The organism is Ralstonia sp. 1138, assembly GCF_040544795.1.
Classification (GTDB): domain Bacteria; phylum Pseudomonadota; class Gammaproteobacteria; order Burkholderiales; family Burkholderiaceae; genus Ralstonia; species Ralstonia flatus.
Genome location: NZ_JBEPKQ010000006.1, coordinates 168,937 through 226,607, shown reverse-complemented (window position 1 = coordinate 226,607; position 57,671 = coordinate 168,937). Strand labels below are relative to the sequence as shown.

General features: G+C 64.1%; 46 protein-coding genes, 1 tRNA gene and 1 other RNA gene (2 of these 48 only partly in view). 24 read left to right on the top strand and 24 right to left on the bottom strand.

The window, feature by feature from the left end; all coding sequences use genetic code 11:
- From serC to gyrA, 3 genes are all read right to left on the bottom strand, one after another.
- Positions 1-291, bottom strand: the start of a protein-coding gene (gene serC / locus ABIC76_RS23440; RefSeq protein ID WP_354535409.1) for a 3-phosphoserine/phosphohydroxythreonine transaminase. Its footprint begins 846 nt before the window's first position; 291 of the gene's 1,137 nt are visible here — the first part of the coding sequence; the start codon lies at positions 289-291; its stop codon lies beyond the left edge, outside the window.
- 113 nt (positions 292-404) lie between these two features.
- Positions 405-965, bottom strand: coding sequence for a DUF2059 domain-containing protein (locus ABIC76_RS23435; protein WP_012761551.1), 561 nt, complete (start codon positions 963-965; stop codon positions 405-407).
- A 128-nt stretch (positions 966-1,093) separates the two neighbouring features.
- On the bottom strand, positions 1,094-3,763 hold the full coding sequence (gyrA, locus tag ABIC76_RS23430) for a DNA gyrase subunit A (protein WP_027677884.1): 2,670 nt from the start codon (positions 3,761-3,763) through the stop codon (positions 1,094-1,096).
- 431 nt (positions 3,764-4,194) lie between these two features.
- Here gyrA and ompA point away from each other — a divergent pair, with 431 nt between their 5' ends.
- Positions 4,195-4,851 carry an outer membrane protein OmpA gene (gene ompA, locus ABIC76_RS23425; RefSeq protein ID WP_027677885.1) on the top strand — a complete coding sequence of 219 codons (657 nt, stop codon included), beginning with the start codon at positions 4,195-4,197 and terminating at the stop codon, positions 4,849-4,851.
- 176 nt (positions 4,852-5,027) lie between these two features.
- Here the strand turns inward: ompA and ABIC76_RS23420 are convergent, their stop codons facing one another.
- Positions 5,028-5,537, bottom strand: coding sequence for an outer membrane lipoprotein (locus ABIC76_RS23420; protein WP_027677886.1), 510 nt, complete (start codon positions 5,535-5,537; stop codon positions 5,028-5,030).
- A 159-nt stretch (positions 5,538-5,696) separates the two neighbouring features.
- On the opposite strand from ABIC76_RS23420, the gene ubiG reads away from it, so the two are divergent.
- The 4 genes from ubiG to ssrA all read left to right on the top strand — a co-directional run bounded on the left by ubiG (position 5,697) and on the right by ssrA (position 11,444).
- On the top strand, positions 5,697-6,413 hold the full coding sequence (gene ubiG / locus ABIC76_RS23415) for a bifunctional 2-polyprenyl-6-hydroxyphenol methylase/3-demethylubiquinol 3-O-methyltransferase UbiG (protein WP_354535408.1): 717 nt from the start codon (positions 5,697-5,699) through the stop codon (positions 6,411-6,413).
- Complete coding sequence (locus ABIC76_RS23410; RefSeq protein WP_354535407.1) at positions 6,410-7,099, top strand: HAD-IA family hydrolase; 690 nt, start codon at positions 6,410-6,412, stop codon at positions 7,097-7,099. The genes ubiG and ABIC76_RS23410 overlap by 4 nt, the downstream gene beginning before the upstream one ends.
- A 118-nt stretch (positions 7,100-7,217) precedes the next feature.
- Positions 7,218-11,054: a DUF748 domain-containing protein gene (locus ABIC76_RS23405; protein ID WP_354535406.1), complete on the top strand. Its 3,837-nt coding sequence runs from the start codon at positions 7,218-7,220 to the stop codon at positions 11,052-11,054.
- Positions 11,055-11,086: 32 nt separating this feature from the next.
- Positions 11,087-11,444, top strand: a transfer-messenger RNA (tmRNA) gene (gene ssrA, locus ABIC76_RS23400).
- A gap of 184 nt (positions 11,445-11,628) precedes the next feature.
- On the opposite strand, the gene ABIC76_RS23395 is transcribed toward ssrA, so the two are convergent.
- From ABIC76_RS23395 to ABIC76_RS25595, 7 genes are all read right to left on the bottom strand, one after another.
- Positions 11,629-12,657, bottom strand: a complete 1,029-nt coding sequence (locus ABIC76_RS23395) for a fimbrial protein (protein WP_354535405.1) — start codon at positions 12,655-12,657, stop codon at positions 11,629-11,631.
- A gap of 465 nt (positions 12,658-13,122) precedes the next feature.
- Complete coding sequence (locus tag ABIC76_RS23390; protein ID WP_354535404.1) at positions 13,123-15,576, bottom strand: fimbria/pilus outer membrane usher protein; 2,454 nt, start codon at positions 15,574-15,576, stop codon at positions 13,123-13,125.
- Positions 15,577-15,798: 222 nt separating this feature from the next.
- On the bottom strand, positions 15,799-16,545 hold the full coding sequence (locus tag ABIC76_RS23385) for a fimbrial biogenesis chaperone (RefSeq protein ID WP_354535403.1): 747 nt from the start codon (positions 16,543-16,545) through the stop codon (positions 15,799-15,801).
- A gap of 82 nt (positions 16,546-16,627) precedes the next feature.
- Positions 16,628-17,212 (bottom strand): fimbrial protein, encoded by a 585-nt coding sequence (locus tag ABIC76_RS23380; protein WP_354535402.1) that lies wholly within the window; start codon positions 17,210-17,212, stop codon positions 16,628-16,630.
- Positions 17,213-17,488: 276 nt separating this feature from the next.
- Complete coding sequence (locus tag ABIC76_RS23375; RefSeq protein ID WP_354535401.1) at positions 17,489-19,948, bottom strand: ATP-binding protein; 2,460 nt, start codon at positions 19,946-19,948, stop codon at positions 17,489-17,491.
- Positions 19,949-20,094: 146 nt separating this feature from the next.
- Positions 20,095-22,554 (bottom strand): ExeM/NucH family extracellular endonuclease, encoded by a 2,460-nt coding sequence (locus ABIC76_RS23370; protein WP_354535400.1) that lies wholly within the window; start codon positions 22,552-22,554, stop codon positions 20,095-20,097.
- Positions 22,555-22,754: 200 nt separating this feature from the next.
- Positions 22,755-22,943 (bottom strand): RcnB family protein, encoded by a 189-nt coding sequence (locus ABIC76_RS25595; RefSeq protein WP_502947895.1) that lies wholly within the window; start codon positions 22,941-22,943, stop codon positions 22,755-22,757.
- 398 nt (positions 22,944-23,341) lie between these two features.
- Here ABIC76_RS25595 and ABIC76_RS23360 point away from each other — a divergent pair, with 398 nt between their 5' ends.
- A complete protein-coding gene (locus ABIC76_RS23360) occupies positions 23,342-23,974 on the top strand; it encodes a LysE family translocator (protein ID WP_024973328.1) in 633 nt (210 codons plus the stop codon).
- Positions 23,975-24,068: 94 nt separating this feature from the next.
- Here ABIC76_RS23360 and ABIC76_RS23355 read toward each other — a convergent pair whose 3' ends face one another.
- From ABIC76_RS23355 to ABIC76_RS23330, 6 genes are all read right to left on the bottom strand, one after another.
- Positions 24,069-24,296, bottom strand: a complete 228-nt coding sequence (locus ABIC76_RS23355) for a sulfurtransferase TusA family protein (RefSeq protein WP_004629370.1) — start codon at positions 24,294-24,296, stop codon at positions 24,069-24,071.
- Between the two features lie 47 nt (positions 24,297-24,343).
- A complete protein-coding gene (locus ABIC76_RS23350; RefSeq protein WP_206275612.1) occupies positions 24,344-24,925 on the bottom strand; it encodes an NUDIX domain-containing protein in 582 nt (193 codons plus the stop codon).
- A gap of 14 nt (positions 24,926-24,939) precedes the next feature.
- Entirely contained in the window at positions 24,940-25,977 is a 1,038-nt protein-coding gene (locus ABIC76_RS23345) for a threonine aldolase family protein (protein WP_354535429.1), read from the bottom strand.
- 43 nt (positions 25,978-26,020) lie between these two features.
- The gene (locus ABIC76_RS23340) at positions 26,021-26,209 is read right to left on the bottom strand and encodes a 4-oxalocrotonate tautomerase (protein ID WP_004629375.1); all 189 of its coding nucleotides are present in this window, start codon (positions 26,207-26,209) and stop codon (positions 26,021-26,023) included.
- 37 nt (positions 26,210-26,246) lie between these two features.
- Positions 26,247-27,032: a class II aldolase/adducin family protein gene (locus tag ABIC76_RS23335; RefSeq protein WP_354535399.1), complete on the bottom strand. Its 786-nt coding sequence runs from the start codon at positions 27,030-27,032 to the stop codon at positions 26,247-26,249.
- A 75-nt stretch (positions 27,033-27,107) separates the two neighbouring features.
- Positions 27,108-28,322: a YbfB/YjiJ family MFS transporter gene (locus tag ABIC76_RS23330; protein WP_354535398.1), complete on the bottom strand. Its 1,215-nt coding sequence runs from the start codon at positions 28,320-28,322 to the stop codon at positions 27,108-27,110.
- A gap of 102 nt (positions 28,323-28,424) precedes the next feature.
- On the opposite strand from ABIC76_RS23330, the gene ABIC76_RS23325 reads away from it, so the two are divergent.
- Entirely contained in the window at positions 28,425-29,333 is a 909-nt protein-coding gene (locus ABIC76_RS23325; protein ID WP_354535397.1) for a LysR family transcriptional regulator, read from the top strand.
- A 45-nt stretch (positions 29,334-29,378) separates the two neighbouring features.
- Here ABIC76_RS23325 and ABIC76_RS23320 read toward each other — a convergent pair whose 3' ends face one another.
- The 3 genes from ABIC76_RS23320 to ABIC76_RS23310 all read right to left on the bottom strand — a co-directional run bounded on the left by ABIC76_RS23320 (position 29,379) and on the right by ABIC76_RS23310 (position 33,882).
- Positions 29,379-31,487: a TonB-dependent siderophore receptor gene (locus ABIC76_RS23320; protein ID WP_354535396.1), complete on the bottom strand. Its 2,109-nt coding sequence runs from the start codon at positions 31,485-31,487 to the stop codon at positions 29,379-29,381.
- Positions 31,488-31,720: 233 nt separating this feature from the next.
- Complete coding sequence (locus tag ABIC76_RS23315; RefSeq protein ID WP_354535395.1) at positions 31,721-32,770, bottom strand: purine-nucleoside phosphorylase; 1,050 nt, start codon at positions 32,768-32,770, stop codon at positions 31,721-31,723.
- A complete protein-coding gene (locus ABIC76_RS23310) occupies positions 32,767-33,882 on the bottom strand; it encodes a purine-nucleoside phosphorylase (RefSeq protein ID WP_009238742.1) in 1,116 nt (371 codons plus the stop codon). Before ABIC76_RS23310 ends, ABIC76_RS23315 begins: the two co-directional genes overlap by 4 nt.
- 411 nt (positions 33,883-34,293) lie before the next feature.
- Here ABIC76_RS23310 and ABIC76_RS23305 point away from each other — a divergent pair, with 411 nt between their 5' ends.
- Entirely contained in the window at positions 34,294-36,114 is a 1,821-nt protein-coding gene (locus tag ABIC76_RS23305; RefSeq protein WP_354535394.1) for an ArnT family glycosyltransferase, read from the top strand.
- Positions 36,115-36,192: 78 nt separating this feature from the next.
- Here the strand turns inward: ABIC76_RS23305 and alaS are convergent, their stop codons facing one another.
- Complete coding sequence (gene alaS, locus ABIC76_RS23300) at positions 36,193-38,835, bottom strand: alanine--tRNA ligase (protein WP_354535393.1); 2,643 nt, start codon at positions 38,833-38,835, stop codon at positions 36,193-36,195.
- Between the two features lie 206 nt (positions 38,836-39,041).
- Between alaS and ABIC76_RS23295 the strand changes: the two genes are divergently transcribed.
- From ABIC76_RS23295 to ABIC76_RS23250, 10 genes are all read left to right on the top strand, one after another.
- The gene (locus ABIC76_RS23295; protein ID WP_354535392.1) at positions 39,042-40,262 is read left to right on the top strand and encodes a CaiB/BaiF CoA transferase family protein; all 1,221 of its coding nucleotides are present in this window, start codon (positions 39,042-39,044) and stop codon (positions 40,260-40,262) included.
- A gap of 47 nt (positions 40,263-40,309) precedes the next feature.
- The gene (locus tag ABIC76_RS23290; RefSeq protein ID WP_206275621.1) at positions 40,310-40,762 is read left to right on the top strand and encodes a DUF2214 family protein; all 453 of its coding nucleotides are present in this window, start codon (positions 40,310-40,312) and stop codon (positions 40,760-40,762) included.
- A gap of 246 nt (positions 40,763-41,008) precedes the next feature.
- Positions 41,009-41,431: a tripartite tricarboxylate transporter TctB family protein gene (locus ABIC76_RS23285; protein WP_257878113.1), complete on the top strand. Its 423-nt coding sequence runs from the start codon at positions 41,009-41,011 to the stop codon at positions 41,429-41,431.
- Between the two features lie 19 nt (positions 41,432-41,450).
- The gene (locus ABIC76_RS23280) at positions 41,451-42,953 is read left to right on the top strand and encodes a tripartite tricarboxylate transporter permease (protein ID WP_027677912.1); all 1,503 of its coding nucleotides are present in this window, start codon (positions 41,451-41,453) and stop codon (positions 42,951-42,953) included.
- 197 nt (positions 42,954-43,150) lie between these two features.
- Positions 43,151-44,149, top strand: a complete 999-nt coding sequence (locus ABIC76_RS23275; protein WP_354535391.1) for a lipase family alpha/beta hydrolase — start codon at positions 43,151-43,153, stop codon at positions 44,147-44,149.
- Between the two features lie 67 nt (positions 44,150-44,216).
- Positions 44,217-45,236 (top strand): lipase secretion chaperone, encoded by a 1,020-nt coding sequence (locus tag ABIC76_RS23270; RefSeq protein WP_354535390.1) that lies wholly within the window; start codon positions 44,217-44,219, stop codon positions 45,234-45,236.
- A gap of 62 nt (positions 45,237-45,298) precedes the next feature.
- Complete coding sequence (locus tag ABIC76_RS23265; protein WP_354535389.1) at positions 45,299-47,050, top strand: glutamine--tRNA ligase/YqeY domain fusion protein; 1,752 nt, start codon at positions 45,299-45,301, stop codon at positions 47,048-47,050.
- Between the two features lie 44 nt (positions 47,051-47,094).
- The gene (locus ABIC76_RS23260; protein ID WP_354535388.1) at positions 47,095-47,658 is read left to right on the top strand and encodes a YceI family protein; all 564 of its coding nucleotides are present in this window, start codon (positions 47,095-47,097) and stop codon (positions 47,656-47,658) included.
- 26 nt (positions 47,659-47,684) lie between these two features.
- Complete coding sequence (locus tag ABIC76_RS23255) at positions 47,685-47,906, top strand: RNA-binding S4 domain-containing protein (RefSeq protein ID WP_316874141.1); 222 nt, start codon at positions 47,685-47,687, stop codon at positions 47,904-47,906.
- Between the two features lie 75 nt (positions 47,907-47,981).
- Positions 47,982-48,365 (top strand): MAPEG family protein, encoded by a 384-nt coding sequence (locus ABIC76_RS23250; RefSeq protein WP_027677917.1) that lies wholly within the window; start codon positions 47,982-47,984, stop codon positions 48,363-48,365.
- A 63-nt stretch (positions 48,366-48,428) separates the two neighbouring features.
- Here ABIC76_RS23250 and ABIC76_RS23245 read toward each other — a convergent pair whose 3' ends face one another.
- Both ABIC76_RS23245 and ABIC76_RS23240 read right to left on the bottom strand, forming a co-directional pair.
- Positions 48,429-49,751, bottom strand: a complete 1,323-nt coding sequence (locus ABIC76_RS23245) for a DUF3999 domain-containing protein (protein ID WP_354535387.1) — start codon at positions 49,749-49,751, stop codon at positions 48,429-48,431.
- Positions 49,748-52,606 carry a DUF2339 domain-containing protein gene (locus ABIC76_RS23240; protein ID WP_354535386.1) on the bottom strand — a complete coding sequence of 953 codons (2,859 nt, stop codon included), beginning with the start codon at positions 52,604-52,606 and terminating at the stop codon, positions 49,748-49,750. The genes ABIC76_RS23245 and ABIC76_RS23240 overlap by 4 nt, the downstream gene beginning before the upstream one ends.
- A 172-nt stretch (positions 52,607-52,778) precedes the next feature.
- Here ABIC76_RS23240 and ABIC76_RS23235 point away from each other — a divergent pair, with 172 nt between their 5' ends.
- From ABIC76_RS23235 to ABIC76_RS23215, 5 genes are all read left to right on the top strand, one after another.
- Positions 52,779-53,330 (top strand): YaeQ family protein, encoded by a 552-nt coding sequence (locus ABIC76_RS23235; protein ID WP_354535385.1) that lies wholly within the window; start codon positions 52,779-52,781, stop codon positions 53,328-53,330.
- A 41-nt stretch (positions 53,331-53,371) separates the two neighbouring features.
- Entirely contained in the window at positions 53,372-53,725 is a 354-nt protein-coding gene (locus ABIC76_RS23230; protein ID WP_012761517.1) for an FKBP-type peptidyl-prolyl cis-trans isomerase, read from the top strand.
- 64 nt (positions 53,726-53,789) lie between these two features.
- A tRNA-Cys gene (locus ABIC76_RS23225) sits at positions 53,790-53,865 on the top strand.
- Between the two features lie 136 nt (positions 53,866-54,001).
- Positions 54,002-54,751, top strand: a complete 750-nt coding sequence (locus ABIC76_RS23220; RefSeq protein ID WP_027677921.1) for a gamma-glutamylcyclotransferase — start codon at positions 54,002-54,004, stop codon at positions 54,749-54,751.
- An 11-nt stretch (positions 54,752-54,762) separates the two neighbouring features.
- The gene (locus ABIC76_RS23215) at positions 54,763-55,557 is read left to right on the top strand and encodes an ankyrin repeat domain-containing protein (RefSeq protein WP_102064751.1); all 795 of its coding nucleotides are present in this window, start codon (positions 54,763-54,765) and stop codon (positions 55,555-55,557) included.
- Between the two features lie 39 nt (positions 55,558-55,596).
- Here ABIC76_RS23215 and ABIC76_RS23210 read toward each other — a convergent pair whose 3' ends face one another.
- Positions 55,597-57,303 (bottom strand): long-chain fatty acid--CoA ligase, encoded by a 1,707-nt coding sequence (locus tag ABIC76_RS23210; protein ID WP_102064750.1) that lies wholly within the window; start codon positions 57,301-57,303, stop codon positions 55,597-55,599.
- Positions 57,304-57,514: 211 nt separating this feature from the next.
- Between ABIC76_RS23210 and trxA the strand changes: the two genes are divergently transcribed.
- Positions 57,515-57,671: the start of a thioredoxin gene (gene trxA / locus ABIC76_RS23205; protein ID WP_102064749.1), read on the top strand. It continues 689 nt past the right edge of the window; the window shows 157 of its 846 coding nt (coding positions 1-157); the start codon lies at positions 57,515-57,517; the stop codon falls past the right edge of the window.

Sequence of the window (57,671 nt, the reverse complement as noted above, 5' to 3'; positions counted from 1 at the left end):
GTTCAGCGGCACAATGGCGTTCTCGGCGATGGCGCCCCCTTGCAAGAAGAGGATTTCGTAGTTGTCCGGCACCGCCAGCAGCTGCCGCAAATCGCTGAACGCTGCCGCCAGAATGCTTTCGAATTCCCGGCCGCGATGGCTCATTTCCATCACGCTCATGCCGCTGCCGTGCCAGGAGACCATCTCCTCCTTCGCCTGTTCCAGCACCTCGAGCGGCAGCACTGCCGGCCCTGCCGAAAAGTTGTACACACGCGCCTGGCTGGCTTGGAGGGCTCGATCCGCTTGGTTCATAGGACGAAGGGCAAAAGAAAAATGGCTGTCTGGGCGCAAACCCAAACAGCCATTATCTACCAACTGACAGCCCGACGGGGATTGTGTCCCGATCGTCTGTCTATGCCGGTCAATTACTTCGCAGCAGCGGCGACTTCCTTGTCAGCCATGTCGCGCATCTTCTTGCCGACTTGCGGACCGTACTTCTGCATCACGTTGCCCCACACTTCCTGCATGGCCTTGCCTTGGTTAGCCATGAACTTCTGGCCGCTCGGCGTCTTCAGGAACGTGGTCAGGTCCTTGATTTCCTGGGTCGAGTAGTACTTGCCCAGCGAGTCATAGTGGGCTTGCAGGGCGTCCTTGCGGAAGGCTTCCGTGTCGAAGTCCTTGCCAGCGCCGTCGGTCATGCGCTGCACAGCGCCATTCTTCTTCAGCTTGTCGACAGCCGCTTGCTTCTGCTTGTCGTTCAGAGTCTTGTTCTCGACCAGTGCCTGCTCCAGCACCAGCGGGGCTTCCTGCTTTGCGCCGTTGGCCAGCACTTCACCCTGACCCTTGATGGCTGCGTCGACGTTCATCGTCGTCAGCAGGTCCTTGATGGCTGCCGTCTTGTCAGCGTCGCCAGCCTGCGCGAATGCAAACAGCGGAGCGAAACCGGCCACCACGATCAGATGTTTGAGTTTGAGACTCTTGTGCATTGTTGCTCCCTTGAGATAAGCGTTGCGTTTAGGCCGGGCGTGTGATGCAAAAGTTCCAGGCCCTTGCCGCGCACAGGTCCGGCATCATGACAGAACTGCGCCTAACGGCAAGCAAAAGATGTTTCTAATTATGTCTCGCTGCTGTCATCCGACTGCGCATCGGCACCCGGGGCGGCATCCGCCGCATCGGCGCCTTCAACAGCATCCGCGCCTTCAGCATCGGACTCCATCACACGTTGCAGCCCGGACAGCTTGTTGCCCTCACCCACCGAGATGAGCGTGACGCCCTGCGTGGCGCGACCCATTTCGCGGATCTCGTCCACACGCGTACGGATCAGCACGCCACCTGTCGTGATCAGCATGATCTCGTCTTCAGGCGCCACCAGCGCCGCAGCCACGACCTTGCCGTTACGCTCCGAGGTCTGGATGGCGATCATGCCCTTCGTGCCGCGGCCATGACGGGTGTATTCCGAGATCGGGGTGCGCTTGCCGTAGCCGTTTTCGGTGGCCGTCAGCACGCTACCCGCACCGGATTGAGCCCCTTCGCCTGCGGTTTCTGCCGGCGCGACCAACATGGCGATCACCTGCTGGTTCTCTTCGAGGTTCATGCCGCGAACACCGCGGGCCTGGCGGCCCATCGGGCGCACGTCGTTCTCATCGAAGCGCACCGCCTTGCCGGCGTCCGAGAACAGCATCACGTCGTGCTGACCATCGGTAATGTCTGCGCCGATGAGGAAATCGCCCTCGTCCAGATCCACCGCAATGATCCCGGCCTTGCGCGGGTTCGAGAATTCCGTCAGCGCCGTCTTTTTGACCGTCCCCTTGGAGGTGGCCATGAACACGAAGTGCTGTTCGTCGAACTGCTTCACCGGAAGGATCACGTTGATCTTCTCGCCCGGCGACAGCGGGAACATATTGACGATCGGACGACCGCGCGAGTTGCGGCTGCCCTGCGGCACTTCCCACACCTTCAGCCAGTACAGACGGCCGCGGTTCGAGAAGCAGAGGATGTAGTCGTGCGTGTTGGCGACAAACAGCGTGTCGATCCAGTCGTCTTCCTTCGTCGCAGCAGCCTGCTTGCCGCGCCCGCCACGCTTTTGCGCGCGGTACTCGGAAATCGGCTGGCTCTTCATGTAGCCGCTGTGGGACAGCGTCACCACAAGATCCTGCGGCGTAATGAGGTCTTCTGTATCCAACTCCGTGGCATTGTGCTCGATCTGCGAGCGGCGCTCGTCGCCGAATTCCGCGCGGATCGCGGTGAGTTCCTCGACGATGATGGCGGTAATGCGCTCCGGCCGCGCCAGGATGTCCAACAGATCGGCGATCTGCGCCATCACTTCGCGGTATTCCTGGACGATCTTGTCCTGTTCCAGCCCGGTGAGGCGTTGCAGGCGCATCTGCAGAATTTCCTGCGCCTGCGTGTCCGACAGCTTGTACAGGCCATCGGCTTGCATACCAAACGCGGGCAGCAGACCTTCAGGGCGATACGCTGCGCCGCCACCCGAGGTTTCGCTTTCCGCGCGAACGAGCATGTCGCGCACGAGGCCCGAATCCCAGCTGCGGCTCATCAACTCGGCTTTCGCGACCGGCGGAGTCGGCGCCGCCTTGATGATGGCGATGAACTCGTCGATGTTCGCAAGCGCCACAGCCAGGCCTTCGAGGATGTGGCCGCGCTCGCGCGCCTTGCGCAGATCAAATACGGTGCGACGCGTTACCACCTCGCGGCGGTGCAGCAGGAAGCACTCCAGCATCTGGCGCAGGTTCAGCAGCCGCGGCTGGCCGTCGACCAGCGCGACCATGTTCATGCCGAACGTATCCTGCAGCTGCGTATTCTTATAGAGGTTGTTGAGCACAACCTCCGGCACCTCGCCGCGCTTGAGTTCGATCACCACGCGCATGCCGGACTTGTCCGACTCGTCGCGAATGTCCGAAATGCCTTCGATCCGCTTTTCGGTGACCAGCTCGGCGATACGCTCGAGCAGCGTGCGCTTGTTAACTTGATACGGCAGCTCGTCGACGATGATCGCCTGGCGCTGGCCGCGGTCGATATCCTCGAAGTGCGTCTTGGCGCGCATCACCACGCGGCCGCGGCCGGTGCGATAGCCCTCGCGGACACCCGAAATGCCGTAGATGATGCCCGCCGTCGGGAAGTCCGGCGCTGGAATCAGTTCGATCAGCTCGTCGACCGTCGCTTCCGGGTTGCGCAGCAAGTGCAAGCAGCCATCGACGACTTCGTTCAGGTTGTGCGGCGGAATGTTCGTCGCCATACCCACCGCAATCCCGGACGAACCGTTGATTAGCAAGTTGGGAATGCGCGCCGGCAAAACGGACGGTTCAGTTTCGGAGCCGTCGTAGTTCGGCTCGAAATTGACCGTTTCCTTGTCGAGGTCGGCCAGCAGTTCGTGGGCAATCTTCGACAGGCGGATTTCGGTGTAACGCATCGCCGCGGCGTTGTCGCCGTCGACCGAGCCGAAGTTGCCCTGGCCGTCGACGAGCATGTAGCGCAGCGAGAAGTTCTGCGCCATCCGCACGATGGTGTCGTATACAGCAGTGTCGCCGTGAGGATGATACTTACCAATCACATCCCCGACAATACGGGCGGACTTCTTATAGGGGCGATTCCAGTCGTTGTTCAGCTCGTGCATCGAGTAAAGCGCGCGGCGATGCACCGGCTTGAGACCATCCCGCACATCTGGAAGCGCGCGGCCCACGATCACGCTCATGGCGTAAGCGAGGTACGAACTACGCATTTCTTCTTCGAGCGATACCGGGAGTGTCTCTTTGGCGAATTGATCCATTGGGCGAACGGTGGGAGGTCCCTAGTGAGCGTAGTGATGCGCACTACAGGACGCTGCGGTTGCGCGAATAACAGAACATTTTACCATGCCGCAAGCCCCCTCCCCTCATACGCGCGAGCGACGCATCGTCAACCCCGGGCACGTTCCCTGCGAGAGAGGGCAAAACCGGCGACCCAATCCCCATAAGGGTTTGCGAGCCATTTCCTGCCTTGTTGCGTACACACCACAAGGCCATGGCGCCCCGTTCGAATCGCTTATATTTGCTTTTTAGGAGTGCGTGCTTGTGGCACAATCCCCCAGCGAAGAGGCAGACATTGTTCGAAGTGGAGCCTTCACCACACCGAGAATGTTATACTCCGAAGAATGTATGACTTGTTTTCGTCCCATCTGCTCGCAGTCTTCTGCGGTGATCTCATCCTGAGAGGAGAAATATGAAAAAATTTGCCAAGCTCGCGTTCGCTGCAGCTGCGGTAGCCATGGCTGCGTCCGCTTACGCTCAGTCGGTGCCCTACGAAAAGAAGGCCGTCAACGACAACTGGGGTAACGGCACGAGCGAGTGGGTCTGGAAGAACGGCACGAACGAACTGTGCTGGCGCAATGGCTTCTGGACGCCGGCAACCGCCAACGCTCAGTGCGACGGCGCTCTGGCTCCGGCTGCTGCTCCGACGGCTACCCCGGCTGCTCCGGCTGCCCCGGTTGTGTCGAGCGAAAAGGTTACGTTCGCTGCTGACACCCTGTTCGATTTCGACAAGGCTGTGCTGAAGCCGGAAGGCAAGGCCAAGCTGGACGACCTGGTCTCGAAGCTGAATGGCATCAACCTGGAAGTCGTGATCGCCGTTGGCCACACCGACTCGTTCGGCTCGGACAAGTACAACGACCGCCTGTCGGTCCGTCGTGCTGAAGCCGTCAAGGGCTACCTGGTCAGCAAGGGCATCGAAGCCAACCGTGTCTACACGGAAGGCAAGGGCAAGCGCCAGCTGAAGGTTGATCCGAAGTCGTGCAAGGGCGCTCGCAAGGCACAAATCGCCTGCCAGCAACCGAACCGCCGCGTGGACGTCGAAGTGGTTGGCACCCGCAAGGCTCAGTAATTCGGTTCACACCGGGAAAAAGCCCAGCGAAAGCTGGGCTTTTTTTCGCCTATACGTCGGTAGACGCTCTGCATGGGTCTACTGAACAAATATGCATTAAAAAAGCGATGACGCCAAACGCGCCATCGCTTTTTTGTTTTGGGACACCGGAGGCCCCTACCTCATAACCGCCCTTCTTACTGATAGGAAGGTGTCGCCTGATCGTTGGCGACCATGGCGCGATCGCCAACACGCAGGTTGTTCGGATTCCGTTGCGTCACGGTCGCGACGCGGCCATCGTCCAGGCGCACGCTGATGCGGTACACGGTTTGCCCACCGGCACCGGCACGCTGCTCAACCTGATTGCCTGCATAGGCGCCGAGTGCTGCGCCGCCAATGGTCGCGACCGTGTTACCCGTACCGCCGCCAACTTGGTGACCCAGGATACCGCCGGCCACACCACCGATGATCGTGCCCAAGATGCCTGGGCTATTTGCCGGGGCTTGCATCGGCTGAATCGATTCGACTCGGCCGTAAAGTGCGCCCGTTTGCTGCGGCTGCCCGCCATAAGCCGGTTGCTGGCCGTACGCCGGAGGCTGTTGAGCATACCCGCCGTTATAGCCACCGCCGTAACCCGGCGCGGCGCATCCAGCCAGGACCGTCAGGCCCACAACACCCGCTGCTATCAGAATTTGTTTGGATTTCATTGATCTCTCCTTGAGCGAAGGTGACAGTTGGAGGAATTGCATGCGCGTTTGTTCACGTCTGTTTCAATGTGAAACCTTTTTGCAGACCCCTGATTTGGTCGGGGCCTCGCTTTTTGGTACATTTCCTCACCTAGCCGATATGCCCTGGCGCAGCGCAACATGACGACCATTCACGCGAACGCCGATCCCGGCGAACTCGAAAAATTCAGCGAACTCGCCCACCGCTGGTGGGACCCGAACAGCGAGTTCAAACCCCTGCACGAAATCAACCCGCTGCGCCTCGACTGGATCCAATCCATCGCGCCGCTGGCCGGCAAACGCGTCGTCGACGTCGGCTGCGGCGGCGGCATTCTCTCTGAGAGCATGGCGCGTGCCGGGGCCAGCGTCAAAGGCATCGATCTGTCTCGCAAAGCATTGCGTGTCGCCGACCTGCATAGCCTCGAGGCGGGCGTTACCGTGGATTACGAGGAGATCGCCGCAGAAGCGTTGGCCGCTCGTGAGCCCAGCAGCTTTGACGTGGTCACTTGCATGGAGATGCTCGAACATGTGCCCGATCCGGCCTCCGTTGTGCGCGCTTGTGCGACGCTCGTAAAACCGGGCGGATACGTGTTTTTCTCGACCATCCATCGAAACGCCAAGGCGTATCTGCTGGCCGTCATTGGCGCGGAATACGTGCTCAACATGCTGCCGCGCGGCACGCATGATTACGCCAAGTTCATCCGCCCCTCAGAGCTGAGCGCGTTCGTCCGTGGTGCCGGACTCCAGGCGCAAGAGATGCGGGGGCTGGAATACAACCCGATCAGCGGCCGCTACGCCCTCACGCGTGACACCAGCGTCAACTACCTGATGGCGACACGCCGTCCGGCTGAAGCATGACGATGAGCCGCTTTCCCGATCCGCTGGGTGCGGTGCTGTTCGATCTGGATGGCACGCTTGCGGACACGGCGCCCGATCTGGCCGCCGCAGCCAACAAGGTGCGCACCGATCGGGGCCTCGAGCCGGTGGACTATGAAGCGCTGCGCCCCGTTGCCTCGCATGGCGCCCGGGGCCTGATCGGCGTGGCCTTCGGCGTTGGGCCGGGGGATGCCGAATTCGAGTCGCTACGGCTGGCGTTTCTTGCCAACTACGAGGCGGAAATCTGCGTGCGAACGCAACTGTTTCCGGGCATGGCTGAGGTGCTGGTCGAACTCGGCCGCGCGGGCATTCCTTGGGGCATCGTCACCAACAAGTCGGGCCGGCTGACGGTGCCGCTGGTTGCACAGTTACCGTTTCCGGTACCGCCGGCCTGCGTCGTTGCGGGCGACACCACCCCGCACGCAAAACCCCACCCTGCCCCGCTGCTGCATGCAGCCGAATCCATCGGCGTCGACGCACGGCAGATCGTCTACGTGGGCGACGACCTGCGTGACATTGAAGCCGGCCGCGCTGCCGGCATGCCTACCATTGCGGCCAGTTACGGCTATTGTGGTAATGGGCCGTCGCCAGTGGAATGGCGCGCCGATGCGCTGATCTCCAGCGCAGCTGAACTGATTCCGCTGCTGCTGGAATCGCAACGCGCTTGATCCCGATGCCCAGGTGAATGCCTGGGCGCCGCACCTTTCAGGACCGCTGCCTCCCACAGGGACGTGGCGGTTGACCGACTGACGAAGTAGGCCACGCCGTGGCCGGACCGACACCAGCATGAGCACCTCCCCCGATTCGCGTCCTGACCTGCAATCGAATACCCACAGCTGGCGCGCGCGGCTTGATCGCGTGCGCAGTACGGCCGGCTGGCAACGCGCGGCACAGGTTGGCACATCGCGTCGCACGAAGCGCATCGGGATCGGCGTGCTGATCTTTCTGGTGGTGTTCGGGTTGCTGGGCGCATTCGGTGGGCCGCCGCTGCTGCGCCACCTGGCGCAAACACAGCTAAGCAAGCTGCTGGAACGGCCGGTTTCCGTCGGCAAGATCGGCATCAACCCATACACGCTGCGGCTTGATGTCGACCAGCTCCACATTGCCGAGCGCGACGGCAAAACCCCGTTCGTCGACGTGGGCCATCTGCATGTGAACGCGTCGTGGAGTTCGATCTTCCGCCGCGCGCCCGTCATCGAAGAACTCAGCATCGATGCGCCGCACGTGCGTATCGTGCGCACCGCCGAGCAGCGCTTCAACTTCTCCGACATCGTCGACAAGCTGACGCAGCCGGACAACCCGCCCAAACCCAAGTCGGACGAACCGGCGCGCTTCGCCTTCGCCAACCTGCAGTTGACGAACGGCACGATCGATTTTGCCGACCAGCCGCTTGGTGCGCAGCACAAGGTGGACGGATTGCAGATCGGCGTGCCTTTCCTGGCGAGCCTGCCCGCTGACGTGGACATCTTCGTGCAGCCGCTGCTGGCGGCCCGCATCGACGGTGCGCCGCTGCATTTCGCGGGCAAGACAAAGCCGTTTGCCGAGTCGCTCGAATCGAACCTCAACATCAAGATCGACGGTCTGGATCTGCCCCGCTACCTCAGTTACGTGCCGGGCCCGCTACCGGTGTCGGTGCCGCAGGGCAAGCTGACGACCGACCTGACGATCGACTTCCAGAAACCGAAAAGCGGCGCGCCGGTGCTGCGCGTGCATGGCACTGCCGGCCTCGACAACCTGCAAGTGGTCGACGCCAGGAAAGCGCCATTGGTTGCCGCCAAACAGGTGCGCGCAACACTTGCCGACGTGCGGCCGCTCGACAACGTATTCCACCTTGATGCGCTGACGCTTGATGGCGTGCGCGTCGACGCCACGCGGGGTGCTGATGGCGCCATCAATTTCGCGCAACTCGGCGGCAAGCCCTCGCATGCCGAGGCGAAGCCCGCCAAACCCGAGCCCGCACCAACCGCCAAGCCGAAACCGTTGGATGTGGTGATCAGCAAGCTGCAACTGGCCGACAGCACCGTCCATTGGCATGACGCAACCACGCAGCCGGCTGCCGACCTGACGCTGGAAGACCTTCGCGGCGACATTGGCGTGCGCACCCTGGGCGGCCCGACCACGCTCGATGTGGGTGCCAAGCTGGCGCAGGGCGGCACGCTGAACGTCAAAGGCAACACGTCGCTGGAGAAGAACACCGGCGAGTTGGAGCTGAAGCTGGAAGGCGTGAAGCTGGCTGGCATCGGCCCGTATCTGCGCCAGGCCGGTGCGCCGCAATTGCAGAACGGCGCGCTGTCGGCCGACGGCAAGGTGGCGCTCGACTTCGGGCCGGACAAATTCAACATACGTGCCGAGCCGCTCACCGCGAGCCTGACCGATCTGTCGCTGGTGCCCGCCTCGGGCAAGGACACCGCGCTGCGTGCCAAGCTGCTGCGCGCGGATGTAAAGAGCTTCGACCTGAGCGCTCGCACCCTCGCATTGAACGAGGTGCGCGCCGACGGCCTGCAGATTGACGCCTTGCGCAAGAAGGACGGCACGACCACGTTGACGCTGCTCGATGGGCCGCAGCCAGCGGCGGGCAAGTCGGCAGCGCCCGCCAAGTCCAGCGCAAAATCAAATGCCCCAGCCGAAAAACCGTGGGCAGTGACCGTGCAGACGTTGAAGCTGGACAACAGCGCCGTCGGCTTTGAAGACCAATCGAACTCGCGTCCGGTCAAGGTGCGTGTCGAGCCGCTGAACGTGGTCGTGCAGAACGCCTCCACCGATCTCGGCAAACCCGTCAACGTGCAGATCGGTGCGGGGCTGGGCACGAAGGGCAAGCTCGATGTGCGCGGCGAGGTGGTGCCGCAGCCGCTGAAGGCCGACCTGCGCGTGAACTCGCAAAACCTGTCGCTGGCGGGTTTCGACCCATATCTCGACAAATCGCTGAATGCGGCGATTACGAGCGCGCTGCTCTCGATGGACGGACGTCTCGTACTCAATCAGGGCAAGGCGCTGACGGTCAACTACCAGGGCAACGCGACGCTGGGCAACGTGCGGTTGCAAGACCGTGTGAGTTCGGACGATTTCCTGCGCTGGCGCTCACTCGCGCTCAACCGCATCCAGGCCAACTACGACGGCACCACGCCGCGTGTGCGCGTGGGCGCTGTGGCGCTGTCGACGTTCTACGCGCGGATCATCATCAATGCGAATGGACGCCTGAACCTGCAGGACATCCGCGTGCAGCCGACCGAGGAGCGACGCTCGCTGACCCAGAGCGAACCTGCATCGGCGTCGGGCGCTGCAGCTTCTGCCCCGGCAGCCGCGCCCGTAGTCGCTTCGGCCCCGGCCCCGGCCCCGGCACCGGCACCGGCACCGGCACCGGCACCGGCACCGGCACCGGCACCGGCATCGGCATCGGCCGTGACCGTCACGGCCACCGGCCCCACGCCCAAAGCCGGCGGCGCCGACCTGCGTGTGGACGCCATCACGCTGCAGGACGGCAACATTCGCTTTACCGACAACTTCGTCAAGCCGAACTACACCGCCAACCTGACCGCCATCGGCGGCTCGATCGGCACCATCAGCACGGCCGCCAACCAGACACCCGCCGACGTGACGCTGCGCGGCAGTGTCGACAGCACGGCGCCTGTGGACATCCACGGCAAGGTCAACCCGCTCGCCCCCACGGCCTTTGTGGACCTCACGGCCAAGGCCGACGGCGTGGAACTGACCAACCTCACGCCCTACTCCGCCAAATATGCCGGCTACCCGATCACCAAGGGCAAGCTGACGATGGATCTGCACTACCTGTTAGACCAGGGCAAGCTGACCGCCGACAACCACATCTTCATTGACCAGCTGACCTTCGGCGACCGCGTAGAAAGCAAGGACGCGACCAATCTGCCGGTGCGGCTGGCAGTGGCGCTGCTGAAGAATTCGCGCGGCGAGATCGATGTGCGCGTGCCGGTATCCGGCTCGTTGGATGACCCGCAATTCAGCATCGGCGGCGTCATCCTGCGTGCATTCGTCAACCTCATCGCGCGCGCCGTGACGGCGCCGTTCTCGTTGCTGGCCAGCGCGTTTGGAGGCAGCGGAGGCGAAGAACTCGGCTACATCGAGTTCGATCCGGGCACTTCGAACATCAGCCAGGCATCGGTGGCGAAGCTGGACAAACTTGCCACGGCGCTAAAGGACCGCCCTGCGCTGAAGGTGGACATCGTCGGCCGAGTCGATCCGGAATTCGACCGCGACGGCCTGCGCCGGGAGGCCGTGAACCGCCAGATTCGCGAGCAGAAGCTCAAGGACGCCGGCGACGCTGCCGAGGCAGATACCACCGTCAAGCCGGAAGAGGAAACCAAGTACCTTGAACGCGCCTACAAAGCCGCCAAATTCCCGAAACCACGCAACGTGATCGGGCTTGCCAAATCGTTGCCCCCTGACGAGATGCGCAAGCTGATGGAAACCAATGTACAGGTGACGGATGCGGACCTCCGAGAACTCGCCCAGCGCCGCGCCAACGCCGTTCATGTGGCGCTGGCCGAACGTGTGGATCCTGGACGTCTCTTTGTCGTGGCGCCCAAGCTCAACGCGGACGGCATCAAGGACAAGGGCAAAACGACACGGGTTGATTTCTCGCTGAAGTAGCCCATCTATGGGATAATTCACCTTTCCTTACTGGGGCCGACCTGGTTTCGACGTGGGTTGCAAAGCAGTGGAGGGCATACCGAGGACCCGTCACCTCGTTAATCAATGGGAATGCAATAACTGCTAACGACGAACGTTACGCACTGGCAGCCTAAGGGCCGCCGTCCTCGCACTGGCTCGCTGACGGGCTAGGGTCGCAAGACTAGCGAGGTCATTTACGTCAGATAAGCTTTAGGTGAGTCACGGGCCTAGAGACGAAAACTTAGTGAATCGCCGTCGTAGAGCGTGTTCGTCCGCGATGCGGCGGTTAAATCAAATGACAGAACTAAGTATGTAGAACTCTCTGTGGAGGGCTTGCGGACGCGGGTTCGATTCCCGCCGGCTCCACCAGCTTTTCAAAGCAAAAACCCGCGGCAGCTTGCGCTGTCGCGGGTTTTTTCTTGGTTCGCCGAGAGCGCACGGACTTTGCCTAAGGTCGTGCCGATCGCACCCTAACCCTACGTGGGACCCACGCCCGCCCCAACTGGCCCGGCACTGACCAACGCGCTGGGCAAGGCCGCCACCCCACACTGACCTAGTCGTAGCTCATCACAATTGTCACCGAGCTATTCGCTATACCCGGGGACACGTCTGAAGCCGTTTGGTGATAGGCCGCTTTGAGCGGAATATTGAAATTCCCGCCAGCCGTATCGTAGTCTTTAAAGACAATCTTCTCGTTCAACGCCACCGGGTTGCTGTTCTGGTCGAGAATCTGCAGGCCAACACCCTTGGCGGTCGACTCAGTATCGAGCGCGACAACGGATCGCGCCGCATCCACAATCGTCGTATTGGGTTTTAGCAGATAAGACACCTTGTTGATGCCTTCTGGGCACTCCTTCAGGCCGATCGAGAAATTAACGGGGGCCAATGACGTACCGATCCCTTTGAATTGCCCCACACGATTCTGAACCCCCATCTTCACAACAACATCCGGCGCCTTGCAACTGATTATTCCGAGGCTAGCCTCGTTACTGGTATTTATCGAAAAAAATTTTACATCCGGAACAGCAGTCGGAAATCCAGCACCAACATATCCAATAAGCCCATTCGGAACACTTGCACCTGCTTTTATAGGGCCAATCTTTTTTATATACAGCCGCATCTCGATCCCAGTGTTTTTGAATGTTCCCGGATTTTGAATTTGGGGTGCGAAACTGATACTTTGCAGTTCCTTCCACACGTAGTACAGGCTCCATCCGAGACCAGTTTTACCGATTGGAAAAACTGTTTTGGTGCTGGAACTGACGCTCTGTCCCTCGCTAACCTCATTGTCCACTCCCAATGCCCAGGCCTGAGTACACGTAAAGCTATTGCCTGGGTTCTCACCTGAGTTATAGGGCGAACTCTCCCAAACTATTGAACCAACCGGCGTATCACGCGGTACGTGAAACTTGACGGGTATCGTGAACGTAACGCTTTTAGTGCTCTGACTAGCGGCGAACTGACACAGCTTAGCGGCGTGAGTTGGTGCAGCTGAGAATATCAGGAAAAGAATCACCCCTATCAGCGCGCGCGCTCCACTCTTCAACCGTCGCACACTTCGGATCAATATTGCTTCGCTCATTAATATCTTCCCCACAAAAGCAATCTCACATCCTCTGCATCGGCCGAACGATTGATGCCGGCATGAGGCACTGCATGCCCGTGCTATTCGGAAGTTTGTGGCCTACACGTACGAAGGCCGTTAATCTTAATTCCTCGCAGATGTCACTGGGCTAATCGCTATGTCACGGTCAACCACCGCAGCGGTTTGGTGGTAGGCCGCTTTGAGCGGAATATTGAAATCCCGCCAACAGTGGCGTAGCCCTTAATGACGCTGATGCCTTCGGGGCATTTCTTCAGATCATTCGAAAAATTGATGGGCGCCAATGACGGGCCGACACCGTTGAATTGCCGACCAGAGTTCTGATCTCCGATATTCGAAACAACGTCCGACGTCTTGCAACTGCGGGTTCCGACGCTGGCCTCGTTACTTGCCTTTATCGTGAGAATGCCTTCACCCCTTGAGCGCGGATGGAATCCACATTGCTTATCGGCAACGCAACGTCTGCCGCTGGTAATTGCGCCCTGCTTCCGCCTTCGGCAGTGCATAAGGCGCTTGGCACTGGCCTTCCTTCCACTTCACCGCCAACGTGCCTTGCTCCTGATTTAGCAAGACAAACGCCTTACCGTTCGGGTCTGCAATGCCCAACTGCTTGCCTGTTTGTGCGTCTTCCACGCTGGCGCCGAATGGCACTGGCTTGCCACCGGCCTGTTGTAGCGTGAACTGCACACGCTGGCCGCTGTAGCCCTTGAAAGTCGCCTGCACGATGGCGCCACGGCGCGGCACAACCTGCTTGATGGTGTCCTCCAGCTCCACGTCAGCACCCAGGTTATGGGTGTCTGGGCGCAAAGCGTTCAAGCGGTACGGCTGAGCGTAAGTCACGACCGCATAGCCGTTGCGACCGACAGGCGTACCGCCGTCGGTTCGCACATCGGCACCTTTCACGCCTTCCATCTTCATCAGCGCAAAAGTGTCGCCCACCGTGCGGCTGACGTTCACGCCGCCCCGATGCACGACCACGGCGCCCGTGGCGCCCACGCTGGCTGACTGGTAATCGCGCCCGACGTTGACGTTGGCCGAAAGCTGGCCTGCGTCGGCATCATGCGTAAGGCTCGCACCGCCCGTCGCCCCACGTCCTCGGCTCGTATAGCCGGCTTGCATGGCGTACGACGTCTTATCGCTCACGTAACCGCTCAGGCCGCTTTGGACGTTAGTGCCGCCGTTGCTGTCATTGCTCACGTTGGTGTAGGCACGCGGCGACCGCAGCTTGCCACCCAGCGGAATCGACATCGTCAGCATGACCTGGGTGTTGTTGCCACTGCCGCCAAAGCGCGTGTCCCGAGTCTGACTCAGACTCAGGTTGTAGCTCAGTTGCTTCCAGTTGTTGCCATAGCCGACACTGATACTGCGGCTGGACCCAGGTTGGTTCCAGTAGGTCTGCTGGCTGACGTTCAGGTAAACGCTTCCGTACCTGCGATCCACGCCGCCCAAGTCCTGACTGGTCGTCAAGTCAATGCGCGAGCGGCTGCGGCCGGATTGAACGCCCGTGTTGCCCACGTCATTGACGTGATCGTTGAATGTCCTGTAGCCCGACGTCGAATAGCGATATGCCGCCAGCGTGAAGTTGGTATTGGTACGGGTAAAGGTCTTGGCATACAAGATCCGCACACTCTGCCCGGTATCGCGCTTACCCTGGGCGTGACTGCTGGATTGCGTAAGGTCCACCGAGAGCGCGCCAACGGGCGTATTTGTCCCCACACCCACGTTGACGGCCTGGAACTCGCGCGAGGCTTGGAAGCCGCCGGCCACGGTGCTGTTGTCTGTCAGGCCGTAGACAAGAGAACCACTCACCAGATTGGGGGAGGCGTTCTGGTCACCGTCGTACTTGCCGGCCACGAAGTTGTACTTCAGCCGGCCCTTTCGCAGCATGAGCGGCAGGCTGGAAAATGCCTGATGTGTGACTCGCTTCGTACCATCCGCTTCGATGACCGTAATTTCCAGATCGCCGTTGGAGCCAGACGGAAAAATATCGGTCAGTTGGAACGGACCGGGCGGCACGTTCGCGCGGTACAGCACGTAGCCGCTCTGACGCACTTCCACCACGGCATTGGTCGCGGCCTGCCCCCGAATGACAGGCGCATACCCTCGCTCGCTATCGGGCAGCATCGCGTCGTCAGAGCCGACTTGCACCCCGCGGAACCGCACACTGTCGAACAACGTCGCGTCGGAATATTGCTCACCCAGCGTCAGTTGTCCCTTGATGGCATCAACGTCGCGCTGCACCAGCGTGCGATTGCTCTTGAAGCGTGTCTGCCCGCTATTGCCGCCGGTAAGCGACGATTCATTGCGCAGACGCCAACGGCCGATGTTCACTCCATTCTGCAGGCCTAGGTAATAGCTACTGCTGTCATTGCCAAGGCGACTGTGGCCGTAGTTGCCGCTGAACTGGTAATTCACGTAGCCCGCAGTGACGCCTTCATCCCACAGGGCAGGATCCACGTAACCACGAGCTGCCCGCGACAAAAAGGCCTGCGGAATGCTTAGTTTCAGTTGCAGCCGGCCGGAATCGAAATCGACGGCCGCTTGGTCCATCAGCTGGGCCAAATCCAGGCACGCTCGGCTGTTGATATCGAGCGGAGGCGTAATGGCGGTCAGGTTGACGCCAAAGTCCTGAAGCATTTGCGCAGTCAGGCACGGACGAACCTTACCGTTGCCGCCCTCCTGGTGGAAATCGATGTCGCGCCGACCCACGAGATTGCCATTGACCTGCACCTCGACGCGATATGTGCCCGGCGGCACGCTGTTGCCCGAAGACAGCACGGCGCTGAGGTCTGCCGGGCGCCCCTGGCCGTGCAGGAAGCCGGTATTGAACGCGAGGAGTGTGTGATCAACCTGCGCGACAAGCGTTTCCCCCTCCGCAGCGCGCGCGCTGTTGAACATCGCCAGACACAAAGCCAGGTAAAGCGGAGTAGCCCTGGGGCGAGCAGCGGCCGCATTTCCATCAATCTTTTTTGAGAGTGGTTTGGTGGTCGGGCGTTTAGACATCGCAATGCTCGCTGTTGGCTCTGAGAATCGGGGGTGTCACATAGGCAAGCTCCGCTACAAAGGGGCGCGGGCTGATCCAGCCCAAACGGGCCGGATCGACTCGATCGACGCGGTCGATCAGTTGCCGGCGGAGACCGGCGTGCTCGGCTGACTGCCGTGCAAGGTGACGCGGTAACTTTCGCGACCGCCGTAGTCGTTGATGACTTCGTAGCGCAGTTCAGGAGCGTTGCTGCTGCCGGCCGTCAGCTTCACGGGCAATGTCAAAGTGGTGCCGGGCGCGACCATCTTGGCGTCAACAACCGATTCATCGGCGTTGCCGACGCGCAGCTTGGCGTCAACCACGGTCACGTGATACGGGCTCGGATTGGTCAAGCGCAGCAACCCTTTACCGGCGTCCTGGTTCAACTGCCATTGCAGATGTGTAGGTGCCTTGACCGGATCGCCAGCCAGGCCAGTAGGCCGATAGAACACCTTGATGCGTTGACGAACAGCCAATTGCAGAACGTTGTCCTCTTTGGCGGTCTGGGGGATTTCCTGCACGTTTAGCCAAAAGGCCGATTCGCGATCCGTAGGCATGCCGATGCCTTCGTACAACACGCGCAGAAGTTGTTGCTGCTTGGCCCCAACCTTCGCCAATGGCGGCGTAATGGCGAACGGGAGTTGAACGTCGGCCATGTCGTCCAAGGGATCCAGCCACGCCTGAAGCAACGCGTCTGAACCATCGTTGCTGACGACCACCGAACTCTCCTTGTTCTTCCCATCGAAGATGACGCGCGTGGTGCTGAGTGAAATGCTGGCGTGACTCGCGGACGCAACCAACGCGCACGCCAACGCCGCGCCAACGGCGTATCGTTTTGCTTTCATATCCGGAATTGCCTTGAAGAAGAGGCGGCAGCGGACACGTTCCGCTGCCGATTGAAGCCAGCCGGAGCGGCTGGCGCTTGGCTTACTCGTAGCTCAGCGTGAACGGCAGGCTCGCGTTGGCGATACCAGGCTTCACCTTGGTGGCGTCAGCAGCCACATATGCAGCAGCAAAGCGCACGTTGACCGAGCCGCCTTCCGCCGGCACTTCGGTTTGTGCGAGCAGATCGCCATTGCTCAGGTCGAAGGCGTTGGCAGTTGCGCCCGTGCCTTCGTACACGGCAATGCCCACGCCTTGGGCGAAGCCCGCAGACGTGTTGCCGTTATTCACACGCAGCGTCTTCTTGTCGGTGCTCAGTTCAGCGGCCTTGCCGGCAAACTTCATGCTGACCTTGGCGCCCTTCTTACACACCACGTCAAAATTGGCCGAGCCAGAACCTTCCTTCAGGTTCTTCGGTGCCGCAACGGTACCGATATCGTCCGCTGCGACGGTGCCCATGCTGACGTTAATGGCGCCGGCATCGCCCGTAACCGACGAGACCTTGCAGGTATCGCTCGTGATCTTGCCTTCGAAGTTGATGGTGCCGTCCACCTTGGTGGCCGTCTGAGCCATTGCGACGGAAGACAGAGCAGACATGGCTACGCCCGCCAGGAACAGTTTTGCTTTCATTGACTTACCCTTTGATTGAGACCACAGCACGGAGGTGCCTGAACTTGGTCGAGAACAAATGCCTATCGAAGAAGGCAGGCGCAAGTATTCCAAGCAAGGCGCTCGCGCCATATCAGACTGCTCTGAAAAGCGGGCAAGATTGGTGCATTTGATCGCACGTTGCCCGTCGCGGGTCATTTACGTGCGGAGGCTTTCTGGAGGCGGCGCGCCCCGCAGGAGCGACGGACAGTACCTATGCGGGGAATCACAGACGGTCAATCGCCGCAAAAAGCGGAATCAGACGTCTGCGGCACCGCCGCCGTGCAAGTGCAAGTTTTGGAGTTCCAGGACGAGCATCTGAACGTACGCGTTGATTTCGCACGACGACTCTGAAAGATGCCGCTCCAAAGCACCAGCAAGATGGTGCGTCAGTTGGTCTTCCACCACTGCGGCGGCACCGACAATTCGATGCGCCGCTCGACGTGCCTGCTCGATATTCCGATCTGCGACGCCCTGGGTGAGCATCTCGAGATCGGCCTTCATCGTCTGCCGATAAATTGCATGCACGTCCGTCGCAGGCTGCAGATGATCTTCTGCAGGCTCCGCGTTGGAAGTCGAATCGCCATGGCCGCACCAGAGTTCGATCAGCTCCCGTAATGCGGCAAGGCGCAGCGGCTTGCCCAGAACGCCGTCCATGCCGCTGTCGAAGCATCGTGTGCGATGAGCATCGTCAGCCGCGGCGGAGATCGCCACAATGGGCGTGCGTTCGCTCCCGCGCCGGTGTTCGATCTCGCGCATGCGCTGCGCGACGGTATAGCCGTCGATGCCCGGTAGGTTGCAGTCGAGCAGCACCATATCAAACGCTGTCGACGCGAATTGTTCGAGCGCCGCCTCGCCGGTGCCGGCGACGGTTGATCGGCAAGCCAGCGCATCAAGTTGATGCTGGATCGCGTGTTGCACGGCCTCGTGATCATCGACGATCAGGACTAGCGGCCCATCGTTCGATCCCGACAACAGCGGTTTGATCGCCGGAGCTGGCGATGCCGCTTGCGCGCCAAGCGACGAATCCACGGGGGCCTGCGGTGATACCGACTCCGCGCCAGGTTCGCGCACGGGCAACATGACGGTGAACACCGTGCCTATCTCGGGGCTGCTGCTGACCGTGATCACGCCTTTCATCAGGTCGACCAACTCGCGGCAGATCGAAAGGCCCAGCCCGCTGCCGCTGGCACCGCGGTTGCCTGGACTTTCCACTCGCGCGTAGGGCTCGAAGATATGCCGTTGGCGGTCCGGGGGGATGCCCATGCCGGTGTCCCGGATTTCGAGCACAAGCGTCCCAGTACCCCGGCGCTTGCCGGGCAGGTAGTCGACGCGCAGAACCACCTTGCCGGCCTCGGTGAACTTGATCGCATTCACCAACAGGTTCAGAACGATCTGCCGCACGCGCATGGGGTCGATTTCGACGCTGAAATCTGGCGCGCACGCTAAATCGAGGAACAGCGCCAGCTGCTTCTCCTCCGAGCGCCAACGCACCATGTCGAGTGTCTGCTCGGCCCACGCCCCGATCTCGGTTCGCTGCAGTGCGAGCGTCACGCTGCGCGATTCAAGGCGCGAGTATTCGAGAACATCGTCGAGCAGCGCGAGGAGTGTTTCCGATGCCGAGACCGCTGCATTCGCGCGGCTCGCCTGTTCGCCGGTCAGCTGCGAGCGCTGGAGCAGCTCCAGCGACGCAAGGATGGTGTGCATCGGGGTGCGGATTTCGTGGCTGATGAAGGCGAGGAACATCGCCTTGTCGCGCTCACTACGTACGGCCGCAACGCGCGCGCGCCACAGCACGTACGCTAGGATCGCGAAGGCCAGCACAACACCGCCAACCAGCGCAACCTGCCACCATCGGTAATGGAGGATCGACGAAAGCGACGGTGCACCGTAGTCGGTGGTTTCCTGCCATCGGTGCCGGATGGCATCAGCCTCTGAGGCCGGAATGGCGGTGAGCGACTTATCGAGAATCGACGCGAGCACGGTGTTGTCCTCGCGCGTGACCATCGTCAGCGCATACGGACGATCCCAGATGCTGCCTGAGAGAAAAAGCCGGCCCTTGAACTGGCGATTCAATTGCGGAAGGAGAGACGCGTCGGTCCCGAGGGCGGCGTCCACCTCTTCGTTTGCGACGGCCTCCAGCGCATCGGACTCATCCTGAAACGTCAGCAACGTAACGGGTACATCGCTGTGGCGAATGGCAAGTTCGAGCCCGCCACCGCCTTTGATTGCAACCCGCTTCCCGGCCAGCTGAGGGAAGCCGGCAAACAGGTTTTCCCGCTCGGCCGTGACGATTGCGATTGTGCCGACGTAGTACGGCGTACTTGCTGTGAACCCGTCTCGTTGGGGTGCCGTGTCGTAGTTCTTGCTCCAGTCGGGCAACATGTCGATGCTGCCGGACTTCAACGCTGCGACGGAGCCTTTCCAGCACGCGCCGTCGACATATTCGAAGCGCAACCCGCTCAACTCCGCAACCGCCTCCAGAAACGACGGAACGATGCCAACCACCTTGTCGCCTTCGACAAACTCGAATGGACGCCAGTGCGCGTTGACGCAGGTGCGCACCACCGGATGCGCCGCAATCCACGCATGTTCTTCCGGCGTGAATAGCGAGGTCGCTGCCGCATGGCTGCCCGCGGACGTCAAGCCAAGCCAACCGCCCAGGATCAGCGCGCGCACCATCGCCGCTACATTGTTCACAGCATCCCCAGTCGCCATATCGGAATCGATTGCATCGGCACGTCGCAACTGCAATGCTGCCGGCCTTGTCATTTGACAAGCTTAATTCAGTCCGGAGGCAGAGGGCTGAAAAGCGCATTAGGGCGACATCGAACGGCCGACGACGGGCACGGATTCGCGGACGCTCAAGACCCACACGTACGACGCCGCGCCAGGGCTACGGCAGCGGCGGCCAGCGCGAGCCCGACGATCGGGTCCACCGCACCGGCACCGCCCTCCCCTGGGCTGCCTGGGGCACCGCCCGCCGCCGCATCGCCTTCCGGACTCGAGCCGCCACCTGCGGTTTGCGTATTGAGCGCGAGGTCGACCAGCACCGGATCGTGGTCCGACGAGCGGTACGCGTCCGGCGCGTAGAACGTCTGCTGCTGTTCGGCGCTCTTGTAGGCGAACGAATATTCCAGCGCCATCGGCTCATCGGCGTTGATGTGCCATTCGTGCACGGCGCGCACACGCTCGGCCAGGCCCGGGGTGGCCAGCGCATGGTCGATGTAGCCGGCTTCGCCGCCATAGACGTAGCTGTAGGCATCCTTGCCCACAAACTTCGCCACCATGTCGGCATAGCCTTTGTCGGCGAACAGCAGGACGGGGTCTTCCTTGGCATAGCTGTTGAGGTCGCCGATCAGGAGCTTGCCGATGTCCGCCACACCGATCGGCGAGGTCGCCAGCCAGTCGGCGATCACGCCGGCAGCGCGGACGCGGGTGGGGTTCCAGCAGCTTTGGCCATCGCCCTGGTCGGCGTCCTTGCCGGTCGCGCCGGAGCAGCCCTTCGACTTCAGATGATTGACGACGACGGTAAAGTTTTGCGTGCCGCCGATGCGTCGGAAGCTGCGCGCGAGCGGCTGGCGGTTCTTGTCGTCGATGGCCAGGGTGGCCGGCACGCCGACCGGCTCGACGGTGCGGCCGTTGTAGATGATCGCCACCGTGATCGCATCGCCGCCGAGCTTCGGCACGCCCGGATCGACGTAGCGCCAGTCGGCGCCAAGTTGGCTCGTGAGGCGGCGGATGGCGCTGAGGCTGCCGTAGCCGTCGTTCTCGATTTCCATCAGACCGACCACGTCGGCGTCGATGGCGCGAATGGCGGCAACGATCTTGGCTTCCTGGCGTTCGAACTCGGTCTGTGTCTTGGCGCCTCGATTGGCCGGATCGTCGAAGCCGGCACCTTTGCCGTCACCGTTGAAGTAGTTCAGCACGTTGAACGACGCCACGCGCACATCGGCCTGGGCGTGGCGTGCAGGAGCGCCGGCACGCGGGTTCGCGGCGGCATTGAAAGCCGGTGCCGCGGCGCCCGGCACGGGCTGCAGGCGCCAGGCGTTGTAGCGCATTTCCAGCACGCCCTGCACGCCGCTCACCGTATAGCCAGCGCGCACGGAGTTCGCGGCCGACAAGCCCGGCGCCGGATAGCGCACAGTGCCCGGATTCTGCTGATTGGAGCCATCGTCGAGCACGATGCGGTTCAGCGCATTGGCCGCAGCCTGCACTGCCGCACCATTCCCCGAGGGCGCTACGTTTGTGGGCAGCGGCAAGCGCCCGTTGCTAAGCAGGACACTGCCATAGCGCCCCAACTCGTACGTTTCGCTTACCGTCAGCGTTTGCGGCAGGCGCACGAGCATTCCTTCATATGCCGACAGTGCCTTGGCATCCGCCACGGGCAACGTCACATCGACGGCCGTCACGCTGTGGCCGCTGGCGCAGCTTGCGATGCCATTCGTGGCCAGCGTCAGTTGCGTTTGGCCGTACTTTTCCTCGACCTTGCCGACGAGGTGGACGAGGTCGCCAGCGCGGGCACTAACGCCGGGCGCATAGACGAACAGCCCTTCCGACACGCCGGGCAACCTGCGGCGCTGTGCGTCCGGTTGTTGCACGAAGAAGCCGTTGAAACCGTTGGTGCCGCTGTAGTCGGCGGTCACGACCGCTTCGATCTCGACGTTCTGACCGGCCAGCGGCGAAGTCGCGCCGGCGCCCTGCACATCCGCAAGGTGCGTTGCCGGCGCGCCGCACACGGCAACGACCGGCGATGGCGGCGTGACCGTGCCCTTCCCGTTGTACAGGCCAAGATCGGAAAAGTCGTCGATGTTGAACGCGTCCCATTGGACGGATGGATCGAAGGCCGCCGTGATGTTCGTGTCGCCCGTCTTCACCGTGCCTTTGCGGCGCAGCGTGTGGTCCTTCGTACCAGCGCTGGCTGTGCCCCAAAAGCCGGACGGCGGCTGATAGCCGACTTGGCCGATGCGATCGACAACGACGCCGGAGCGTGTCAGCGTGAGCGCGTCGTCGCCGTTGAACGAGAACGCCGCGGTCTGGTTGACGCGCGTGCCGAGCGCGCTTGCCAGCGTGCTGTGAGCCATCACATGAACGGCCCCCGGCGCCAGCTTGCCCGAGAGCGAAAACGAAGCGGTGGGCGCGCTCGCGCCATTGTTGTACTGCTCGATCTTGTAGACCGACAGATCGGCCTCGATGCCGTCCGGGTTGTAGATTTCGATGGCTTTGTTGTTCGAGCTGCCTTCGACATACTCGCTGATAAGAAGCTCGGCATGGGCAGGCAACGCCGTGAACAGCACGACGGGAAGCAGGAAATGCAGGCGCATGGGGATCAGGGGGATGGGGACGGGGGGGAGGATTGGATGCGGCATACCTTCAACAACGCCGATGACGCACGCATGGCGCGCCGTCGCCGATCGTTCAGCATTCTGTAAGCCGGGCCTTCCGGGCAGCCTGCCCTCACCAAAAAATGAAAAACCCGCGACGCTTGCGCAGTCGCGGGTTTTTTTTTGCAACGGATCGCTTATCAGCCGCCGATCGTCACATTGAAGACAAGGCCATCGGGCCTCACGAGGTAGTAGCCGCCATCTACACCGACCCAGTGGTAACCGCGCGGCGGGGGTGAAAGACGATGCTCGCGCCAGTCGTCGATGATGTATTGGCGATCACGGTATTCGGGTGGAATGCGCTCACCGCGGTGCCACCGGTGAGCCATCTCGCGATCGGCTCGACGGTCCATATCGACACGTTGTGTTCGTGGCGGTCGCGGTCCCAGCGGTGATCGCGCTCTTGCGCATGGCTGGCCAGCGGTGCGAGCGCAGAGACTGCCAGCATCAACGACATCAGTAACTTGGTCTTTTGCATGGATTGGCTCCTTGAAGCGTCCGGACATGCCGGACCTTGTTTCCACTCTATGCCGCCCCTCCGCTCCAGGCTGTGACGAAGCACGTTAAGGATGTAACAGTGGATTTTCGAGTGCCGCGTGCGCCGCCTGAGCCGTCAGTGGACCAATACAGAATTGCCAATTTTTGTGATTTTCTGTACCTGTCGGGCCATCGACACCGGGTGCTAGCCTGCAAGCTCCTCACCTTTGCCGCCGATTGCACATCCGCCATGCCCACCCTCACCAATCTGCTGACCTTTGCCCTGGTTGCGCTCGGCATGGTGCTGACGCCGGGCCCGAACATGATCTACCTGATCTCGCGTTCGATCTGCCAAGGGCGCAACGCGGGGCTGGTGTCGCTGGCAGGCATCGCCACGGGCTTCGTCTTCTACATGCTGTGCGCCGCATTCGGCATCACCGCCTTGCTGATGGCCGTGCCGTTTGCCTACGATGCGCTGCGCTTTGGCGGAGCGATCTATCTGCTGTACCTCGCCTGGCAGGCGGTGCGGCCGGGTGGCCGGGCGCCGTTCCAGGTGCGCGAACTGCCGGTGGACAGCCCGCGCAAGCTCTACACGATGGGCTTGCTGACCAGCCTGCTCAATCCGAAGGTGGCGGTGTTGTATCTGTCGCTGCTGCCGCAGTTCATCGAGCCGGCGCACGGCAGCGTGCTGGTGCAGTCGGTCTGCCTGGGCGTGACGCAGATCTGCGTCAGCGTGACGGTCAACTCGATGATCGCCGCCACGGCGGGCAGCATCGCCGCGTTTCTCTCGCGCAAGCCGAGCTGGCTGTCAGTGCAGCGCTACCTGATGGGCACCGTGCTGACCAGCCTGGCACTGCGCATGGCGATGGAAGCACGCAAGTAGCTACACATAGCCGATAGAAATATCTGCCGCCAGATGAAAACGGGGCGATCCAGCCAAACCGGATCGCCCCGTTTTCTTTGAACGCGCTGCCAGATCAGCGACGGCGCATATAGAACGTGAACACCTTGTCGTGCTCGCTGTGCTCCAGCAGCTCGTTGCCGGTCTGCTTGGCGAAGGCCTGGAAGTCCCGCGTGGCGCCGGGGTCGGTGGCAAGAATCTTGAGCACGTCGCCGCTTTGCATGTCGGCAAGCGCCTTCTTCGTACGCAGAATGGGCAGCGGGCAATTCAGGCCGCGCGCGTCGATTTCCTTTTGAAACTCCATGTCTTCCTCAGTGGTACGGGCAAGCGGCGCTGTGCCACTCGCATCAGTCATTCCGGGATTGTAACGAGCCGCGTGGGTTGCCACTGGCGCGGCGGCGGCTCAGCCGGTTCGCCGGTACGGATGTCGATGTAGCTGACCGGCAGGCCGCGCGCAGTCAGGAAATCGGCGACGGCATAGCCGGTGCCGGCCGTCCACGGACGGACTTTCTCAAACGGCTTCAAGCGGTATTCGACCAACTCTTCCGACAACGCGATCTCGCCATCGGCCACCACGTGGTACGCGATGATGAGTTCGTTCTTGCGGATGAACTCATACACGCCGATCAGCGAGATCGATTGTGCGTCGAGGTTCGTCTCTTCCTTCAGCTCGCGCGCGATGCCCTCTTCGGGCGTCTCGTCGCGTTCGAGAAAGCCCGTGACGAGCGCGAACATGCCCTCCGGCCACAGTGCATTGCGCGCCAGGAACATCTGCCCGCGATATTCGACAACCGCCGCCAGGACGGGCAGCGGATTGTTCCAGTGCACGAACCCGCAGTCCTGCGCCGGGCACGCGATGCGCAGGCGGCCGGCGTTGTGCTGCTCGACGAGCGGCGTGGCGCATTGCGGACAGAAACGGTAGTCGAAGCTCATGGCAATCGGATCGATTAAACGGCCTGTGCGCAGGCTGCGCGAATATCGGCGGCGAAGGCTTCCACCGTCTCGGGTTGCACGTCCCACGAGCACATCAGCCGGCAGCCGCCCGCGCCAATGAACGTGTAGAAGCGCCAGCCGCGCGCGCGCAGCGTCTCGATGGCGGGCAGCGGCAGCTCGGCGAACACGGCGTTCGATTCGGTCGGGAACATGATGCGCACGCCCGGCACGTCGGCAATGCGCGCGTGCAGCAGCTGCGCCATCGCGTTGCCGTGACGCGCGTTGCGCAGCCACACGTCGTTCTCGAGCAGACCCAGCCACGGCGCCGAGATGAAGCGCATCTTCGACGCCAGCTGCCCGGCCTGCTTGACGCGATAGGCGAAATCTTCAGCCAGACGGCGGTCGAAAAACACCACGGCCTCGCCGACCGGCAAACCGTTCTTCGTGCCGCCAAAGCACAGCACATCCACGCCGGCGCGCCAGGTGACCTCCGAAGGATGCACGCCCAGCGACGCCACTGCATTCGCAAAACGCGCGCCGTCCATGTGCACGCGCAACTGCCGACGCTTGGCAATCGCGGCAATCGCGCGCACCTCGTCGACGGTGTAGACGGTGCCGACTTCGGTCGACTGCGTCAGCGAAACGACTTTGGGTTTGGGATAGTGGATATCGGAACGCCGCGTGACGAGCGCCTCGACCGCGTCCGGCGTGAGCTTGCCGTTCTCGCCTTTGGCGGTCAGCAGCTTGGAGCCGTTGGAGAAGAACTCCGGGCCGCCGCATTCGTCGGTTTCGATGTGTGCCAGCTCGTGGCAGATCACGGAGTGATACGACTGGCACAGCGACGACAGCGCCAGCGAATTGGCCGCCGTGCCGTTGAAGACAAAGAAGACTTCGCAGTCGGTCTCGAACAGATCGCGGATGCGGTCGCACACGCGCTGCGTCCAGGAATCATCGCCATAGGCCGGCTCGTGGCCGCTGCCGTTGGCCTCCAGGAAATACTTCAGCGACTCCGGGCAGAAGCCCGCGTAGTTGTCTGAGGCGAAATGCTGCATGGGCTGCATGGCGGACCGGCAAATGGGAGTGGAAGAGGACGGGTTACTTCTGTTCGGACCACAGCACGCCGCCGGTGGCCCAGTTTTCGCGCTTGATGTCGGTGATGATGATGTCGACGGCGCCCGGCGCGCAGCCCAGCGATTCGCAAGTGACGCGCGTCACTTCTTCGACGAGCTTTCTCTTCTGCTCAACGCTGCGGCCCTCGAACATCTCGATATGGAAAGTCGGCATGGTGTCTCCGGTTTAGTGAGTCGCGTTGACAGTCGCGTCAGTCACGATACGAAGCGTCGATTTTATCCAGTTTGCGCAACAGCGCCGGCCACTCGATCACGCCTTCGATGGCGCCGCCATCTTCGAGCTGCTCTGCCGCACGCTCTGCCACTTCCGGCGCGGGCGCGACGACCTCGCCGCCGGCAAGCGCGTGAATCTGGATCTCGCATGCCTTGATGAGCGTGGCCATCAGCACGTGCGCCTCGGCCACGGTCCGGCCGATGGTGAGGGTGCCGTGATTGCGCAGCAGCATGGCGAAATGGTGGCCGAGCGACGCGGTCAGGCGCGCGCCCTCTTCCGGCGTAAAGGCAAGGCCTTCGTAATCGTGATACGCGATGCGCCGGTGGAACCGCAGCGCATGCTGAGACAGCGGCAACAGGCCATGCTTCTGCGCGGACACGGCAATGCCCGCCGTGTTGTGGAGATGGATCACGCACTGCGCGTCAGGCCGCGCGGCATGCACGGCAGCGTGCAACGCAAAACCCGTCACGTTGACGGACGGGCGTGCTGCCGCATCGGGCCAGTCGCCGACGAGTTGGCCGCGGCCATTGATCTTGACCAAGTTGGATGCGGTGATCTCGTCGAACGCGAGGCCGAACGCGTTGATCAGGAAGTGATCGGGCTCGCCCGGCACGGTGGCCGACAGATGGGTGTAGACAAGGTCGTCCCAACCGTTGAGCGCGGCCAGTCGGTACGCGGCGGCAAGGTCGACCCGCACGGCGCGCTCGGCCTGGCTGATCTCGCCGCCGGGCACAACGGCATCGGGGCGCAAGGCAAAAGACATGAGGCTCCTCCAATGGAGGAGGCATTCTAGAACGGGCGCGTCGACCGCGTGGTGGGCACCTTCACATGCCGCGCATCACGCACGCGCGGGCGACGCGCGCCTGACCGCAACGAAGATCGCCACGCCCGCCACCAGCGACACCGCCGCTACCGCCAGCGATGCATTGAAGCCGCCCGTAGCGGCAAACAGGCGGTTTGCCAGCGGCGGCCCTGCGATCTGGCCGATGCCATACGCGGCCGTCATCAAGCCCATCAGACGGGGCGCCGCATGCGGCCACAGCCGGCGCGCCTCGCGCATGGCGAATAGCGTGATCGCGGTGAACGGCAGGCCGAGCAGCGTGCTGGACAGCGCCAATCCCACCACCGTGGGCCACACGATGCTGATCGCCACGGCCACCGCTTGCATTGCGTATGCCGTGGCGAGCAGCGAGCGGTTGTCGCGCGCCAAACTGATCCGGGTCGAAAGAAACGCGCCGAGGGCGACGCCCGCACCAAACATCGGCCAAAACAGGTCTGGCCAGACGGAACCCGCGGGCAGCACCTTGCGGGCGATCACCGGAAGAAACGTGGCGGTGATGATGTAACCGAAGCCCGCCAGGCCGTAGGCAATCGTGAGCGCGCTGGTGGGCGCATCGAGGCGAGGTGCAGCACCGGAAGCAGCAGGCGCCGGAGCAGCATGCCCCTGCACTTCGGGCCGGATGGTCGACCACACCGCCGCAGAGAGCAGCGCTGAGAGCACGCCAAACGCCAGCCATGCCGACGTGGCGTGCCAGCCCAGCGCCACCATGCCGCTGGCCGCCAGCCCCGGAATGGCGATGCCCAAGCCGGGCCCGCAGAAGATGATGCCGCCAAGCGCCGCATGCCCAAGCTCGGTCAGCCGATGCAGGCACCAGCCCGCCGTAAAGACGAACACGAGCGCGCTGGCCATGCCCGCGGCAAAGCGCAGCAGAAACCACGCGGGCTGCCCTTGCAGCACGCCCATTCCGGCCGTCAGCAGCACCGTCGCGATCAGGCCAATGCGGATAAGGCGCGCCGCATCCCCACGCACCGCCATGCAGGCCAGCGCGCCCACGAAATAGCCAAGGTAGTTGCCGGTGGCGAGCCAACTGCCCTGCGCCAGCGTCAGGCTGCCGTCGTGCAACATCATCGGCAGGATCGGCGTGAAGGCGAAACGGCCAATGCCCATCGCCACGGACAGCGCGACCATGCCCGCAATCGCCACGCGCCAGGCGGTGGCCCGCTGGGAATGCGCGGCGGACACGGCGGAGGTAGACGACAGGATGTGCTCCATGGAAAGGCCCGGATGAGGAAATCGGCACTTCATCGTACGCAAGGCCGCTCATCCTGAAAAATGAATTATATTGAACAGACCCATTAGCATTTGAGATACATCATGGATCTGTCCTCGCTCGAAATCTTCCGGACGGTTGTGCGCGAAGGCGGGGTGACGCGGGCGGCGCAGCAGCTCAATCGCGTGCAGTCGAATGTGACGACCCGCATCCGCCAGCTGGAAACTTCGCTCGGCGTGCAGCTGTTTGTGCGCGAAAGCAAGCGCATGGTGCTGACGCCGGCCGGGCAGACCCTGCTGACCTACGCCGACGACATCCTCCGCCTGGCCGCCGAAGCGCGCCAGGCCGTGCAGCCGCGCGAGCCGCACGGGCGCCTGCGCATTGCCTCGATGGAAAGCACGGCGGCCAGCCGCCTGCCGGCCCTGCTCGCCACGCTGCATCAGCGCTGGCCGCGCGTGCAGCTCGAACTGGTGACGATGACCACGCGCCACTCCCTTCAGGCGCTGTCGAACTTTGAAGTCGATTGCGCGTTCGTTGCCGAAACCGCGTGCCTGAACAACACGCGCGCCGCCATGACGACGCTGCCGGCCTTTGCGGAAGAGCTGGTGCTGATTGCGCACCGCGCCCATCCGCCGATCCGTCATGCTTCGGATGTGCAGACCACGGGCCTGCTCGCATTCGAACCCGGCTGCGCCTATCGGCAACTGATCGAAGACTGGTTTGCAGCAGACGGCGTGGCGCCGTCGCGGGTGCTGGAGCTTGGGTCGTACCACGCCATCATCGCGTGCGCGGCGGCCGGAATTGGCGTGGCGCTGGTGCCGCGCTCGGTGCTCGAGCTGTATACCAATGCGCCGGAAATCAGCATCCACGCGCTCGGCAAGCCGGGCCGTGTCGACACGCTGCTGGCCTGGCACCGCGACATGGCTGGCCCCGCCCTGCAGGCGCTGGTGCAGTTGCTGAGCGAGCCGCTGCAGACGGCAAAGGCCTCTGCGCGCGAGGCCATTGCAGCCTGATTGGAAAGCAGAGATCGAGACTGCACCGCCCTCAGCTGACCGATCTCACAGATCGATCTTCATGCCGAGCTTGAAGAGCCGCGGTGCCCCCATCGACAGACGATTGTTGCCGGCGCCCGCCCAGTAGCGCTTGTCGGTCAGGTTGTCGACATTGAATTGCAGCGTCGCGCGCTTGCCGGAGATGCGCGTCACGTAGCGCACGCCGGCACTGAAGAGCGTCGTGCCGCCCAGCTCTGCCTGGTTGGCGTCGTTCACGGGGCGCGGGCCGAGGTAGTACGCGCCGGCGTTGAACGAGACAGAGCGCAGCATCGGCAACGTGTATTCGGCAAAGATGCTGGCGGTGCTGCGCGGCGTGTTTTCCGGCGTTTTTCCGTCGAGGCCGTTCCCGACACCGCGGAACTTCGCGTCTGTCCAGCCAGCCGACGCCAGCAGCGACAAGTCCTTGGTGACGCGGCCCTGCGCCGTCAGCTCGACACCCCGAATGCGCTCGCGGCCGTCCTGCACGAAGATGTTCGCGTCGTTGGTGTAGCTCGCCGCGCGGTCGATGTCGTACACGGCAGCGGCGAGCTGTGTGCCGGCCGGCGTCTCGTAGCGCACGCCCACTTCCTTCTGCTCGGACAGCGCAGGCGGCATGGCCACGTTGGCGTTGGCGGCCGTGTTCGGAGCCCGCGCGCCGGCTTCCAGGCCCTGCGCGTACGACGCATACGCCGACAGCGCCGGCGTGAACTTGTAGATGACAGCCCCCAGCGGCGTGGTCTTGCTGGCCTCGTAGCGGTTGGGCGCCTGCTCGCTGGTGTAGCGCGTGTAGCGCAGGCCGGCAATGACTTGCCAGTGCTCCGACAACGTCATGCGATCCAGCGCGTAGACGCCCGTGTCCACGGCGCGCTGCTCGGCCGTAAAGCCGGTGCCGGTGGTCGGCAGCCAGCCGAGGTCGACGGGGTTGTACAGATTCTGCGTGCCGGAAAAGCGGTCGGAGTACACCGCCGCCTGGCGCATGTCGGAACGCGCAACGCCGAAGGTCAGGTCGTGCGTGATCCAACCCGTCTTCTCGGTGCCGGAAACGTCGGCCCGCACGTGGCTGGTGTTCCAGCGACCGTTCTGGCGCTGGCCGGACAGCGTGCCGGCGCCCGTCAGCGCGTTGGTCAGCTTGAATTCTGAGAACGCCCGCGTGCGCGCCGTCTCCGACAAGCCGCCTTCCACCGTCAGCAGCCACGCATCGGCGAGCGCGTAATCGGCACGCAGCAACGCGTTGGTGTTGTTGCCATCAAAGTCAGCCCAGCCCGGCGAAATGCGTTTGCTCGGGTCGGGCATGGCCGGCAAGGTGATAACCCCGTTCTTGGCGGCGGGCAGCGTCACCACCGACTGTTCGGTGATGACCTTGCGCGAATATTCCACGTCGGCTTTCAGGCTCAGGCGGCTGTTGACCTTCCAGTCGAAGGCCACGGCGGCGAGCTGGCGCGTGCCGTCAATGCCGCTGGTAGGGGACTGCAACGAGCCGCCCGCGGCGTTGAAGCGGATGCCGTACTGATTGTCTTCACCGAAGCGGCGCCCGACGTCGAGCGTGCCCACAGCGCTGCCGTTGCTGTCGAACTGCATGCCGAGCGTGGTCACCGGCGTATTGCCCGCCCGCTTGGTGACCAGATTCACCACACCGCCCGGCGTCGTGTAGCCGTAATACAGCGCCGACACGCCTTTCAGCACCTCCACGCGTTCCTTGTCTTCCAACGGGATCGCCGTGAGTGCTGCCATCGGCATCGAGCCGTTGAAGCGGAAATTGGTGCGGTTCTCCAGCGTCACGCCGCGGATGGCGAGGTTGTCGAACGTTTCGCCCGACAACTGCTGACGCGTCACGCCCGCCGTATTGCGCAGCGCGTCGTACAGCGACGTGTCCTGCTGCGCGTCGAGCGCCTCGCGCGTGACCACGTTCACGGTGGCAGGAATGTCGCGCAACGCCATGCCGCGGAACGCCCCAACCTGCGCCGTACTGGCCGCAAAGCCCCGCTGGCTGCCTGCCGTGATGGTCGTCTCGTTGAGGTCGACCGTGGCGCTGCCTGCGGCCGGCTGGCCTGCTTCGGCATGCGCCAACGTGGAAACGGCAAGGGGAATGGCGGCAAGCGCGCAGGAAAAGGCGCGGGCCGTGAGATGACGGTTCATCGCAGGCAACAGGGTCGATCAGGATTGGCGAAACCGGACGCGCGGCAATGCGCTGAGAGAAGAGAAAACGCGCCGCAAAACATCACGCGGCGCGTCGATCTGTTGGCTGGCAGGTGGAAACCCGCTGGCTCGCCCGGCTGGAGCGATGGTCAGCGGGTGGGCATTCGCCCGTGGCCTTCCATCAAATGAGAATGATTCGCATTATATAGATTGAAATGTGATGTCAGCAACTGTTAATTCGCCGGTACCCCCTGTTTCCACTGGGGCCAGTGCTGCACGATGTCGTCCAACAACGGCTTGGCCGCATTGACGAGATTGTGCGTGGCGGGCACGAAACCACCCTGCTGCGCATAGTTGATGAGCCCGTCGGAGGCAGTCTGGCCGTCGTACGGCCGGTCGAAGTCGGACCCGGCGCGCAGCAATGCCACACGGCTGAAGTCGACCTTGCCGGCACGGGCGCCCCGCGTCAGGACTTCCAGCGTGGCGTTGTCTTCCTGCGCCGTCGTGCAGTAGGTGCCCTTGTTGTCGGTCATCGTCTTCACCCAGTCTCGCGCCCGCTGACCCAAGTTGCGGCCGGCCCACCATGTGTCGGCGGAAGCCACGTCGCACTGGATGACAGCAGGCGGCTGGTTGGCCGGCGCATATGCGTAGTTCTTGCGGAAGGCGATGGCCTCGGGGCTGTCTTCCAGCGTCGCGGATTTCGACAGCGTGTACGCCTTCTGCAGCAGCGTCTCGTTGAGCTGGAACACCTCGGTGCGGTAGTCCATCGGCGGCTTCTGGCCGGGGCCCTTGGTGCCGATGCCGAAGTAGCCGTACGGCCAGCCGGCCGGCATCTCGCGCGCATCGATCTCGTGCGACAGGCCGTAATCGACCGCATACCGCGCCCACGCCGCCGAGCCCACCGTCCCCTGCCCCGGATCGATGCCCGCAATGCCGGCAATCACAAAGTACGTGTGCGAGAGGTCCAGCTTGCTGCGATAGAGCAGCGCGGAAATCGTCGACGCGGCATTGGCGTAGCCCATGCCCGTGGTGACCTGGCAGATGCCGTCGTAGTTGCACAGCATGTTCGGCGCGTCGGGCGACAGGCCGGAGATATAGACCTTCTCCTTCAGGTCGTAGCGGTCGATAAAGGGTTGGGCTTCGCCCTGGAACATGTTGATGACGATGACCTTCACTCCGTCATACGCGCAACTGTTCAAGGTCAGCGCTGCGGCACCGACGGCGCAGAGCTTCGCGATCGTACGCAAACGCGGCATGGGCATCTTGAGTCGGGAATCGATCATGGCGAGGGCACTCCGTGTTTCCACACGCTCCAGCGCGTGACGATCTCGTTGACCAGCGGACCGCCCGCCAGGTACAGGTTGTTGAGCGACGGCACGAACCCGCCCGAGTTGCTGTTGACCAGCGAGTCGTACGGCGTCTGCCCCGGATACGGCCGATCGAAGTTGGACGCGGTGCGCAGCACGGCCACGCGTTGCAGATCGAGCAGGCCCGCCTTCGCACCGCGCGTGAGCGCCTCGAACGTGGCGTTGTCTTCCTGCTGCGTGGTGCAGTAGGTGCCCTGCCCGTCCGTCAGCAGCTTGACCCACGCAGCTTCACGCTCGCCCAGCTTGGCGCCGTGCCAGTACGTGTTGCCGGCAGCGGTGTCGCATTGCACGACAGAGGGCGGCTGGTTGGCCGGTGCGCTCGGGTAGTTGGCGCGATAAGCCCGCGCGGTGGCGTTGTCGTCCAGCACCGCGCCCTTGGAGAGCGCCAGCGCCTTCTGCAGCAGCGCCTCGTTCACGCGAAACACTTCGGTCTTGTAATCCAGCGGCGGCTTCTGCCCGGGGCCCTGCGTATTGATGCCGATGAAGCCGTTGGGCCAGCTGGCGGGCACCTCGCGCGCATCGATCTCCCACGCGATGTCGCTGTCGACCAGGAAGCGCGCCCACGCGGCGCTGCCGAGCGTGCCCTGCGACGGGTCGATCCCCGCAATGCCCGCCACGAGGAAGTACGTGCGCTGCAGATCGAACTTGCCGCTGTAGATCAGCGCCGACACCGACGACGCAGCATTCGCCTTGCCCATGCCGGTGGTGAGCTGGCAGACGTCGCTGGCGTTGCAATGCACGTTCGGATAGTCGATGGACAGGCCCGGCACCGGCACGTCCTGCGTGAGGCCGAGTTTGTCGATCCACGGCTGCGCCTCGGGCGCGAACATGCTGATGATCAGCACCTTGACCTTGCGCGCGTGCGATTCCGGTGCGAGTTGCGCACCCGGCTGCGTCGACGCGCCGACGCCCGCCGCCAGCAACGCACCAACCGCGACGGCACGCGCCAATCGTTTGCCTTTGCGCCCGAGCAGCCGGTGCGGCGGCTGCGGTGGCGGGGCGTCAACCTTGTCAGATAGGACGCTCATGGTTCTCCTCGGATTTTGGGGATAGGGATGGGGTCAACCCGCGCTGTGGGGAACAGCGCGCGCCACCGATGCAAATTGCCTGCCAGGGGGCACACAATCTCTACGCAATCGGCAACGTGTTCCGGTATAGGCCATGGCGGCGCCTGTCTCCAGCCGGGCACCGTTCCCGAGCTTGTCCTTGCGATGCAGACAAGCCCCACCGCGGGGCGCCCCGTGCCCTGAAAGCCGCTCGGCGCGCCCGCTGAAATCCGTTGCTCAGCTTTCCTGCGCGCCGCTCAGGGTGTCCGTAAGTTGCGCGTGATGTACTCCACAGCGCCCCGCCAGACCGGGTCGGGGCGTTCTGTCTGACATCCAAGCCGATCGGCCAACCTTCTTCCGCGCCGCATCCGGCCAACCGGAAACCCTCGCACCATGCAGGAACCCACACGCCCTGGACGGCGGAGCGCGCACGCGCCCGCCGCGACCACGCACGCGCGTGACTTCACCGCCCATCCTGCCCTGCTTGCCACAGGCGGGGTGATCACGCCGGCAGCGCCATCCGTGCGCGCATGGCCCTGGCGCGCGTTGCGCAAATGGCTTCTCGTCGCGCTGGTCGCCTGCGCCTACCTGTTGCCCGGCACGCTCGGCCACGACCCGTGGAAGCAGGACGAGACCTACACGTTCGGCATCGTCCAGCACATGGTGGCAACCGGCGACCCGATCGTGCCGGTCAGCGCAGGCCAACCCTTTGTCGAAAAGCCGCCGCTTTATGCGTGGGTGGCCAGCACGCTGGTCTGGCTGCTGGCAGACGTGCTGCCCGCGCACGACGCCGCGCGGCTTGCAAGTGCGCTGTTTGCCGGATTGGCTCTGGCGTTTACGGCGCGGCTCGCACGGGCCGCCACAGGCGCAGCTTCATGGACGGATGCACGCGTGCTCGGCACGGTGGCGCTGTGCGCAGGCTCGCTGATCGTCGTCAAGCACGCGCACGAGATGATCACCGACGTGGCGTTGCTGGCCGGCACCGCCATCGGCTTCTGCGGCTTATTCGAATGCGCGCAACCGGCAACGCGTGCGCGCGGCTCGGCATGGCTGCTCGGCATTGGCATGGGGATGGCGCTGCTGGCCAAGGGCGTATTCATTCCGCTGGTGTTCTGCATCACGATCGCCGGCGCTGGCGTATTGCTGCCGGCCTGCCGTAGTCGCGTATTCGCACGACAACTCGGCACGGCGGCGCTCGTCTTCCTGCCATTCGCCACGATCTGGCCAACGCTTTTCTATCTGCGTGCGCCGGACCTCTTTCAGGTCTGGTTCTGGGACAACAACATCGGACGCTTCCTGGGCTTCTCCGTGCCGATGCTCGGCGCGGAGAACGACGATCCGTTCTACGTCTGGCATTCGCTGCTGACCATCGGGTTTCCTGCCGGCCCGCTTGCGCTCGTCGCGCTGGCCCGCGGCGCATGGCGAGACTGGCGTACACCGCACGTGGCGCTGCCGCTCGTGTTCGCGGCGGTGGGGTTGCTGGCGCTCCAAGTCTCGGCGACGGCCCGTCCGTTGTACCTGCTGCCGTTCGTCGTGTCGTTGGCAATGCTGGGGCAGCGCGCCGTGTCGCGGCTGCCGATGCGCGTGCACATCGCGTGGGATTACCTCAGCCGCGGGCTGTTCGGCGGTCTCGTGTTACTTGCGTGGCTGCTGTGGGCCGTCATGACGGAAAGCACATCGCATGCAGGTCTGCGCTGGCTCGACCGCTGGTTGCCGGTCGACTGGACCTTGCCGATCCACCCCGCGCTCGTGGCCGAGGCGCTGGCCCTCACAGTCGGATGGCTCTGGCTGCTGCCACGCCTGAAAGCGGCCGGCGCATGGCGCGGGGCAATGTCATGGGCAGCCGGTGCCTTGGTCGGCTGGGGCTTGATCGGCACGCTGCTCCTGCCGTGGCTGGACGAAGCCAAAAGCTATCGCTCCGTGTTCGACAGCCTCGGCGTCAAGCTGGCCCCCGCCTGGCGCATGGATGACTGCATGGCGAGCCTGCATCTGGGCGAATCCGAGGCCCCCATGCTGCGCTACTTCACCGGCATCCTGCACCAGCCCGTTGGACAATCCACCGCACAGCATTGTCGATGGCTGATCGTCCAGGACAGCCATACGCACGCGCGAACGCCCGGAATGGAGTGGACCCTGTTCTGGTCGGGCGCCCGCCATGGCGACCGAAATGAGCGCCTGCGCGTCTTCCAGCGGGAAACCGCACCGCCGCCCTGATCGCCCCAAAACAAAACGGCGCGCGCCCCGTTGCCAGGAGCGCGCGCCGTTCAGCGCATGCGGTGCGAAGGCGTTACATCAGACCTTCTGCTGCACCCACGCTGCCACACCGGCCAGCGCCTGCGGCAGGTTGTCCGGCTCCGTGCCGCCAGCCTGGGCCATGTCCGGGCGGCCGCCGCCCTTGCCGCCGACCTGCTGGGCGACAAAGTTGACCAGCTCGCCCGCCTTGACCTTGGCCGTGGCGTCAGCCGTCACGCCGGCAATCAGCGCAACCTTGCCGTCGCTCACGCTGCCCAGCACGATGGCTGCGGTCTGCAGCTTGTCCTTGAGCTTGTCCATGGTCTCGCGCAGCGTCTTGGCATCGGCGCCGTCCAGCTTGGCAGCCAGCACCTTGATGCCGGCAACGTCCACGGCCTGGCTCACGAGTTCGTCGCCCTGGCTTGCGGCCAGCTTCGACTTCAGGCGCTCCAGTTCCTTCTCCAGCGTCTTGACTTGGTCTTGCACCTGCACGATGCGCTGCGTCAATTCCGACGGCTGCGCACGCAGCGCGGCAGCCGCTTCGTTGATGCGCGTGTCGAGCGTCTGCAGGTAATGCAGCACGTTGTCGCCGGTGATGGCTTCCACACGGCGGATGCCCGCTGCCACGCCCGACTCGCTCACGATCTTGAACAGGCCGATGTCGCCCGTGCGCGCCACGTGCGTGCCGCCACACAGTTCCTTCGACGAACCGATCGACAGCACGCGCACTTCGTCGCCGTACTTCTCGCCGAAGAGCGCCATCGCGCCATTCTTGACCGCGTCGTCAAAGCCCATGAGCTGGGCGCTCGTGGCCGCGTTGGCAAAAATTTCTGCGTTGACGCGCGCTTCCACTTCGCGGATCTGCAGCGGCGTCATCGGTGCGTTGTGCGAGAAGTCGAAGCGCGTCTTTTCCGCATCAACCAGCGAGCCCTTCTGCTGCACGTGGCTGCCCAGCACTTCGCGCAGCGCCTTGTGCATCAGGTGCGTCGCCGAGTGGTTGCGCATGGTGCGCGCGCGGCGCACCGCGTCGACTTCCGCCGACACAGCATCGCCCACCTTCAGCACGCCGGTGCGCAGCTCGCCGTGGTGGCCGAACACTTCCGGCTGCACCTTGAGCGTGTCCGCCACGTCAAACCAGACGGTCGCGGCCTTGAGCGTGCCCTGGTCACCCACCTGCCCGCCCGATTCCGCATAGAACGGGGTGTGGTCCAGCACCACCACGCCCGTCTGGCCCGGGTGCATTTCCTGCACCGATGCGCCATCCACAAACAGCGCCGTCACCCGCGCGGTTTCGCGCACCAGCTGGTCGTAGCCGTGGAACGTGGTCTTGTCGCCGGTGTAGTCGAGCGTGCCGGCGGCCATCTTGAACTTGCCGGCCGCGCGTGCCTGCTCGCGCTGGCGGTTCATGGCGGCGTCAAAGGCCGCTTCGTCGACGATCACGTCGTTCTCGCGGCAGACGTCTTGCGTCAGGTCCAGCGGGAAGCCGTAGGTGTCGTGCAGCTTGAAGGCCAGTTCGCCGTCGAGCATCTTGGCGCCGGAGGTCTTCAACTCGCCCAGCGCGGCGTCGAGGATCGACATGCCGTGCTCGATGGTCTCGAAGAAGCGGGCTTCTTCCGTGCGCAGCACTTCGACCACGCGGTCGCGCGCCTCACGCAGTTCCGGATAGGCTTCGCCCATCTGCGCGACGAGGTCGTCCACGAGCTTGTGGAAGAACGCTGCGCGGCAGCCGAGCTTGTAACCGTGGCGGATGGCGCGGCGGATGATCCGGCGCAGCACATAGCCGCGGCCTTCATTGCCCGGGATCACGCCGTCGACGATCAGGAACGAGCATGCGCGGATGTGGTCGGCAATCACGCGCAGCGAGTTGTTGGCCAGATCCTTGGTGTTGGTCTCGCGCGCGGCAGCGGCGATGAGCGCCTGGAACAGGTCGATCTCGTAGTTGCTGTGCACGTGCTGCAGGATCGCAGCCAGACGCTCCATGCCCATGCCGGTGTCGACGCACGGTGCGGGCAGCGGGGTCAGCGTGTATTCGCCGGTCGCCGGATCGAGCTGGCGATCGAACTGCATGAACACGTTGTTCCAGATTTCGATGTAGCGGTCACCGTCGGCTTCCGGGCTTCCCGGGGGGCCGCCCCACACGTCCGGGCCGTGGTCGTAGAAGATTTCCGAGCACGGACCGCACGGGCCGGTTTCGGCCATCTGCCAGAAGTTGTCGGAGGCATACGGCGCGCCCTTGTTGTCGCCGATGCGCACGACGCGCTCGGGCGGCAGGCCGATAACCTTGGTCCAGATGTCGTAGGCCTCGTCGTCGGTCTGGTAGACGGTGGCCCACAGCTTCTCGGCCGGCAGCTTGTATTCCTGCGTCAGCAGCTCCCACGCCCACACGAGTGCGTCGCGCTTGAAGTAGTCGCCGAACGACCAGTTGCCGAGCATTTCGAAGAACGTGTGGTGACGCGCGGTGTAACCAACGTTCTCCAGGTCATTGTGCTTGCCGCCCGCGCGCAGGCAGCGCTGCACGGACGCCGCGCGCACGTACGGGCGCTTGTCGGTACCGAGAAAGACGTCCTTGAACTGCACCATGCCGGAGTTGGTGAACAGCAGCGTCGGGTCGTTGCCCGGCACCAGCGGCGAGGAGCGCACCACGGTGTGGCCCTTCGTCTCGAAGAACGTCAGGAATTTTTGGCGGATATCGGAGGCTTTCATGTCGCGGGGTGCCGAGTCAGCATTGCGCCTTGGAGCATCCCGCTCCTGAGCGCCTTGGATTAGTGCAAACCGTTGATTATACGGGGTTCGCGCCCGGGTCGCGTCCATTCTGCGCCGCATTTTCCGCGCTTGGTCGCAAGGGGCTGCGACGCCGCCGGGGCGTGGTGTAGAGTGCACCCGATCCAATCGTGTCGATTTGTCAATCCATGGGCGCTCTGAGCCATCTTCGTGTTCTCGATCTGACCCGCGTGCTTGCCGGCCCCTGGTGCGCGCAGAACCTTGCCGATTTTGGGGCCGACGTCATCAAAGTGGAGCGCCCCGGCGCCGGCGACGACACGCGCACATGGGGCCCGCCTTGGCTACAGGACGAGGCGGGCAACAACACCGCCGAAGCCGCCTATTACCTCGCCGCCAATCGAAACAAGCGCTCCATCACGGTCGACATCAGCACGCCCGAGGGCCAGGACATCGTGCGCAAGCTTGCCGCGCACGCCGATGTGGTGCTCGAGAACTACAAGGTCGGCCAGCTCAAGAAATACGGGCTCGACTACGCATCGCTCAAGGCGGTGAAGCCTGACCTCGTCTACTGCTCCATCACGGGCTTCGGCCAGACCGGCCCTTACGCCGCCCGCGCCGGCTACGACTTCATCGTGCAAGGCATGGGCGGCTTCATGAGCCTGACGGGCGAGCGCGACGACTTGCCCGGCGGCGGCCCGCAAAAAGCCGGCGTGGCCATCTCCGATCTGATGACCGGCATGTACGCCACCGTCGCTGTGATGGCCGCGCTCGCGCATCGCGACCGCACCGGCGAGGGCCAGTACATCGACATGGCGCTGCTCGACGTGCAGGTCGCCATGCTGGCCAACATGAATACCAACTACCTCGCCAGCGGCCAGGCGCCCAAGCGCTGGGGCAATGCGCATCCGAATATCGTGCCGTACCAGACGTTCCAGGCCGCCAACGGCTGGATCATCGTGGCGGTCGGCAACGACGGGCAGTTCCGGCGCTTTGTGGATGCGGGCGGCATGCCCGAGCTGGCCGACGACCCGCGCTTTGCCACCAACCCGCAGCGCGTGGCCAACCGCGACGTGCTGGTGCCGATCCTGGCCGAGATGGTCAAGCGCCTGAGCAAAGGCGAATGGATCGACAAGCTCGAGGCCGCCGGCGTGCCGTGTGGCCCGATCAACTCGCTCGACGAGGTGTTCGACAACGAACAGGTGCAGGCGCGCGGCCTGCGCGTCGACCTGCCTCACCCGAGCGCCGGCACCGTCAAGCTGGTCGGCAGCCCGGTCAAGATGAGCGCGACGCCGCCCAGGGCCGCAAGCCATCCGCCGCTGCTGGGCGAGCACACCGAGGCTGTGCTGCGCGACGTGCTGAACCTGAACGCGGAGCAGATCGAAACACTGCGCGAACGCGGCGTGATCTGAGCCCGGGCGTTTCGCGCCAACCCTTTCCCCACCCTGACGAGGTCAACATGTGGCTTGATGCGTTGCTGGCGTACCTGCATTACATCTCGATCTTCACGCTGATCGTCTTTCTCACCGCCGAGGCCGTGGTGCTGCGTCCGGGCATGACGCCCGAGATCCGCAAACGCCTGGGACGTTATGACGCTGTGTACGGGGTGGCGGCCGTCGCGGTGCTGATCACCGGCGCGCTGCGCGTGCTGTACGGAGCAAAGGGCTACGCGTTTTACGTGCACAACCCGGTCTTTCACATCAAGGTGGGCCTGTTCATTCTCGTGGGGCTGCTGTCGATCGTGCCGACCATCAACATCCTGCGCTGGAACAAGCAAGGCAAGACGTTGCCCGACTTCGTGCCCACACCGTCGGAGATCGCCAAGACGCGCCGCTGGGTCATGATCGAGTCGCACCTGATCATCTTCATTCCGCTGGCCGCTGTGCTGATGGCGCGCGGTATCGGCATGTAGTGCAACGCTAGGGACAAACCCTGAATCGTTTGCCCGAGCGCCGCGCCGGCTCACGACGCGGCCGCCATCCCCTCCGCAAGGTGCTTGAAAGCCGGTCTGCTTAGCGTGCAAACTTGGTCGCCTGATCAGGTACAAGGCGGCCCGCCATACTCGGCGCGGTACGCCACCCCGAGGAGACCAGACTTGCAGAACGATCCACAAGGTCGTCCGGTGATCCGCAGTCACCAGGACTTTGCATCCGGCATCATGTTCATCGTCGCCGGCGCGGCGTTTGCCATTCTGGCGCGCAGCTACCGCATGGGCACGGCTGGCAGCATGGGCCCGGGCTATTTCCCGTTCTGGCTGGGCGTGGTGCTCGTGCTGCTGGGCGTGGTGGTGCTCGTGCAATCGCTGTCACGCAAGGGCGTGGTCGACCGCATTCCGCGCTGGGACGTCAAGACGCTGCTGTGGATTCTCGGCTCGGTTGTTCTGTTCGGTCTGCTGCTGCAACCGCTTGGGCTGGTGCTGTCGCTGGTGGTGCTCGTCTTCGTCTCCAGCATGGCCAGCCACGAGTTCACGCTCAAGGGTGCGGCCGGCACCGCCATCGTGATGGTCGTCATGAGCCTCGCGGCGTTCGTCTACGGGCTCAAGCTGCAGTTCCCGGTGTGGCCTGCCTTCATCGGCAATTGAGCGAGAGGCACACGACATCATGGACCTCTTTGCCAATCTCGCGCTCGGCTTCTCCACCGCGCTCTCCATCCAGAACCTGATCTACGCCTTCATCGGCTGCGTGCTCGGTACGCTGATCGGCGTACTGCCCGGCCTGGGCCCCATCGCGACGATTGCGATGCTGCTGCCAGCCACGTACGCGCTGCCGCCGGTGGCCGCGCTCATCATGCTGGCCGGCATTTACTACGGCGCGCAGTACGGCGGCTCCACCACGGCCATCCTCGTCAATCTGCCGGGCGAATCCTCCTCGGTGGTGACCACCATCGACGGCTACCAGATGGCACGGCGCGGACGCGCGGGCGTGGCGCTGGCCACCGCCGGCCTCGGCTCGTTCTTCGCGGGCTGCGTGGCCACGCTGGTGCTGGCCGCATTTGCCACCCCGCTGTCCGAATTCGCGTTCAACTTCGGGCCGGCGGAATATTTCTCGTTGATGGTCCTGGGCCTGATCGGCGCGGTCGTGCTGGCGTCGGGCTCGCTCGTCAAGGCGATTGCGATGATCGTGCTGGGCCTGCTGCTCGGCCTCGTCGGCACCGATGTGAACTCGGGCACCGCGCGGTATTCGTTCGACGTGCCGGAGCTGGCCGACGGGCTGAACTTCGTGTCGGTGGCGATGGGCGTGTTCGGCTTTGCCGAGATCATCGCCAACCTCGAACAGAAGGAACACCGCGAAACCTTCGTCGAGCACGTCCGCAACCTGTGGCCCAGCCGCGAAGACTTCAAGCGGATGATCCCGGCGGTGCTGCGCGGCACGGCGCTCGGCTCGGTGCTGGGCATCCTCCCGGGCGGCGGCGCGACGCTGGCGTCGTTCGCGTCGTACTCGCTGGAAAAGAAGACCTCGAAGTATTCGAGCGAATTCGGCAAGGGCGCCATCGAGGGCGTGGCCGGCCCCGAATCGGCCAACAACGCCGCGGCGCAGACGTCGTTCATTCCGCTGCTCACGCTCGGCATTCCGCCCAACGCCGTGATGGCGCTGATGGTCGGCGCGATGACGATCCACAATATCCAGCCCGGGCCGCAGGTGATGACCAGCAACCCCGCGCTGTTCTGGGGCCTCATCGCCTCGATGTGGATCGGCAACCTGATGCTGATCGTGCTGAATCTGCCGATGATCGGCGTGTGGGTGCGCCTGCTGAAAGTGCCGTATCGCTTCCTGTATCCGGCCATTCTGGTGTTCTGCTGCATCGGCGTGTATTCGGTGTCGAACACGACGTTCGATATCTTCCAGACGGCGCTCTTCGGCTTGATCGGCTACATGTTCGTCAAGCTGCGCTGCGAACCGGCGCCCATGCTGCTCGGCTTCGTGCTGGGGCCGATGATGGAAGAGAACTTCCGCCGCGCGCTGCTGCTCTCGCGCGGGGATTTCTCTACGTTTGTGACACGGCCGCTGTCGCTGGGGCTGCTCATTGCGGCAGGCATCCTCGTCTTGCTGGTGGCGCTCCCCGCCATCAACAGAAAACGCGAGGAAGCGTTTCAAGAGGAATAGGAATAAGAACGGCGACGTTGCTGCATCGCACCCTACTCAACCGGAGGCTCGCCCTCCGGTTTTTGTTTGCGCACGCGGCAGCGCAGCATTAGAGCCAAACCTCCACTTCAGTTGACGTCGGACACGACGCTTCGGATAACGGAGGGCGATCGGCCCAAAGAGGTCGACCACCTATCCAATGTCCAGGAGACAACCGAATGTCACAGACTTCCCTGCTCCATGCTGTGTATGGATCAGTGCGCGGCTTCCTGCGCACGCACGCTGCAGCCGCGGTTTTGGCCACATCCGCACTCACCCTGGGTACCGCCGCACCGGCGCAGGCCGCCGGCACCTATGCCGCAACCAAGTACCCGATCGTTCTGGTGCATGGCCTGTCCGGCACCAGCAAGTTCCTCGGCGTGGTCGACTACTGGTATCAGATTCCTGAAGACCTGCGCGCCAATGGCGCCAACGTCTACGTGGCCGACGTGTCAGCCTTCAACGATGAAACCGTGCGCGGCGAACAGCTCGTCAGCCAGATTCGCAGCGTGCTTGCTACTACGGGCGCGGCCAAGGTCAACCTGATCGGGCACAGCCAGGGCGGGCTGACGTCGCGCTACGCCGCGGCCGTCGTGCCAAACCTCGTGGCCTCGGTCACCACCATCGGCACGCCCCATAAGGGTTCGGAGTTTGCGGACTTCGTGGAGTCGACACCGGCGCCGTTCCAGGCGCTCGTGAACCTCGGCGCCGATGTATTCGGCTCGGTGCTGGGCTGGTTCAACGGCAACAGCAATCCGCAGAATGGCTTTGCGGCACTGCATATCCTGTCGACGTCGGGCGCGGCCGATTTCAACAAGGCGTTCCCCAGCGCGGGCCTCGCCAGCGGATGCAACACCGGCAGCGCCACCGACGTGCGCAACGGCAACGTGCAGAAGCTGTATTCGTGGACGGGCCGCTCCACCGCCACCAACGTGCTCGACCTGTTTGATCCGGTGCTGGTTTTCAGCGGCGGGGTCATGCAGGCGCGCGGCTCGGGAACGAACGACGGGCTCGTCTCCGTGTGCAGCGCGAAGTTTGGGCAGGTCTTGTCGACCGATTACGCGTGGAATCACCTGGATGAGGTCAACCAGCTGCTCGGCCTGATCGGCTGGGGGGCGGCCGATCCGGTTGCGGTGATCCGCACGCAAGCCAATCGACTGAAGACGGCCGGTCTCTGACCATCCGGCCATTCGACCACCCAAGGCATTCGCCACCATGAAGCCCCAATCGCCCTCGATACAGCCCATGACGTTTGTTGTCGCCGTGCTGGTGGCGGTGTCGATGGCGGGCGGGGTCTATTGGTGGCATGCATCGGACGCGCCTGACGCGCCCATGGCGCAGCCGCAGGCGGCCAAGGGCGCCTTCATCGGCAGTGTCGGCGCCGAACCTTCGGCACAGGCCGCGCCTGCACCGGAGCTGGCCGATACGCAGGCGCCGGACGGCCTGCATGTGGATGCGCACGGCCACCTCATCGTCGAAGCCGCCAATCGCGCGGTGTTCGACTACTTCCTCGACGTGCCCGCCTCGCTGCCCGAGGCGCAGCGTGCGTCGATGGCCGAGGCCCATCTGCGCGCCAAGTTGGTCACGCCGGCGCTGGCGGAGGCGCAATCGCTGCTGCAGCACTACCTGGCCTATCGCAAGGCAGCGGCTCAAAGCGGCGCCAGCGGCCGCAACAAGCCGAGCCTCGAACAGGTCCAGCAGCGCCCGGAGTTGATCGCCACGCTGCGCCAGCAGTTGAGCGACCGCACCGCGCTGCGCCGCCAATACCTTGGCGCAGACGTCGCCCAAGCCTGGTACGGCGATGACGACGCGATGGACGCCGCCGCGCTCGACCGCCTCGCCGTGATGGCCGACCCGTCGCTCACGCCGGAACAGCGCGCGGCCAGGATCGCCGCCATCGACGCCAATCTCCCGCCATCGGTACAGCAGGCGCGCCGCGACGCCTCCGCCCCACTCAAGCTCGCCAGCGACATGGAAACATGGACCAAGCAGGGCATGAGCGAAGCCGAGATGCGCCAGCGCCTGTCCGCCCGCGGCGTGGACAGCCTCGTGGCCGACCGCCTGATCCAGGGCAACCGCGAAGAAGCCGACTGGCGCAACCGCTACGACGCCTACACCCGTGAACGCGATCGCATCAACGCCTTTGCCGGCCTGTCGGACGCCGATCGGGCCGCGCAAATCGCGCAACTGCGTCAGCAGACCTTCACCGCCTCGAATGAGCTGTTGCGCGCACAAGCCCTCGACGGCCTGGCCCAGCGCAAATAGCGTCCGGGGGCGTAAACCGCCGGGCACGGTAAAATCGCGGGATTGCCGAATCACGCACTCCCATGAGCCAAGACAACGCCAACGCCAACGGGTCGACCGCTGCCGCCCCCACGTCCAATTTCCTGCGCCAGATCATTGACGGCGACCTCACGCAAGGCACCTACGCCAATCGCAAGGACGCCACCGGCCAGCCGATCCCGCCGGTGGTCACACGCTTCCCGCCGGAGCCCAACGGCTACCTGCACATCGGCCACGCCAAGAGCATCTGGGTGAACTTCGGCATGGCCCGCGATTACAACGGCCGCTGCCACCTGCGCTTTGACGACACGAACCCCGTCAAGGAAGACACCGAATACGTCGATTCCATCATCGACGCGGTGCACTGGCTCGGCTATTCGTGGAGCGACACCGGCGGCGAACATCTCTACTACGCCAGCGACTACTTCGAGCAGCTCTACGGCTTTGCCGAGGTGCTCATCCAGCGCGGCGTGGCCTACGTCGACAGCCAGAGTGCCGAGCAGATCGCCGCCAACCGTGGCGATTTCACCAAGCCGGGCACGCCGTCGCCGTTCCGTGACCGCTCGGTCGACGAGAACCTCGCGCTGTTCCGCGACATGCGCGCCGGCAAGTACAAGGACGGCGAGCACGTGCTGCGCGCCAAGATCGACATGGCCGCGCCGAACATCGTGATGCGCGACCCGGTGCTGTACCGCATCCGCCATGCGCATCACCATCGCACCGGCGACGCATGGTGCATCTACCCGATGTACGACTTCACGCATTGCATTTCCGATGCGTTGGAGAACATCACGCATTCGCTCTGCACGCTGGAGTTCGAGAACAACCGCCCGCTGTACGACTGGGTGCTCGACCACCTGCGCGACGCCGGCGTGCTGTCTGCACCCCTGCCGCATCAATACGAATTCGCACGTCTGCACCTGACCTACGCCATCACCAGCAAGCGCAAGCTGCTGCAACTGGTGACGGAAAAGCGCGTCGACGGCTGGGACGACCCGCGCATGCCGACGCTCGTTGGCATCCGCCGCCGCGGCTATACGCCGGAATCGATCCAGCTCTTCTGCGAACGCGTGGGCGTGTCGAAGGCCGACAGCTGGATCGACATGAGCATCCTGGAAGGCGCCGTGCGCGACGACCTCGATGCGCGTGCGCCGCGCTCGGTGGCCGTGCTGGACCCGGTCAAGCTCGTCCTCGACAACGTGCCGGCGGATTTCAACGAACCGTGCTCGGCGCCCGTGCACCCCAAGCAGCCTGAACTCGGCCGCCGCGAATTCCCCCTCACGCGCGAGCTGTGGATCGAGCGCGAAGACTTTACCGAGACGCCGCCCAAGGGCTACTTCCGCCTGTTCCCGGGCAACAAGGTGCGCCTGCGCTACGGCTATGTGATCGAATGCACCGGCTCCGACAAGGATGCCGACGGCAACGTCACCGCCGTGCACGCCAACATCATTCCGGACACGAAGAGTGGCACGCCGGGTGCTGACAGCGTCAAGGTGAAGGGCAACATCCACTGGGTGAGTGCCGCACATGCGCTGGAAGCCGAAGTGCGCCTGTACGACCGCCTGTTCAGCGACCCGCAGCCGGATTCGGGCGACAAGAACTTCCTGGATGCGCTCAATCCGCACTCCAAGAAGATCGTCACGGCCTACCTGGAGCCGACGCTCGCAACGGCCAAGCCGGAAGACCGCTTCCAGTTCGAGCGCCATGGCTACTTCGTGGCAGACCGCATCGACTCGCAACCGGGCAAGCCCGTGTTCAACCGCGTGGTCGGCCTGAAGGACAGCTGGGGCAAGTAAGCACGGGCCCATGCACGCCATGGGCCTCTGACAACGGAGGCATCATGCGTGCATGGATGGTATTGCTGGCGGGGCTGCTCTGCGCTCCCGCCTTCGCCGCCTCATTCGCGCCGGACCTGGCGCACACGTCGGTCACCTTCGGCGCATCGCATTTCGATCGCAGCACGATGCACGGCCGTTTCGACAAGATCGACGGCGCCATCAACTTCGATGAAAGCACCCGCCAGGGCGGCTTCGATTTCACCGTCGATGCCGACTCCATCAACACGCGCCTGCGCGTGCTGGACGGCGTGCTGAAATCGGAGCAGTTTCTCGACGCTGCGAAGTTTCCGGTCATCCGCTTGCGCAGCGACCGCTTTGTCGTGGAAGGCGGCAAGCTCGTCGCCATTGAGGCCAATCTGACGCTGCACGGTGTGACGCAGCCTGTGCGGCTAGAGGTGCGCCGCTTCAGTTGCGGCGACGAAAAGATGCCCGGCAGCACGCGCCACGTCTGCGGCGGTGATTTCCACCTCGCCATTGCCCGCAGCGCCTTCGGCATGACACGCTTCCTGCCCGATGTGGGCGACCGCGTCGACATCGACCTCAGCGTGGAAGCCACGCCTCAATAAACTCGCAATCACCCCGCAATCCATTCATGCCCAATATCGATTTCGCCCTGACCACCGAATACATCGAGCTGCACAAGCTGCTCAAGCTCACGGGCGTGGTGGATAGCGGCGGCGCCGGCAAGGCGGTTGTCGCCGACGGAGCGGTCACGGTGGACGGCCAGCCGGAACTGCGCAAGACCGCCAAGATTCGCGCGGGCCAGGTGGTCATGCTCGGCGATGTGCGCATTGCCGTGCAGGGTGCCGACTAGCGTGGCAGGTGTTTGAAAACGCACCTTGTGCTACGGTGCGGCACCTTCACTACTACCCAATCCAGGAGACTGACCATGCCGATCGCCCTCTGGTGCGTTCTGGTGGCAGCGGTATTGCCGATCGTGTGCGTCGGCATCGCCAAGGCCAAAGGCCCGCGGTACGACAATCGCAACCCACGCGCGTGGCTTGCGCAGCAAACCGGCGTCGCAGGCCGTGCGGCAGCCGCGCAGCAGAATCACTTTGAAGCGTTCCCGTTCTTTGCGGTGGCCGTGCTGGTGGCCATCCTGGGCGGCGGCGTGATCGACCGCATCAACCTGCTGGCCATCGCATTTATCGTGGTGCGCGTGCTGTACACGGTGTGCTATCTCGCGAGCTGGGCGCCGCTGCGTTCACTGATGTGGTTTGCAGGCTTTGCCCTGTGCGTTGCGCTGTTTGTCCAACCGGCCTTCGTGCACTGAGCGGCCGCTCTGCCAAAAAAAAAACGGCGCCCAGGTGGCGCCGTTTTCTTTGAGCGATGGGGATTACGTTGACGCATCCGGCGGCACGGCCGGCGCGCGGAACAACCGCCACGCCATGCCGCCCAGCACCGCCACCGCGGCCAACAGCGCGCCCCACAGCACCCACTGACGCTGGCGGCCGCCCGGCGGCTCGGCCTTGAGCGCATCGGCGGGGGAATCGCTCATCGCGCCAAGCTGTGCCTGCGCAATCGCGGGCGACGCACCTGCCAGCAAATCCGCGCGTGCGATCGGATTCCCGCGCGCCACTTCCGCCACCGCCAGCGTGAACGGCACATTGCCGCGCGCCGCATACGTGATCGTGGCCGGACGCCAGCCGATCGCCAATTGCGGCGCGCCGGCACCCAGGCCACCGCTGCGCGTGTCGACCTGCAGGCGCCAGTAGCGCTCGCCCGTGGCAGGCACAGTGATGGCCGCGTTCTCCTGCTCGCCCTTTCCGTCCGCTCCAGCCAGCCGGAACAGGCGCGCAGACGTCACGGGTCGCCAGGGCGCCTGGGCATCGGCACGCGCGTACAGCGTGGCCTGCGCGACGGTGTTGGGCTGCGGCAGATGGATCTTCACGCGTTCGACCGGGAACACGCCGCCCGTATCAAACTGGTAATCGCCGGCGGCTGGCGTCTGCACTGGCGCCAGACCTGAGCGCCACTGAATGGCGCTGTCCGCCAACGCGACCGGCGCGCCGGCCGCCACCTCCGCGCGGACGGCATCCGGCGCAGGGGGCTTGCCCTGCCAGGTCAGACGCAGGTATTTCGCCCGCAGCCCGGTGAACTCGATGCGATCCTGCACCAGCGTGCTGCCCTGGTTGGACAGGCGGAACAGCGTGGCCTGGGCGACCGGGCTCCAATGCTGCAAGTCATCGCTGGCCTGCACGCTCACGCCGCTCTGGAATTCCGCAGCGGGCAGCGCCACGACCAGCGCGGTCACCGTGTCCCGAAGCTGGCTGAGGTCGACGACCCATGCGCGCACAGAGGCCTGTGATGGCTGCACGCCCGTCGCACGCAGCACGCCGTCGGTGCCGAGCACGACACCGGCGGCGCCGGGCGTCTGCGCATCATCGATGGGCGTGGCAAACCAGTGCACGTCGTGCAGCGTGCGAGCCTGCGGCGCCGGGTCGCGCGGGATGTCGACGGTGAACGGCACGGGCTCGCCGTCGCCGTTGAGGATGCGCAGGTCGGCGAGATTGGCCTCGCGCGCATGGGCATAGACGTCTTCGCTGAGCGTGACGGCGTAGTAAGGGGCGCCGGGCGTGCCCGTCAATGCAAAACGCTCGGCCCAGGCCGGCGCAGACAACAGCGACGCCACGGCCATCGCAAAAGCAACCTTCTTCACAGAACCTCCCCGGTTTCAGCTTGGGCGCTAGTTTTGGGCTTTGGCGGCAACGGCGACAGATAGCCGATCAACAACAGCAGCACGCCAATCCCGATAAACGACACGATGCGCTCGACACCTGTCACGCGCGACAGATCGAACAGGAACAGCTTGACCACCGTCACGCCCAGCAGCGCTCCGCCGGTGAACCACAGCGCGCGGCTGGCGCGCCGCGTGGCAAACACCATCACCGCCAACGCCAGCACCGTCCAGAACATCGACAGCGACGCCTGCACCAGCATCGAGGCGCCCAGATCGTCCAGTGTGTAGGGCACATGCGCCCAATGGTGCAGCGTGCGCAGCAGCACCGCGTTGGCCCAGATAAAGAGCGTCGCGCCGATGGCGTAGCCGATCACCATCGGCTCGGGGACGAGCTTCTGTAGCGCTACGCGGCGCATCCACAGCGCGATGGCAAGGAACACCAGCAGTTGCGCCACGTCCAGCGGGTTGAGAATCGGCAGGTAGAACAGCGGCGCGGCATTACCGTCGCTGGCAGCGCTGGCGAGGCTCCACAACCACAGCAGGGCAGCCAGCGGTGCGGCGCCCCACAGCAGATAGGCGCGCTCGAAACGGGCAATCGGCCAGCGGATACGCCAGCCTGCACCTGCCAGCAGGGCGAGCAACGCGCCGTAGGCATAGGCCCAGGCGGCGAAGCTCCACGTGCCCTCGGGCACGTAGGCGTCGAGGCGCCAGTAGCCTTCCGTGGCCAGTACGCCGCAGATCAACCAGAACAGCACGGTATGCAGCGGCGCGAGGAGGTTGTCTTTCACGTCGCGTTCCTGGCGACGCAGCAGCACGAAGGCGAGCACCACGGCGGCAATCCACACCAGTCCGCCCCAGCCGGCCAGCGGCGACGGCGCCCAGTGTTCGATCGCAGCCAGCGAAATCAGCGCCAGCGCCGGGGACAACGCCAGCGCAGGCCACTCGGCCAGTGCCCAATCGAGCTTGCGGCGCAGGCCGTGTGCAGCCCACGCCGTCAGCACGGCAAAGGCCGCGTACAGCGGAATGTCCGGCCGGTCGACGGTCTTGGTGGCAATGCGCCAGGCCCAGCGGTCGATCTCGTTGCTGCCGCTACCGAGCCACCACAGCAAGCCCCACGCCGACGCAGCAATGCCGAGCACCGGCGCCGCCTTCAGCCACGCACGCGCCTCCGCCTTGCCGTGCAGGCGCCAGCCACTGAAGACGCCCGCCAGCGCAATCAACACCCCGCCGATATAACGGCTGTTGAGCACGGCCCAGCTGTGCTGCGGAGCCCAGTCGAACACGGCATCCACGGCGAAGGCGGCGCCGGCCGCGAGTTGCAGAAGCAGGCCTGCTGCCAGCGCCAGCCGCCGCTGCTGGCGCACGCCCAGCCACACCACGGCGGCACCTTCCAGGGCCCACACCGCGCTGGTCGTGCGTCCATCGAAAGCCAGCGGGATTGCCAGCGTGATGAAGATCACACCCAACGCAAACATCGCTTCGTACAGCAGGCCGAGATTCGCTCGTTTGGGCGCCAGCCAGCCCGCAATCGCCAGATAGAACGCGGCCAGGGCGGTGGCGCTCCACGCCATCGCAAACGGAATGTGGTGCACCAGCCCCGCCTGCAACCCCATCGCCACCAGCGGCGTGCCGAACACCAGCGTGCCGTCAACGTAGTGTTTGAGGCTGACATGGCGGCGCAGCGCGGTCAGCAGCGCAATGCCCACATACATCAGGAAGAAGAGGATCAGGAACGGCTCGGTGCTCGCCAGCAACGACGGCTGATAGCGCAGCACGCCCCAGGCCGTGGCAATGCCGAACGTAAAGACGAAGCCGAGCAGATTCAGCGCTCGCCACGCCCGGAACCACGCAATGGCGAAAATGCCCGCGTTCAGCAGCGCGTAATAGCTGAACAGCGCCACGTGGCTGCCTTGGCCCGTCGAGATCAGAATCGGTGCCAGGAAGCCGCCTGCACTGCCCGTAAAAGCGAGCGCCGGCGCGTTCTGCTTGACCGCCAGCCCGGCGGCCAGCGCGCAAATCAGCACCAGCAGCGGAAACGCCATCCCCGGGCTGAGCAGCGGCACGACGCGCGTCGCTGCAAACACTGTCAGATACAGGACGCCGACCCCGCCACCCTGCAGCACCAGCGCATAGCCCGGGCGCTTCTCGCGCAGGCGCCAGCCGATGCCCAGCAACGCGATCGCCCCGACCGCCACACCGGCCAGCCGGAATTCAACCGGCAGCAGGCTGTTGTCCGCCGCGTACTTGAGCAGGAACGCCACACCGAAGAACAGGATCAGGATGCCGACCCGCACCACGCTGTTGCCGCCCAGCAGCCAGTCGCGGGCGGCGCCGACGGCGCGCTCCACCCAATCGGGCTCGTGCGGTGCCAAGACGGGCACGGGTTGCGCAGCAGGTTGAGGCATCGGCGGCGGAACCGCACCCTGCGGCGCAGGCACGGGCACCGCAGGCGCCTCCACGGACGGCAATGCCTCGGCCACGGCCGGTGGCACCTCTGCGGCTGCCTGCTCCACCTCGGCAGGCGCGACGAACGTTCCGCCTCTGATTTCGGCCAGTTGCCGGCGCAGGAGCGAAACCTCGTGCTCGAGCCGGGCCACACGCTCCTGCAGCGTCGCGGGCGGCGACATGGCTGCCTGGGGGGCCGCATGGTCAGGCGCCGTGCCCGTTGCGCCGGCGCCGTCGGGCGGATTGGCCCACTGCGCGCTGGCCCGCTTGTCCATGTACAAGATCAGCGATGCCAGTCCCAGACCGATCAATGCCCCAAAGAACGCCCCGACGACGCCCCCCGACAGGCCTCCGAGCAACAGACCCACGATTCCGAATATCCAACGCATCGTTCTGATTGTCCTGGTTTGGATAGGAAAAACATGCGCCGACTAGCGCACGCACCGCTCGTATACCGCAAACAGCCGCCGTTGGGAATGCGCCCGGCCGATGCCGTCAGCTTCATCGGCCCGTGCGACAATGCGCGCTTTGCCAAAAACGGCCCATCCGCCGACCACCCGCATGGCCCTGAAATCCACGATCTACAAGGTCGATCTGCAGATCGCCGACATGGATCGCCACTACTACGCCAACCGCGCGCTGACCGTCGCCCGCCACCCGAGCGAGAACGACGAACGCATGATGGTGCGCGTGCTCGCCTTCGCCCGCCACGCCAGCGAAACACTCGCCTTCACACGCGGCCTGTCGGAGCCCGACGAGCCCGAACTCTGGCAGCGCGACCTGACCGACGCCATCGAGCTGTGGATCGACCTCGGCAACCCCGACGACACGCGCATCCGCAAGGCCAGCAACCGCGCGGAGCAGGTCGCCGTCTATACATATAGCGGCAACGCCAGCCGCGTGTGGTGGCAGCAGACCGAAAGCAAGATCACGCGCTTTGCCAACGTGTCGGTGTACGAAGTCGCCGCCGACACCGTGGCTGCGCTGGCCGCCATGGTGGAACGCACCATGCGTCTGCAGGTCACCATCCAGGACGGCGACATCTGGGTCGCCAACGACGCGGACAACGTCCACGTCCAGCTCGAAACCCTCAAGGCCGCAACCGCTGCCTGAGCCTGTTCCCTTATCACCCACGCCACTCCACGAGGCTCATCATGACCATCGAAACCACCGCAAGCGGCCTGCAATACGAAGATGTCGTCGTCGGCGACGGCGCTGAAGCCACGGCCGGCAAATACGTCACCGTGCACTACACCGGCTGGCTCTACGAAAACGGCCAGGCCGGCAAGAAGTTCGATTCCAGCAAAGACCGTAACGACCCCTTCGCCTTCCACCTGGGCGGCGGCATGGTCATCAAGGGCTGGGACGAAGGCGTGCAAGGCATGAAGGTCGGCGGCACGCGCAAGCTGATCATCCCGGCGGCCCTCGGCTACGGCGCACGCGGCGCGGGCGGTGTGATCCCCCCGAACGCAACGTTGCTTTTTGAAGTCGACCTGCTGGAAGTCTGATCCTGCGCTAGAATCCGCCCCGGCTTGCGATGCGTCACACGGCGCATCGCAAGCCGCCTCCCCCGGCGGGGTGGCAGAGTGGTCAATGCTGCGGCTTGCAAAGCCGTATAAGACGGTTCAATTCCGATCCCCCGCCTCCAGTTTTCCGGCTGCGCACGCTTCACCGTTGCGGCCGCGCCATAGTCAAGCCTCCCCCTACACGCGCAACGCCCTGTTTCCGGGCCATCGGCCGTCCGCCCGCGTGACCACTCTTGACGATTGCTCTATGCTTGCGACATGGCCGTCACCCGAGAGGATCTCGAACAGAACCGGTTGCGCGCCGCCCTGGGTGATTCGCCCGTCGCGTCGTCGCTGCTGACCGAGGCTGCGCTGGAAGCGTCGCTTGCATCGACGCTCGCGCGGTTGTCGGCTGCGCCCGGCGAATGCCAGGACGCCTGGGTGTTCGGGTACGGCTCCTTGATCTGGAACCCGATGATCTTTCACACCGAGGCCGCACGTGCCACGGTGCACGGCTATCACCGCGGCTTCTATCTCTACTCCCGCATCAACCGCGGCACCTGGGACAACCCAGGGCTCGTACTCGGCCTCGACCGGGGCGGCAGCTGCCGGGGCGTGGCGTTTCGCGTACCGCGCGACCATGCCGAGCATGAATTCCGCGTGCTGTGGCGCCGCGAAATGCTGACCGGCGCGTACCTCCCCCGCTGGCTGCCGACCGAGATCAACGGCAAACGCGTCCTGGCGCTGGCCTTTGTCATGAACCGCGCGCACGAAGCGTATGCCGGCCGCCTGCCCGACGAGCGCGTGGTCGGCTGCCTGCGCAACGCGGTCGGGCTGTACGGCCCGGCACGCGAATACCTGCAGCGCACGCTGATCGGCCTGGCCAGCAACGGGCTGCACGATCCGTATCTGGACCGCCTGTGGTCGCGCCTGCAGGCGACCGACGCGGCAAACGGCCCCTGCGCCACGACCGATGCAACGGACGCAACCGACACCGCGCCGCTGCCGGATCCCTATCTCAGCGCCTGAACCTGCCCGCCATGCTCATCGCCCCGCATCCAGCGCTCAACCAGCTCATCGGCGTCATGCTGGGGATGGCACTGGCTGTAGGCGACATGGCCAACGCCTGGCAGGAGCAGCATCTGCCCATCCTGCATGTGGCGGCCAGCGCCGGTGCGAAGGTTGCGCCCAGCACGACACGCACGCCCGACGCACGCCCCGCCCGCCGCAGCGACCCGGCCACGCGTGATCGCGACCTGATCCTCGCCGCACAGGCCGGCAACACGATGGCTATCCAGGCATTGCTCGCCGAAGGCGCCAGCCTCAAGGCGCGCGACGCCGATGGCCGCACGGCGCTCATCGCTGCCGTCATGGCGCATATGGGCGCGGCAGCACGCCTGCTCATCCAGGCCGGCGCCGACGTCAACGTGCAGGACAACACGCAGAACAGCGCCTTCCTGCTCGCTGCGGCCCAAGGCGATGCGGAAACGGTGCGCCTGGCGCTCTCGCATGGCGCCAACCTGCGCGCCACCAACGGGGACGGCGACACCGCGCTCATCCCGGCTGCACGCCGCGGCTATGTCGAAGTCGTCAATGAACTCGTGAAGGCCGGCGTTCCGCCCGATGCCACCAACAACCTGGGCCTGACCGCGCTGATCGAAGCCGTGGCGCTGGGCGATGGCAGCGACAAATACGAGAAGACCGTGCAACTGCTGCTTGACGGCGGAGCGGACCCGAACCTGGCCGACCGCGGCGGCGTCACGCCGATGCGGCATGCGCGCCAGCGTGGTTTCCACGGCATCGGCGCACTGCTCTTCAAGGCGCGCGGGCATTGAAAAAGGGGCCACTCGGGCCCCTTTCTCTTGCTGCGCTCTTTAGGCAGCGGCCGGTTTCTCGGCTGCTTCATTCCTTGCGTTTTCCTGCTCCTGCAGCGTGCGCCACATCACCTTGCCCGTGCCGGACTTGGGCAGCGCATCCACAAACTCGACCACGCGCGGGTACTTGTAGGCCGCCATGTTGTCGCGCGCCCAGTTGATGATGTCGTCTTCGGTGGTCTTGCCCTTGGCGTGGGCCTTGAGCACCACCACCGCCTTGACCGACTCGCCGCGATACGCGTCGCGCGTGCCGATAATGCACGCCTCCTGCACGTCGGGATGCTTGTACAGCAGGCTTTCCACCTCGGCCGGCCACACCTTGAAGCCCGACGCGTTGATCATGCGTTTCAGCCGGTCGGTGAGGAAAAAATAGCCCTCTTCGTCCATCTTGCCGAGATCGCCCGTGCGGAAGAACTTCTTGCCTTCGAATTCGATGAAGACCTCGGCGGTGGCCTGAGGCTTGCCCCAGTAGCCCAGGAACACCTGCGGGCCGCTGACAATGATTTCGCCCACCTCGCCCGGCGGCAATTCCTTGAGCGTCTGCGGATCGACGATGCGCGCATCGGTGTTGAACACGGGAATGCCGAGACACTGCTGCTTGGCGCGATCGGCCGGATTGCTGTGCGTCGGCGCGATGGTCTCCGACAGGCCGTAGCCTTCCTGGTACGCCAGGTTGAAATCCTTCAGCAGGCGCTCGGCCACGGCCTGCGGCATCGCCGCGCCGCCGCCACCAATGTAGGCAAGGCTCGACAGGTCGAACTCCGCCAGTTGGGGGCTCGCCAGGAAGTCGATCACCATGGTCGGGATGTTCGTCCAATGCGTGATCTTGTAGCGCGAGATCAGCCGCCCCGCCACTTCGCGATCCCAGCGCGGCAGCATCACGACCGTCGAGCCCATGTAGATCGGCGCATTCATGCCGTACTGCATGCCGGTCACATGGAACAACGGGATGATCGACAGGCTCACGCCCTCCTTCGTCCCGTTCGACCACATCGAGCCACCGACGATGTTGTGCATCACCGTGCGATGCGGGTGCATGCAGCCCTTCGGGAAACCCGTCGTGCCGGATGTGTATGGCATCACGGCCAGGTCGTCGGGTCCAGCGGTGTGCGGGCCGGGCACAAGGCGCTGCGCGAGCACGTCGTTCCATGCAACGGCGCCAGGCTGCGCCGGATGCTGGGCGGTGATCCATGCGGGGGGCGCGTCTTCGGGATATTCGTAGGTGGCCGGCAGCGCATCGGCGTACGACGTAACGAGCAGGTGCCGCGTGCGCTGCGCTTCCGGCAAGTCGGCGTTGGCGGCGGTCACGTTAGCGGCCAGATCGGCACTGCAGATGACCGTGGCGGCGCCCGCGTCGGTCACGTAGTGCTTGAACTCTTCGGGCCGGTTCATCGGGTTGACCGGCACGACCACCGCATCGGCGCGCAAGATGCCGTAGTACGCGGCCATGAACTGCGGACAGTTCTGCATGTACAGCAGCACGCGATCGCCCTTTTGCACACCCGCCACCTGTTGCAGCCAGCCAGCTACGGCCACGGCATCGTCGTGCAGTTCCTGGAATGTCGTGTGCCGACCGTAGAAGATGACGGCATCCTTGTCCGGATAGCGTCGGGCAGACACTTCCAGGTTGTACCAAAGGCTCGTTTGCGGCGAGCTGATGTTGTGCGGCAAACGGCGGGGCCAGAACTGGAAGTGCGGTCGTGTCATGCCATGTCTCCGTGAATCTGTGTGTTGTTTTTACCGGATGGTATCCGAACGATCGTTCTATTTTCAACCGTTGCTCTGACATACGTCATTGCGGTGCCCACACCGCACCGCAGCCGGCCTCGAAACGGCCCGGTCCACCCCCAAGTAAAATGGCTGATACCTCTCGCCGGCGCCTATGCCGGCGCCATTGCCCCTCAGGAGAACCCCGACGATGAGCGACATCACCTCGCAGAATTTCGCGCAAGAAGTGATCGAGACCTCTCGCCAGATCCCGGTGCTGGTCGATTTTTGGGCGCCATGGTGCGGCCCCTGCCGCACATTGGGTCCGATGCTGGAAAAGCTGGAAGCGGAATACGCCGGCAAGTGGA

Coding starts and splice junctions, on each gene's coding strand:
- ABIC76_RS23435 (WP_012761551.1), bottom strand. CDS start 965: ATGCACAAGAGTCTCAAACTCAAACATCTGATCGTGGTGGCCGGTTTC.
- gyrA (WP_027677884.1), bottom strand. CDS start 3,763: ATGGATCAATTCGCCAAAGAGACACTCCCGGTATCGCTCGAAGAAGAA.
- ompA (WP_027677885.1), top strand. CDS start 4,195: ATGAAAAAATTTGCCAAGCTCGCGTTCGCTGCAGCTGCGGTAGCCATG.
- ABIC76_RS23420 (WP_027677886.1), bottom strand. CDS start 5,537: ATGAAATCCAAACAAATTCTGATAGCAGCGGGTGTTGTGGGCCTGACG.
- ubiG (WP_354535408.1), top strand. CDS start 5,697: ATGACGACCATTCACGCGAACGCCGATCCCGGCGAACTCGAAAAATTC.
- ABIC76_RS23410 (WP_354535407.1), top strand. CDS start 6,410: ATGACGATGAGCCGCTTTCCCGATCCGCTGGGTGCGGTGCTGTTCGAT.
- ABIC76_RS23405 (WP_354535406.1), top strand. CDS start 7,218: ATGAGCACCTCCCCCGATTCGCGTCCTGACCTGCAATCGAATACCCAC.
- ABIC76_RS23395 (WP_354535405.1), bottom strand. CDS start 12,657: ATGAGCGAAGCAATATTGATCCGAAGTGTGCGACGGTTGAAGAGTGGA.
- ABIC76_RS23390 (WP_354535404.1), bottom strand. CDS start 15,576: ATGTTCAACAGCGCGCGCGCTGCGGAGGGGGAAACGCTTGTCGCGCAG.
- ABIC76_RS23385 (WP_354535403.1), bottom strand. CDS start 16,545: ATGAAAGCAAAACGATACGCCGTTGGCGCGGCGTTGGCGTGCGCGTTG.
- ABIC76_RS23380 (WP_354535402.1), bottom strand. CDS start 17,212: ATGAAAGCAAAACTGTTCCTGGCGGGCGTAGCCATGTCTGCTCTGTCT.
- ABIC76_RS23375 (WP_354535401.1), bottom strand. CDS start 19,948: ATGGCGACTGGGGATGCTGTGAACAATGTAGCGGCGATGGTGCGCGCG.
- ABIC76_RS23370 (WP_354535400.1), bottom strand. CDS start 22,554: ATGCGCCTGCATTTCCTGCTTCCCGTCGTGCTGTTCACGGCGTTGCCT.
- ABIC76_RS25595 (WP_502947895.1), bottom strand. CDS start 22,943: ATGGCTCACCGGTGGCACCGCGGTGAGCGCATTCCACCCGAATACCGT.
- ABIC76_RS23360 (WP_024973328.1), top strand. CDS start 23,342: ATGCCCACCCTCACCAATCTGCTGACCTTTGCCCTGGTTGCGCTCGGC.
- ABIC76_RS23355 (WP_004629370.1), bottom strand. CDS start 24,296: ATGGAGTTTCAAAAGGAAATCGACGCGCGCGGCCTGAATTGCCCGCTG.
- ABIC76_RS23350 (WP_206275612.1), bottom strand. CDS start 24,925: ATGAGCTTCGACTACCGTTTCTGTCCGCAATGCGCCACGCCGCTCGTC.
- ABIC76_RS23345 (WP_354535429.1), bottom strand. CDS start 25,977: ATGCAGCATTTCGCCTCAGACAACTACGCGGGCTTCTGCCCGGAGTCG.
- ABIC76_RS23340 (WP_004629375.1), bottom strand. CDS start 26,209: ATGCCGACTTTCCATATCGAGATGTTCGAGGGCCGCAGCGTTGAGCAG.
- ABIC76_RS23335 (WP_354535399.1), bottom strand. CDS start 27,032: ATGTCTTTTGCCTTGCGCCCCGATGCCGTTGTGCCCGGCGGCGAGATC.
- ABIC76_RS23330 (WP_354535398.1), bottom strand. CDS start 28,322: ATGGAGCACATCCTGTCGTCTACCTCCGCCGTGTCCGCCGCGCATTCC.
- ABIC76_RS23325 (WP_354535397.1), top strand. CDS start 28,425: ATGGATCTGTCCTCGCTCGAAATCTTCCGGACGGTTGTGCGCGAAGGC.
- ABIC76_RS23320 (WP_354535396.1), bottom strand. CDS start 31,487: ATGAACCGTCATCTCACGGCCCGCGCCTTTTCCTGCGCGCTTGCCGCC.
- ABIC76_RS23315 (WP_354535395.1), bottom strand. CDS start 32,770: ATGATCGATTCCCGACTCAAGATGCCCATGCCGCGTTTGCGTACGATC.
- ABIC76_RS23310 (WP_009238742.1), bottom strand. CDS start 33,882: ATGAGCGTCCTATCTGACAAGGTTGACGCCCCGCCACCGCAGCCGCCG.
- ABIC76_RS23305 (WP_354535394.1), top strand. CDS start 34,294: ATGCAGGAACCCACACGCCCTGGACGGCGGAGCGCGCACGCGCCCGCC.
- alaS (WP_354535393.1), bottom strand. CDS start 38,835: ATGAAAGCCTCCGATATCCGCCAAAAATTCCTGACGTTCTTCGAGACG.
- ABIC76_RS23295 (WP_354535392.1), top strand. CDS start 39,042: ATGGGCGCTCTGAGCCATCTTCGTGTTCTCGATCTGACCCGCGTGCTT.
- ABIC76_RS23290 (WP_206275621.1), top strand. CDS start 40,310: ATGTGGCTTGATGCGTTGCTGGCGTACCTGCATTACATCTCGATCTTC.
- ABIC76_RS23285 (WP_257878113.1), top strand. CDS start 41,009: ATGTTCATCGTCGCCGGCGCGGCGTTTGCCATTCTGGCGCGCAGCTAC.
- ABIC76_RS23280 (WP_027677912.1), top strand. CDS start 41,451: ATGGACCTCTTTGCCAATCTCGCGCTCGGCTTCTCCACCGCGCTCTCC.
- ABIC76_RS23275 (WP_354535391.1), top strand. CDS start 43,151: ATGTCACAGACTTCCCTGCTCCATGCTGTGTATGGATCAGTGCGCGGC.
- ABIC76_RS23270 (WP_354535390.1), top strand. CDS start 44,217: ATGACGTTTGTTGTCGCCGTGCTGGTGGCGGTGTCGATGGCGGGCGGG.
- ABIC76_RS23265 (WP_354535389.1), top strand. CDS start 45,299: ATGAGCCAAGACAACGCCAACGCCAACGGGTCGACCGCTGCCGCCCCC.
- ABIC76_RS23260 (WP_354535388.1), top strand. CDS start 47,095: ATGCGTGCATGGATGGTATTGCTGGCGGGGCTGCTCTGCGCTCCCGCC.
- ABIC76_RS23255 (WP_316874141.1), top strand. CDS start 47,685: ATGCCCAATATCGATTTCGCCCTGACCACCGAATACATCGAGCTGCAC.
- ABIC76_RS23250 (WP_027677917.1), top strand. CDS start 47,982: ATGCCGATCGCCCTCTGGTGCGTTCTGGTGGCAGCGGTATTGCCGATC.
- ABIC76_RS23240 (WP_354535386.1), bottom strand. CDS start 52,606: ATGCGTTGGATATTCGGAATCGTGGGTCTGTTGCTCGGAGGCCTGTCG.
- ABIC76_RS23235 (WP_354535385.1), top strand. CDS start 52,779: ATGGCCCTGAAATCCACGATCTACAAGGTCGATCTGCAGATCGCCGAC.
- ABIC76_RS23230 (WP_012761517.1), top strand. CDS start 53,372: ATGACCATCGAAACCACCGCAAGCGGCCTGCAATACGAAGATGTCGTC.
- ABIC76_RS23220 (WP_027677921.1), top strand. CDS start 54,002: ATGGCCGTCACCCGAGAGGATCTCGAACAGAACCGGTTGCGCGCCGCC.
- ABIC76_RS23215 (WP_102064751.1), top strand. CDS start 54,763: ATGCTCATCGCCCCGCATCCAGCGCTCAACCAGCTCATCGGCGTCATG.
- ABIC76_RS23210 (WP_102064750.1), bottom strand. CDS start 57,303: ATGACACGACCGCACTTCCAGTTCTGGCCCCGCCGTTTGCCGCACAAC.